Below are 57,671 nucleotides of genomic sequence, written 5' to 3'. Positions count from 1 at the left end.
ATTAAATATGGCTTGGATCCGAATGACCCTACCGATGGTGCTAAGGACGCTGATGGCGATGGTTATACCAATGTGGAAGAATATCTGAATGGAACCGATCCTCGAGAGAAAATCGATTACCGCAATCTTGGCAACAATGTCGATACAATAAGTTAAATAAACAGATAAAATAAATAAAGGGTGTTATGAGAGAGCTCACGGGTAGATGTTGTGTCGTAATATTGAAAATTGCTTGTGTCATCGGAATCGGGTGGCCGGTTTCTGACGCGTTCGCGCAATACCCCAAAGTGCCCCAAGCGGACAGCGATGCTTCCCAGGCACTGATGGAAGCTGCAAAGCGCCAGTCTGACTTGGCTTGGGAGAAAGCATGGCCGATTGTGCAGGAAGAAGCACGTGGGGAAAGGCCTTATGTGCCTTGGGCCAGTCGACCTGATGATTTACCCCAGGCCGATATTTTGGCCTTCCCCGGCGCGGAAGGTGGTGGTGCCTATACGCCGGGCGGAAGGGGAGGCAAAGTGCTGGTGGTGACCAGCCTTGAAGATAGTGGGCCGGGCACATTGCGTTGGGCTTGCGAAGAAGGTGGCGCCCGTACCATCGTATTTAACGTGGCTGGAATCATCCGTTTGAAAAGCCCCCTGATCATACGTGCTCCCTACATTACCATTGCTGGGCAGTCCGCTCCCGGAGATGGGGTTTGTATCGCAGGTGAGACGGTTTGGATAGACACGCATGATGTGGTTATCCGGTACATGCGCTTCCGGCGCGGGGAAACCTGGGTGGGCCGTCGCGATGATGCTATTGGCGGCAATCCGATTGGCAACATCATGATTGACCATGTATCGGCCAGTTGGGGCTTGGATGAAAATATGTCCATGTACAGGCACATGTATGATGACGGGACGGGCAGCGCGCCGAAGAAATTCGGTACGGTGAACATCACCATCCAAAACTCCGTATTCTCAGAGGCATTGGATACGTGGAACCATTCCTTTGGTAGCACATTGGGCGGAGAAAACTGCTCGTTCATCCGTAACCTATGGGCAAACAATGCTGGCCGAAACCCGTCCGTAGGATGGAATGGGGTATTCAATTTTGCCAATAACGTGTTGTTCAACTGGGTGCATCGCAATGTGGATGGAGGTGATTACATGGCCAAATTCAATATCATCAATAATTACTATAAACCCGGTCCCGCAACCCCCATGGACTCCAGGCTTGCTTTTCGCATACTTAAGCCTGAGTCCGGCAGGAGTAAGTTAGATGAAAAAACCTATGGCCGGGCTTATGTGGACGGGAATATCGTTGAGGGCAATGAGCGCGTTACCAAGAATAACTGGGACGGTGGGGTGCAAGTCGAGTCCTTGTCCGATGCCGCAGAATATACGGATTACATCCGTTCGGAAAAACCTTTCGCAATGCCGGTATTTACCATCATTCCTGCGCAAGCAGCATATGAATATGTACTGAACAACGCAGGGGCAACATTACCGCACCGCGATGCTGTCGATGAACGGGTCATCAGAACCGTGCGAAGTGGGCAAGCAGAGTATCCCGAAAATGTCCAGTTGCCGGAGAACGAATTTGAACATCGCCGATTGCCTGCTGATTCCTATAAAATCGGTATTATTACTGATATTAGTCAAGTGGGTGGATATCCTGGTTATACAGGCGTTCCTTATAAAGACACGGACAGCGATGGTATACCGAATGATTGGGAGGTCAAGAATGGGTTGGATCCCAATGACCCATCGGATGCGTCGCAGTATACAGCTAATGGATATACCCATATTGAAAATTATTTAAATAGTTTGGTGGATGAAAGTACGGTTGTTCCCCCATTAACAGCTATAGGGGGCAATTAATGAAGAAAGAGTTTAATTGGTTAGTTTGTTTAATGTTGAGCTTTGCCGGAGTTTTTTCCGGCAAGGCTTTGCTCTTTTGTGCTTATGCACAAGAAACCGGGGTGCCGCTAACGGTATCTCAGTCAGGAACATTGGTATATACCGCAGACTCCCTTGGAAATCGGATTCCGGATTTTTCATATGCAGGTTATCAGGCCGGATTGACTGCAATTCCGCATGTACCGGTCAAAGTTCACGTCCCGTTAATGGCAGATGGCGAAGACGCGAGCAAGCGCATACAGGCAGCTATTGACTATGTGAGCCAGTTACCGATCGATGAACACGGATTTCGTGGAGCGGTCTTGTTGGAACCCGGAACTTATCAGCTGGCTGGAAGCCTCCGTATTGGTGCTTCGGGCGTAGTGCTGAGAGGTAGTGGTATGCATGAAGGTGGTACCGTATTGCTCGGTACCGGTAAGAGCAGGGAAACATTAATCACTGTTGCGGGCTTGGATGATCGGACGCTCAATGAAACGCCATGCACCATTGTGGATGAATATGTCCCGGTGAATACCATGGAGTTAACCCTTGCCCCGGCTCACAACATAAAGAAAGGGGATTATATTGTAGTCACTCGACCATCTACCGAATTGTGGGTCAACGAAATTGGTATGCAAAAATTCGGTGGTGACAACAATTGGCTGGGATGGAAAGCGGGGGAATTCGACATGGGTTGGGACAGGCAGGTGGTGGATGTGAAGGATGGTTTAATTGTGTTGGACGCACCGTTGACAACTGCTATAGAACAGCGCCATGGAGGAGGGTTTCTAACGACTTATCATTGGTCGGGACGGATTACGGAGGTCGGTATAGAAAACCTTGTGTGCAAATCCACATATGATGATGATAACCCCAGGGACGAGGATCATCGTTGGACAGGCATTCTTGTCGAAAATGCGATGGATGTCTGGGTGAGGCAAGTTACTTTCCGGCATTTTGCAGGGTCGGCTGTCATGTTGCGTGAGACGGCCAAGCGTATTACGGTTGAAGACTGCAAATCCCTTCACCCGGTTTCAGAAATTGCTGCTCACCGTAGAAACAGCTTTTTTACGGCGGGGCAACAGACATTGTTCCAGCGTATTTATGCGGAGTACGGTTATCACGATTTTGCAGTAGGATATGGAGCCGTAGGGCTCAATGCATTTGTGCAATGCGAGTCGCATTTGCCTTTCAATTACAGCGGTGCGATCGGGAGTTGGGTGTCAGGCGTGTTGTTTGATATGATCAATATTGACGGGCATGCCTTGGGCTTCCCGAATCGTGGGCCGGAAGCCCAAGGTACAGGATGGACAGGGGCTAATAGCGTCATCTGGCAATGCAGTGCCGCACGGATTGATTGCTATCGCCCTCCAGGGGCTAACAATTGGGCATTCGGTACCTGGGCCCGTTATGCAGGGGATGGCTCTTGGTACTTATCGGATACCCACGTCAAACCGCGGAGTTTGTATTATGCACAGTTGGCGGATCGAATCGGAACCGAGGTATGGGAACGTAGTTTCCTATCGCCGATGGAAGGGGAAACTTCCAGCAGCCCAACTGCTGAAAGAGCCGCTGAACTGACGAAAATGGCTTATGAGCCAGCAATTTCGCTCTATTCATGGATCGATAGCGCTAGTTCCCAGCGGCCCATTTCAGTTCAACTGACTGGAGGTCTATTGAATGCAAATGATTTGGCGACAGACCAAACGTCGCCGCAGTCCATCCAGCAAAATCCATTGCAGCTTAAACAGGGGTGGTTGACCATCGATGACAAGATAGTTGCCGGTAAACGACACAACGTCATGTGGTGGAGAGGCAGTCTTAGAAAACCCGAGGTAGCCAAAGCCACACCTCATCTTACCCGGTTTGTTCCAGGGCATACAGGAACCGGCTATACAGACAACCTGGAAGAAGTTGCATCGTGGATGGTGAAGGAAAACATCATTGCCATAGATCACAACTACGGACTGTGGTATGACAGGCGGCGCGATGACCATCAACGGGTACGCCGGATGGATGCGGATGCATGGGCGCCGTTTTATGAGCTTCCTTTCGCCCGCAGTGGAAAAGGGACGGCGTGGGATGGACTGAGCAAGTATGACCTTACACAATACAATAGTTGGTATTGGAACAGGTTGCGTCGATTTACTGACATTGCTGATACGGCGGGATTGATATTGATCCACCAGCATTACTTCCAACACAATATTTTAGAGGCGGGAGCGCATTACGCAGATTTTCCTTGGCGGACGGCTAATAACATCAATGATGTTGGTTTTCCTGAACCACCTAATTATGCGGGTGACAAACGGATTTTCATGGACGAACAGTTTTATGATGTGAGTCATCCTGTGCGCAGGGAAATTCACCGGGCTTATATCCGTCAATGCTTAGCCAATTTTAGCAATAATATCAATGTGCTTCATTCAATAGGTGCAGAGTTTACCGGTCCACTGCATTTCGTGGAATTTTGGCTTGATGTCATCAAGGAGTGGGAGGAAGAAAAAGGACGTGATGTGCTGGTAGGATTGAGTACGACCAAGGATGTACAGGATGCTATACTTAACGATCCTATGCGGGCGAAATGGATTGATATTATTGATATCCGCTATTGGCATGAGCAAAGTGACGGAGAAACCTATGCCCCTGAAGGGGGTAAGCACCTGGCTCCTAGGCAACATGCCCGACTACAGAAGCCGGGTAAAGTATCCTTTGAATCCGTGTATCGGGCGGTGCTTGAATACCGGACGGCGTATCCGGATAAAGCCGTTGTTTTTTCCGCTTCAAATGCCGATGCCCATGGCTGGAGCGCGTTGATGGGAGGGGGTTCATTGGTGAATTTGCCAAAAGAGGTACCTGAAGATTTATGGAGGAGTGTACTGGAGATGAAACCTAAAAAGCAGAGCGGAAATGAACCAGCATATATACTTGAGGGGCGCAATGGAACGGGATTGTATTTTCTCACTCCGAACATGTCAATGACGGTAGATCTCACCCCATATCAGGGTGATTACCGCGTTGTATGGATTGATCCAAAAGATGGAAAAATCATCCGTACGGATAAGATGCCGGGAGGAGAAAAGCACCATTTCTCGGCAACTGATAACCGTGATACTGTAATATGGATTGAAGAACAATAAGGAGTGTTGTAATCGATGAACTATTACTTGCATTTACGTATGAAAAATCTCCCGATTTGGAGCTTAATCGTTGTTTTACTGGCGGCATGCCAACCCAGACAGCAAGCAGCGGAAGATGATGTGTTTTTCTTCACATCATTTCACGAGCCAGCTGATGAAGGAATGAGGCTATTATATAGCCTGGATGGGTTGACATGGCAGGGGCTGGTAAGTATTTTCATTAAACCTGAAATCGGTGAGCAAAAAATCATGCGTGATCCATCGATCGTACGTGGTCCGGACGGCACCTTTCACTTGGTGTGGACAACAGGATGGAGGGGTACCAAGGGGTTTGGTTATGCGCATTCCAAGGATTTGGTCAATTGGTCAGATCAACGTGCTATTGATGTGATGGAGCATGAACCGACTACCGTAAACGTTTGGGCTCCTGAATTATTTTATGATGACGAAGCGGATCAATTTATCATCATTTGGGCATCGACAATTCCAGGGCGTTTTGAGAAAGGGATCGAGGATGAAGATAACAATCATCGAATGTATTATACGACAACGAAGGACTTTAAATCCTTTTCGGAAACCAAACTTTTCTTGGATCCCGGGTTTAGCGTAATCGATGCGGTGATTATAAAGCGGGATAAACAAGATTATGTATTGGTATTGAAAGATAATACACGTCCCAATAGGAATTTAAAAGTGGCCTTTTCAGATAGTCCCGTCGGTCCATACCGCCATATCAGCGAACCTTTTTCGGATCACCTGACAGAGGGACCTACAGCAGTGAACGTAGGGGCGGAATGGTATATTTATTTCGATTCCTATGGCAATCACCATTACGAAGCGGTAAAAACAAGTGATTTCAAGGTATTTGAAAATGCAAATGAGGAGATTTCCATACCTGAGGGACATAAACATGGATCTATCTTTAAAGGAACAAAAAAACAGTTGGACTACATCAAGCAGGTATTAGAAAATGGTGGAATTGAGTAAAGTGAAAGGCTTGGTAGCCGCATTGGTCGTGATAAATTGTGGTATCGTGCATGCCCAAGATACGGTACATTATACGGGAGAGACCTTATCCAATGTAGACTACCACCATGGGCAATTGGCTCCAGCAGTGGGGGTGCACAATATCCAGGTGCTGAGAGCAAACCGTACCAAACCAGCGCTTGCGGAGGGATATGGCTGGACATACAACCACGCACCCATGTTGGCTTATCGCGATAAGCAATTCTATTTGCAATTTCTAGCTGGCCCTGTGGGGGAACACATCCCTCCGAGTCAAACCTATATTTCGAAATCTGCAGATGGGTATAGCTGGTCTATACCCGAAGTTGTTTTTCCGCCCTATCGGATTCCGGATGGGTACAAGAAGGAAGGTAGCGACGGGGTGGCCAAGGATTTGTATGCCATTATGCACCAACGGATGGGATTTTATACGGCCAAAAATGGAAGGTTGCTGACATTAGGTTATTACGGCATAGCCATGGACGCGAAGGATGACCCCAACGATGGGAAAGGGATAGGACGGGTAATACGGGAAATCCATGCCGATGGTACCTATGGTCCGATCTATTTTATCCGTTACAATGCTTCATGGAATCCTAAAGATTCGGAATATCCATTTTATAAAGATAGCAGGGACAAAGGTTTTGTAGCGGCATGCGAGGAATTGCTGGCAAATCCATTGATGATGATGCAGTGGGTGGAAGAAGCTGACCGTGATGACCCGCTGATTCCATTAAAAAAACAATACAAGGCGTTTAGTTACTATCACTTGAACGATGGCAGGGTAGTCGGATTATGGAAGCATGCGCTTACTGCAATCAGTGAGGATGGAGGACGTACGTGGCCCGAAAATGCAGTACGCGCCCCCGGTTTTGTGAATAGCAATGCGAAAATATGGGGACAACGAACCACGGATGGCAAATATGTAACGGTTTATAACCCTTCGGAATACCGCTGGCCCTTAGCTTTATCGGTTAGTGATGATGGATTGGTTTATGACAACCTATTGCTGGTCAATGGAGAGATTCCGCCCATGCGGTTTGGAGGCAACTACAAGTCTTATGGGCCACAATATGTGCGGGGTATTCAGGAAGGCAATGGACTCCCCAGTAATGGGCATGTATGGATAACCTATAGCATGAACAAGGAAGATATCTGGGTAGCAAAAATCCCAATACCCATTGTCGATCGCGTCACGGAAAATGTGCGCGATGAAATACAGGGTGCAACCGATATACGCGATTTGGCTTTATGGAATATTTATAGCCCATTATGGGCTCCCGTTACGGTTGAACAGTATCCTGCCGGTGAAGCGGCACTGGTATTGAAGGATCGCGATCGATATGATTACGCTGTTGCCGAGCGGGTCGTTCCCCATGCTAAGCATATGGAAGTTTCATTTTCCATTACGCCGGGACAAAATGATCATGGACACTTGGATATTGAGTTTACCAATGATAAGGGAACGCCGTTTGTTCGGCTGTCGTTGGACTCGGCAGGTCAATTCACCTCCAAGGCAGGCTCCCGTTATAAGCAGGTAGCACAATATGAAGCCAACACCACCTATGATATAAAAGTGACTCTTGATGTTGCTGCCCGGTCTTACCGAGTACATGTCAATGGAAAGGACGCACTTCATGGAATAGCATTTTCACCTGTGGATGTAATAGCTAGGGTAAAATTCAGGACAGGGGAGATAAGGAGATTTCCACATGCGGATACGCCGGCTGACCAGACGGTTGACTTGCCCTTAGCAGATGAACCGGTAGATGAAGCGGTTTATCAAATAGGATATTTTAATGCGATTCGCCTCAATACTAACGGACAATAAAGCTATGTATCATACCGTCTATATACTTCGTAAAGTGCTGTTCTTGATTGTTTTAATGAACGGCTATTTAAGCTTCCAAATCGCTGCCCAAGAAGTCGAGCCATGGCGGAAGGGTATTGTGGTCGATGAATTTCTGTTTGATACCGCTCCATTTCCATCGTGCCATTCCGCAACGATTACAGAGACCCCAACGGGCTTGGTTGCTGCTTTTTTTGGCGGTACTCGAGAGCGCAACCCAGATGTAGAGATTTATGTGAGCCGCCATGTAGATGGTGATTGGCTGCCTCCTGTTTCCGCCGCAAACGGCATAGTGAACGACACACTCAGGTTACCAACTTGGAACCCTGTGCTGTATCAAATACCGGGAGGAGCATTGCAACTGTATTATAAAGTGGGACCGAAGCCCTCGGAATGGTGGGGCATGCTCAAAACTTCCGATGATGGAGGGAAGACCTGGTCGGCAGCAATAAAACTGCCCAACGGTTACATTGGCCCAGTAAAAAATAAACCGGTATTACTAGACAACGAGAATCTCATCGCACCCAGTAGTACCGAAGGCAACGGATGGCGGATACACCATGAAGTGACATCTGATTTCGGCGTAACCTGGCGCAAAATAGGGCCTTTGGAAAAAGGGGATGACAACTTGGATGCCATCCAGCCGAGTATCTTGAATCATGGCAAAGGCAAATTACAACTCCTGGCGAGAAGTCGAAACCGAGCATTGGTGCAAGCATGGTCGGACGACGATGGCGAAACTTGGACGTCGCTCGAAAAATCTGATTTGCCAAACAATAATTCGGGTACCGATGCGGTGACGATGCGCGATGGTAGGCATGCGCTGGTTTACAACCATGTATTGCCCCCCGGTGATTTGGCCAAAGGTCCCCGCACGCCACTGAACCTTTCAATCTCCAAAGATGGCAAAAATTGGCATGCAGCACTGATTTTAGAAGATTCGCCGATAAGCCAATATTCTTATCCATCCATTATCCAAACCAGTGACGGATTGCTGCATGTGGTCTATACATGGCGGCGGGAACGCATCAAGCATGTGGTAGTGGATCCCGCTGAATTAAAGCTCAAGAAAATCAAGAAAGGCGTATGGCCAAAATTAAAAAATTATACCCCTCCGACGGTTACTGTCGGAGAACCTGAAGAGGTGTAAACGATAAACGGATGAAACCGACATGGACGAAAAGATGGTGCTTAATTGTGCTAGGTGCTTGTTTATCGATAGGCACATCAGCGCAAAATTCAGATGATCTGTATCGCGTACCATTAGAAGAAATACTTAAGCGCATCGAAGACAAATTTGGCATCGAGATCAGACACAACGAAAAGCAGGTGGCGGGAAAAATGCTGACTTATGGCTATTGGCGCTTGCGGGAGGATGTCGAAAGCAGCTTGGATAATGTGCTGGCTCCTTTTGACATGGTGGCCGTGAAGGAAAGGGAAAGCACCTATAAGCTCAAGGATTTCGAATACCATCGGTGGCCCATGGCAGAAGCATGGAAACGGCTGCACCGCATTGCTTCTCAATATGATGACCGTTCCTCTTGGGAACACAGGAAGGATACACTTCGTAAAGCACTATGGGAAGCCTTACAGCTTCATCCACTTCCACTGAGCCCCGGTACATCCCCGATAACCACACCGAGGCGTTATATGAAGGGATATACGGTAGAAAACATCGCGATTGAAATACTCCCAGGATTGTATGTCAATGGGTCCATCTATAGACCTTCGGAAAGCGTTGGAAAAATACCGCTCGTGCTGAGCCCTGATGGGCATTGGGCCGGGCATCGCTATCGAGAGGATGCCCAGCTACGATGTGGTTCCATCGCACGCATGGGGGCAATAGCCATCAGTTATGATTTATTTGCTTGGGGGGAATCCTTATTGCAATTCAAACCGGAGGACCATCGGCGTAGCCTGGCCCATACCTTGCAGACACTGGCCGGAATCCGTATGCTGGACTATGTATTCAATAATTTGCCGGAAGTTGACACTTCGCGCATTGGGATAAGCGGAGGCTCAGGAGGAGGTAGCCACACCACACTCATGACCGCCCTTGATGACCGCATCACGCTATGCGCGCCCGTGGTATCTTTGTCTTCATACCATTTCGGAGGTTGTCCTTGTGAAAGCGGCATGCCTATACATTTTGTGGCAGGAGGAACCAATAATGTGGAACTTGCGGCAATGGCTGCCCCTCGACCGCAATTGTTGGTGTCTGATGGCGCGGACTGGACTGCCCAAATGGGCATGCATGATTATCCTTATCTCCAAAAGATATATGGATACTATCAATTGCCACTACTTGTGGAACACGTTCACCTTCCCGATGAAGGCCATGATTTTGGAATTTCCAAACGAAGGGCGCTGTATGCTTTTTTAGTCAAGCATTTCCAATTGGATACCGATGGTATTGGGTTTCGCGATGGCTGGCCGGATGAGGCCGAAATAACGATTGAGCCCGAGGAAGCATTACGGGTGTTTGGAGACGAAGGAGCGCAACTTCCATCGAATGCCATCATGGGATTTGAACAGTTGGAAAACCTATTTACTGAACTCAGGAAGAACATCAACCCATAAAATCCACGGAAATGAACAGAAGGAAATTTTTGATAAAAAGTGGTATGGCGGTCGCCAGCTCGATGCTGTTGCCCCAAGACTTCTTGTTTGCTACGAGCAATGGTTACCAAGCGGAACGGTATAAGATTGGTCTGATTGACCTGATGTTATTAAAGCGGCAGAAGATCAGTGCACTTGACTTGACGGCTGAGCTCGGTGCCAATGGCGTGGAGGTAGACATGGGAAGTTTAGGAAACAGGGAAACGTTTGAAAACAAACTTGCAGACGAACAGATGCGAAGCGCATATCTTGAGAAGGCCCGGGATCTAGGCATTGAAATATGTTCTCTGGCGATGACCGGTTTTTATGCGCAGTCGTTAGCAACCAGACCCAAGTACAAACGTATGGTCCAAGATTGCATTGATACCATGGTATCAATGGGTGTGAAAGTCGGGTTCCTACCCTTTGGGGTTCAGGGCGATTTGGAGAAAAACCCCGAACTGCGACCGGCGTTGGTAGAACGCATGAAGGTAATAGGCCGAATGGCCCGAAAAGCAAAAGTGACCATAGGTATCGAAACCGCATACGATGCAGCAGCGGAGTTGCAGTTCCTGAAGGATGTGGGCTCCTCGGCGGTGAAAAGCTATTTTAATTTTTCCAACGCATTGAAAAGCGGAAGAGACTTGCAAGCAGAACTTCGCACACTCGGCGCTGCGAATATCTGCCAAATCCATTGCACGGACGATGATGGCGTATGGCTAGAAAATAACGAACGGTTAGATATGATCAGCATCAAACAGACACTGGACAGCATGGGTTGGCAAGGGTGGCTGGTCATTGAACGTTCACGAGATGCCAATAACCCGCGTGATGTCAAAGGCAATTTCGGGGCGAACACACGGTTTATGAAAAAAATATTCCAGGAAGGATAAGAAGATTGGGTTAGCATATAAATCAAGCATGAGATCTCGCGTTTTTTTTCCTTTATATCTTTTCCTACTATCACAGGTATGGCAGGCTTGTTCACCTTCGACCGCCGGTATTCACCACCTCAATGTGGAATACAAAACCAATCCAATAGGTATTGCCGTTCAACAGCCCCGTTTGGGCTGGCAATTAACTCATAAGCAAAGGAATGTGAAGCAAATCGCTTACCGCATATTGGTCGCTAACAACGAAAATGAGCTGAACAAAAAGCATGTAGGGAATGTATGGGATTCTGGAAAAGTGTTTTCCGATCAATCCATACAGATACCTTATGAAGGTGAGCGGTTAATTTCAGCTGGCATGTACTATTGGAAAGTGATGGTATGGGATAATGTAACCAAGGATTCGGCATGGAGTGAAACAGGAAGTTGGCAAATGGGCTTACTTGATGAAAGCGATTGGCTTGGGGCCAAATGGATTGCGTTGGAAGAGCTTTCGGAAGACAAAGTAGATGCATTGCCAGCAAGTGATAAAAAGGATACTTGGTATGGCAATAATCAACTCCCAATATTCCGCAAGACATTCACCATTCAAAAGCCTGTCCGGCGAGCTACATGGTTTATCAGTGGATTAGGGCATTTTGAGGCATCGATTAATGGTCGGAAAATCGGCGACCATTTTCTTGATGCCGGATGGGTAAAATACGATAAAGAAGCACTTTATGTGACGTTTGATGTCACGAACAATCTCAATTCGGGCGATAATGCCATAGGTGTCATGCTCGGAAATGGTTTTTACTTCATCCCTCCGGTCAAGGGTAGGTTTAGGAAGCAGAAGGTTGCTTTTGGCTATCCAAAAATGATAAGCAGGCTTCTCGTGGAATACCAAGACGGGAGTACGGATAACTTAGTGAGCGATGAATCATGGAAAACGCGATCCGGGCCAATTACCTTCTCAAGTCTGTATGGAGGAGAAGATTACGATGCCCGTTTAAGTCAAAAAGGCTGGGATGAACCCGGATTTGATGATGATGGTTGGTTAAAGCCGATAGTCGTCACTGGCCCTCCTAAGATTAATCCGCAGACGACCGATCCATTAAAGGTATTTGAACAGTTCGAAGCGAAAACGATTGCCCCTACACCGAATGGAGCATGGGTGTATGATTTGGGTCAAAATGCCTCCGGCATTATTGAATTGGTGGTAAAGGGCCGGCAAGGAGATACCGTGCGCATTTATCCGGGGGAATTGCTCAAAGATGGCGAAGTGTCACAGCAAGCAACAGGAGCTCCTTATTATTTCGAATATATACTCAACGATGAAGAAGAGCAACGGTGGCAGCCAAGATTTACCTATTATGGGTTTCGATACCTCCAGGTACAGGGTGGGGTACCGGTAGGACAGCATAACCCAGCCGGTAAACCCACCATAATCAGCTTGAAAGGGCTGCATACCAGAAATTCTGCAACTACCGTAGGTGATTTCGTCTCCTCCGATACCTTGTTCAATCAGATACACACACTTATTGACTGGGCAATAAGAAGTAACATGGCAAGTGTTTTTACCGATTGTCCACACCGAGAAAAATTAGGGTGGCTCGAAGAGGTGCACCTTATGGGACCTTCCTTAAAATTCAGGTACGATATTCCCAACCTCGCGCGTAAGTCGGTCAATGACATGATGAATTCACAATTAGAGAATGGATTGGTGCCCGAGATTGCCCCAGAATATGTGAACTTCACTTGGGGTGGTGATATGTTTCGTGATTCACCGGAGTGGGGAAGCAGTAGCATCATCGTGCCTTGGTACCTTTATCGCTGGTATGGCGATGAAGAAATTTTGAGGAAAGCGTATCCGATGATGCAACGTTATGTTGCGTATTTGCAGACAAAGGCTGAAAACCACATCCTTCGTCAAGGTTTAGGCGATTGGTATGATTTAGGCGATGATCCCCCTGGCGTTTCACAACTGACCCCTATGGGGGTAACGGGAACAGCCATTTACTATTATGACCTAACCATATTGGCAAAAATTGCCAAAAAACTCGGTGACCTTGAAGCCGAAAAGGCCTACGCTGCTAGGGCAATCGACGTTAGAAAAGCCTTCAATGATACATTTTTTGATGAGCGCACAAAACAGTATGCTACAGGTAGCCAGACGGCCAACGCCATGGCCGTGTATATGAAACTTGTAGCGCCCGAACATAAAGAGGCGGTGGTGAACCATATCATATCGGATATCCGCTCCAGAAACAATAGTTTTACATCAGGGGATATAGGCCATCGCTATTTGCTGCGCGTATTGGAAAAGGAAGGCCGTTCGGATATCATCTTTGATATGAATAGTCGGGATGATGTGCCGGGCTATGGGTATCAATTAGCAAAGGGCGCCACGGCGCTTACCGAATCCTGGCAGGCATTACCGAATGTATCAAACAATCATTTCATGCTGGGGCATCTGATGGAGTGGTTTTACAGCGGTTTGGCTGGAATCAGGCAGTCGGAAGACGGGGTAGCGTTTAAAGAAATTGAAATTTTCCCAAATCCTGTCGGGGATATCCGACGGGCTGAAGCAAGCTATGAATCACCGTATGGATTGATCCGTTCGGCATGGGAAAAAGATGAGCGACGCTTTAAGCTGAGCGTAACGATTCCGTCCAATACGACCGCAAAAGTGTATCTGCCTGGAAGCGAAAGCAGCAGGGTGACGGAAAGCAACAAGGCACTCGGGGAGGCAGGAATTGCTGCGGGGAATTATAAAGACGAGCGACACGTGGTAGAAATTGGGTCAGGAACTTACCTTTTTGAAGTGAAATGACAAGGACCAACGGAGAATCGCGGTGGCCACTTCAAAGGATATTGGACGGAGCTCATTGAATTTTGTGAATGATTAGGTTTGATTTATGGATGCCATAAGGAAGTTTAGTATTGGTTTGCTGGTGGTTGTTTTTTTTGGAGCAATAGCTTGCCAACCGGTTAGTCAAAAGAATAAGTTGACGGACGATGGGCGAATGGACTTCAATGAAGGCTGGAAATTCCACCTTGGAGACGATTCCATGGCCCATACACCGGATTACGACGACAGCGAATGGCGGCTTTTGGATTTGCCTCACGATTGGAGCATCGAAGGTGAATTTAGCGGGGAGCATCCCGCAACCAGTCAAGGCGGAGCTCTGCCCGGCGGTATTGGTTGGTACCGGAAAACAGTTGTTTTACCTGATGATACGGATGACAATCAAGTGTATATTGATTTTGATGGTGTTTACCGTAATAGTGAGGTGTGGATAAACGGCCATTATTTAGGCAAGCGGCCAAATGGTTATATAGCGTTTCGCTATGATCTGACACCTTATGTGCGCGATGGGAAGGATGGCAAACATGTTGTGGCCGTGCGGGTAGACAATTCAGCGCAACCCAATTCTCGTTGGTATTCCGGCTCGGGGATTTACCGCAATGTCCATTTGGTGCTAAGAAATAAGATAGGCATTGCCCATTGGGGCGCTTTTGTGACAACACCAGCAATCAGCACTGAAAAAGCATTAGTGGTGCAGCAAACCCATATCGAAAACTTGACCGGTGTTGAGCAAGATGTGGAGGTCGAAATCGTGATCCGGGATGCGGATGATAAGGAGATTGTAAAAAGGACAGGTAAGCAAGTACTTCGCGACTCCATGACGACGATTGACTATGAACTGTCGGTCAATATGCCCCAATTATGGTCTGTGGAGCAACCCTACCTTTATAAAATAATAACGTCTATTTACCAGCAAGGTCAATTGCTGAATGAACACGTAGCGCGATTTGGTATCCGCTATTTTGATTTTGATGTAGAAAAGGGGTTTTCCTTGAACGGTAAGCCATTGAAAATACATGGCGTTTGCATGCATCATGATTTAGGCGCACTAGGGGCAGCAGTGAATGTGCGGGCAATGGAACGCCAACTCGAAATACTCCGCGAGATGGGAACCAATGCCATTCGGATTTCACACAATCCCCCAGCCAAGGATTTTCTTGATCTATGCGATGAAATGGGGTTTTTGGTAATTGATGAGGCCTATGATATGTGGAGAAAGCGGAAGAATAAATTTGATTACCACCTTGATTTCGAAGCCTGGCATAAACGAGATTTGGAAGATTTGGTAAAGCGGGATCGCAACCATCCATCTGTCATCATGTGGAGCATCGGTAATGAGATACGGGAGCAATTTGATAGTACGGGCATACAACTAACCCGTGATTTGGTAAACATCGTAAAATCACAGGATACAACCAGACCAGTAATGGCTGCATTGACCGAGACCGACTATGCAAAGAATTTCATCGCACAGGCCGAGGCATTGGATGTCTTGGGGTTCAATTACAAATATGCCGATTACCCCAAATTGCCCATCAATTTTCCTGGGAAACCATTGCTGGCCTCAGAGACCGCTTCAGCCCTGCAAACCAGGGGGCATTATGATTTAGGACATGATACCTTGCGTTTTTGGCCTGCCAATGGCCGACAAAAACACGTGGAAAATGGTAACCCCGATTACACGGTTTCGGCCTATGACCATGTTGCTGCATATTGGGGCACCAGCCATGAAATCGCGTGGAATGCCGTGAAGCAAGCAGATTACCTTGCTGGCACGTTTGTATGGACGGGTTTTGATTACTTGGGTGAACCGGTTCCATACCCATATCCAGCAAGGAGTTCGTACTATGGGATTGTCGACTTAGCGGGCTTCCCCAAAGATGTGTATTACATGTACCAGAGCGAGTGGACGGATAAAGACGTACTGCATATTTTCCCCCATTGGAATTGGAATGAAGGAGATACGGTACCGGTTTGGGCTTACTACAACAATGCTGACGAGGTAGAGCTGTTTTTGAATGGTCGGTCGCTCGGAAAACGGCGTAAGGCAGGAGATGCACTGCATGTGTCGTGGGATGTACCCTATGAGCCGGGACAGTTGAAAGCCGTGTCCCGTAAATCAGGCGACGTGGTGCTTGAACGGGTCATCAATACGGCGGGCAAGGCCGCCCAAATCCGGTTGACCGCAGACCGCTATGCCATCGATGCTGATGGAAAAGATTTATCGTTCGTGACGGTAGAAGTGCTGGATCAGGATGGCAACCTCGTTCCTGATGCAGAACATCTAATTGCATTTAACGTAAAGGGCCAGGGAAAGATAGCCGCGGTCGATAACGGTTACCAAGCCAGCCTTGAACCTTTTCAGGCAATGAAGCGGAAAGCTTATAAGGGCAAATGCTTGGTAATTATCCAATCGACTGGAGAAAAGGGGCTGCTTACACTTGAAGGACACTCAGAAGGGCTGACTGACAGTTACTTGGAAATTAGGGTACGGTAAAAGGATATGAATATAAAAGGTTGTTATATGATCAAAGGAAGTTTTATTTGCTGTTTTCTTTCAATATGTCTATATGGTTTCCCCCAGACTTCTGAACCCACAGTCGAGTCGTCGAAGACGACTATTGTTATGGCTGAGGAGGGAAACCCCCGTATTGCATTCGGTGTAGAGAAATTAAGGCAAGCGCTGGTGACCATCGGATATGATGTGACCGTGCAAACCGATGGCGACAGAAGTGTCCATGGAAACCGGATCATTGTGGGGGAGCATACGGACACTTTTATTCGTGAACATCTCAACGGCGTGCTCCCGGTTGCAAAAGAAGGGTTTCGCTTGTTGACCGAAGCAAAGGCAGGTAGCGGTATAATCGCCGGCGCGGACGCTACAGGCACGTTGTATGGTTGCATGGAACTGGTTGAGCGTATCAAGCACATCGGCGAATTTCCTGTCAACCTTGATTTTTCAGACCAGCCAGAAATGGTGCTGCGTGGCACGGCCATCGGTGTACAAAAGCCCTATTATTTACCAGGGCGTACAGTCTATGAATATCCGTATACGCCAGAAGTCTTCCCGTGGTTATATGACAAGGAGCAATGGATACGGTATCTCGACATGATGGTGGAAAACCGTTATAATTCATTATACCTGTGGAACGGCCATCCATTTGCTTCGCTAGTCAAACTGGATGATTATCCGTATGCTGTGGAAGTTGATGAGGAGACGTTTAAACGAAATGAGGAACTCTTTACCTTCCTGACCGCAGAGGCAGACAAACGTGGAATATGGATTATCCAAATGTTCTATAACATTATCGTATCCAAACCCTTCGCCGAACATCATGGGATAAAGACGCAAGATCGTAACCGCCCCATTATGCCATTGATTGCTGACTACACACGCAAGTCCATCGCGGCATTCGTCGAGAAATACCCCAATGTCGGATTGCTGGTCACCTTGGGCGAAGCGATGGAAGGGGTAGGGCAAGACGATGTGGATTGGTTTACCAAGACCATCATCCCAGCGGTACAGGATGGCATGAAAGCGTTGGGACGGGATGATGAGCCGCCGATCGTGCTACGCGCACACGATACGGATGCACCAAGGGTGATGGAAACAGCCAAACCACTGTATGGCAATTTGTACACGATGGCCAAATACAACGGTGAGGCCCTGACCACCTATACCCCGCGGGGTAAATGGGCTGAACTGCATCGTAAGCTAAGTGCTGTAGCTCCGGTGCACATCCAAAACGTACACATATTGGCCAATCTGGAACCCTTTCGCTACAGTTCGCCGGATTTTATCCAAAAATCGGTCATCGCTATGCATGAGGTATACGGCTCCAATGGACTGCATCTATATCCGCAAGCGTCCTATTGGGATTGGCCTTACACGGCCGACCGGATTTCAGCGGACACGAGTAAACGCTTGCTGCAACTGGATCGCGACTGGATGTGGTATCAGGCTTGGGCAAGGTATGCCTGGAAAAGCAAGCGGGAACGCGCCGCTGAAGAAGTATACTGGAGCAATGTATTGGCTGATTATTATGGGACAAAGACAGATCAGGGCAAGTCTATTCTCAGCGCCTATGAAGAAACGGGTGAGATAGCACCAAAACTCCTGCGCCGGTTCGGAATCACAGACGGCAACAGACAGACCTTGACATTGGGAATGTTCATGACACAATTCATCAATCCCTACAAATACAGCCTATTTACCATGCTGTATGAATCGGAGGCTCCCGAAGGTGAAATGATTATCGATGAAGCGAGGAAGGCATGGCATAAGGAAACGCACATTGGAGAAACACCAAGCCGTGTGGCGTCTGAAGTGGTTGCCCATGCCAGGGCGGCCGTGCAAGTCATTGAACAGGCCGAACCGATGGTAACCCAAAATAGGGAAGAGTTTAACCGGCTTATGAATGATGTACATAGCTATGAAGCGCTTGCCAACTGTTATGCGGCAAAAGTAAAAGCAGCGCTTAAGGTATTGCGGTATAAGTATTCCCATGATATCCAAGATTTAGAGGCCGCTGCACCCCTGCTTGCAGCGAGTATTTCCCATTATGAAAAACTCGTTTATTTAACAGAAGACACGTATTATTATGCCAACAGTATGCAGACACCGCAACGGCGGATACCCATACGTGCGGCGGATGGTAAGTATAAGACATGGAAAGAGTTATTGCCGCTATATCAGCAAGAATATCAAAATTTCATCAAAAATATCGATTCCCTGAAATCCGCCAACCACCGCGGGCATGCACAGCCCATAAACCGATTGGCGAGTATACCTGTTAAGCTTCATGGAGGACATCGGGTTTACCACATAACGGAAGGACAAATGGCTTTCCGGGACGATTCATCCCGGATTGCCGGGCTTGCTCCCGAAATCGAAGGGCTTCAGGGAGTAGCGCTTGACCGTGGAAAACAAATCAATCAAGGCACGAGCATCAGCTTCACGTCGGACGTCCCTGTTAAGGTGTTAGTCGGTTACTTCATCGAAGATAAAGTCGGTTATTCAAGTGACGATAGGCAATCCCTATATGCGCCCAAACCTACTCTTGAACATGATGCAAGCGCCGGGGATTATGGGCAAGAGGAGGTGAAAATTTCCAATGCAATAGCGGTGGAGGGCTTGCCAAGGGTGAATATTCATACCTATTTGTTTGGTGCAGGTCGTCACACACTGAATTTACCCAAGGGACTATGCTTGGTGCTGGGGTTTGTCGATGAGGACGCGTTGATTCGCACATATAACGCTGGGATCGGTGTATCTGATGAAGATCGTGACATTGACTGGCTTTTCGATTGAGCGATGAACAAGTTATTAAAATAAGAGTTATGAAGTTTGTATATCTAAGCTTATTGGTGTTTGCACTGGGATGTGCTGGCACCAAAGAAAACAGTGGAACAGAGTCATTGACGGTTTCGAATAATAGCAGGTTTCTGGTTGATGGTGAAGGAAATCCTTTTTTCTGGCTGGGTGACACGGGGTGGTTGCTGTTCTCGAAATTGACCAAGGAAGAAGCCGAGCTTTATTTGCAAGACCGTAAGGATAAGGGGTTCAATGTGATTCAAGTAATGGTACTCCATATGCTGAAGGCAACCAATGCTTACGGTGATTCTGCACTGGTCAATGGCGATGTCGGCAAACCTAATCTGACAGCGCGAACAGCTGGCGATGCGTTGGGATACTGGGAATATGTTGATTACGTAGTTAATCTCGCTGAACAAAAGGGCTTATACATGGCGCTTGTTCCCGTATGGGGTACCAATGTAAAGGAAGGAGGGGTAAGCCCGCAGCAAGCGGAGGCATACGCACGGTTTCTCGCGAATCGATATAAGACATATTCCAATGTAATATGGCTCAATGGTGGGGACATCCGCGGCGACGATTCGACCATGGTATGGCAAACCCTCGGGCGGACGTTGCGTGAAACTAATCCTGATAAACTGATTACCTTCCATCCCCGAGGCAGAACCTCATCTACCGATTGGTTTCATGCTGAGGCGTGGTTGGATTTCAATATGTTTCAATCGGGCCATCGCCGGTACGACCAGGATACTTCTTCGAATGAAAAACACCATCATGGCGAAGATAACTGGCGCTACGCCGCTTATGATTACTCGCTTGATCCGGTTAAACCTACCATAGATGGTGAACCTTCTTATGAAGGAATCCCCCAAGGCTTGCATGACACCACACAGCCCGTATGGACAGATGCTGATATGCGCCGGTATGCCTACTGGTCGGTATTTGCGGGCGCATTCGGCTTTACATACGGACATAATTCGGTGATGCAAATGCACAGTGCCACAGATACCACCACGGCTTACGGTTCGGATGAATTGTGGACCTCGGCTATCCATGCGCCCGGCGCTAACCAAATGCAGCATTTAAAGAAGCTGATGTTATCACGGCCCTTCCTTGAACGTGTACCCGACCAAACCCTATTGGCATCCAATGGAGAAAAATATGCTTACCGTATGGGCACCAGAGGGGATACCTACGCATTCATTTATGCTTACAATGGTGGGGATATCCACGTCAACCTGGGTAGCATCGCCGGAGAAAAAGTAAAGGCATCATGGTTTGATCCTCGTACAGGGAATACCGAGGTTATCGGGGAATTTGAAAACCAAGAAACGCGAACATTCCGTACGCCAGAAGCTGAAGGCGATGGAAACGATTGGGTGTTGATTTTGGACACAGTATAATTAATGATGTTTAATACACAAATTTCCATTTCAGGCGGTATTCGGACGATGCGTTTGCTCTCCATGCTCCTTGTTATGCTTTCTGCAACAACCATGCAGGGGCAACAAACGGAAAAGATTTATCTATCCGGCCAAGGGAGTGATGATATGGTGATGTGGGATTTCTATTGTACGGACGGCATGAACGCCGAAAAGTGGACAAAAATAGGCGTGCCCTCATGTTGGGAACTGCAGGGGTTTGGCCGATATGACTATGGCTTCGCTCCGGATAGCGTCCGCGGGAAGGGAAATGGCTTATACAAGCACCGCTTCCATGTACCTCAATCTTGGAAAGGCAAAACAATAAACATCGTGTTCGAGGGAGTAATGACGGATGCGGAGGTGCTGATCAACGGGAAGTCCGCGGGACCGATACATCAGGGAGCCTTCTATGCATTCAAGTATGATATCAATAAACTGCTAAGGTATGGGCAGGATAATATACTGGAAGTGACCGTTGCCAAGCACTCAGCCAATGAAAGCGTTAATAAGGCTGAGCGCCATGCGGACTACTGGATTTTCGGAGGGATTTTCAGGCCGGTTTGGTTGGAAGTTTTGCCAGCAACCCATATCAGAAAGGTCGCAATTGATGCCAATGCCGACGGTGATTTTTTGGTGCATGCCAATGTGGATGGCAAGGAAGCGGATGGGATGACTTTACGTCTATTTGATCAAAAGAACAATCCAGTAGGCAATACGTTCACGTTGAAAAAGGAAAGGCCCAATCAATTCGTTCTATCTGAACGATTAATAGGAGCGAAACCCTGGAGCCCTGAATCACCCCATCTATATACCGCAGTCCTTACACTCCAAAGCGGAGATGAGGTTGTACACGAAGTGCGGGAAAGGATCGGCTTTCGAACAATTGAAGTGAGGAAGCGGGACGGCATCTATGTCAATGGGGTGAAGATGAAATTTAAAGGTATCAATCGTCATGCGTTCCGTCCGGAAACAGGCCGGGCTACGAGCAAACGCATCAGCATAGCGGATGTCGAGCTAATCAAAGAGATGAATATGAATGCCGTTCGCATGGCACACTATCCGCCGGACGGCCATTTCCTAGACGTTTGTGATTCCTTGGGCCTGTTTGTCGTTGATGAATTGGCTGGCTGGCATGGACATTACGATACACCCACCGGCACGCGGTTGTTAAAAGAGATGATTGATCATGATGGCAACCATCCATCTGTGGTGATATGGGCCAACGGAAACGAAGGAGGCCATAATACCGAACTTGATCCACTTTTTGCTGAGTTTGATATTCAAAAGCGGCCGATAATACACCCATGGCAGCTGCATAACAGTATCGAGACACAGCATTATCGCCAATATAACTATGGTGTAGGCAACTATGAAAACGGACGCGAAATCGTAATGCCCACCGAATTTCTACACGGTTGGTTTGATGGTGGGCACGGCGCGGGATTGGAAGACTATTGGCATCGGATGTGGCATAATCCACTCAGCGCTGGGGGCTTTTTATGGGATTTTGCCGATCAGGCCGTTGTGCGCAAGGATTTGAACGACTCCCTGGATACGGATAAGCATCGCGGCGCCGATGGCATCTTAGGGCCACACCATGAAAAGGAGGGGAGTTTTTTCGCTGTGAAAGAGATATGGGGCCCCATCCATGTTGAACGCAGGGAAATAACCGAGGGTTTCGATGGAACGTTTATCCTTGAAAACCGCTATCATTTCACCAATGTCAATGCATGTAAGTTTACATGGAAGCTACAAAAGATGGGTTTGCAGGGCATTCAAATGGAACAATCAGGCAAGGCAAATGCCCCGGATATCCCACCACATCAAAAGGGGACATTGAAGCTCTCTTTGCCGGATAATTGGGCGGACTATGACGTCTTGTATATGACCGCAGACGATCCGTATGGCCGGGAACTGTTCACTTGGAGTTTTCCAATTAGCCGCCCGGAAAAGCTGGTCGCTGACATCGTTCAGCAAACAGGCGCGGGCAAAATAGCACTGAATATAACGGATTCAGTTTATGATATACAAGTTGCGGATATCAGCTTATCAATTAACAAGACGACAGGATTGCTTCAGGCCGTTGCTAATGCCAAGGGCATTATTCCATTGACCGATGGACCGACTATCCACGAGGGTGAAACCAACTTTGCGGACTTCACGCATCAATATGATGATGCGGGCAATTTGGTGGTTGGATCGACGTTCGACCGCAAAACAAATTACAATACCCTTCGCTGGACCATTTATACATCCGGTTGGGTGAAAATGGAGGTCAACTATTTTCCGGCGGAGCTGCATACGCTTATGCTAGGGGTCAATTTTTCATTTCCTGAAGACAGCATCCGGTCGGTAACCTATATGGGCAAAGGCCCTTACAGGGTATGGAAAAACCGCTTGAAAGGTGGGCGTTTTGGTGTATGGACAAAGGAGCACAACGATACCGAAACCGGTGAACGTTGGGTTTATCCGGAATTCAAGGGATACCATGCCAACTTCTATGGTGGGATTTTCCAAATGGAAGGACAGCGCTTTACGGTGCTCACCGAAACCGAAGACTTATTTCTCCGGTTGTTCACGCCCAACTGGAAAACCGATCAATGGCATAACTATGAACCCCATTTCCCGCCCGGTGATATTTCATTCATGCATGCTATCCCCGCCATTGGTAGTCGCACACAGACCAGCGAGACTACGGGGCCAATGGGGTTGAAAAACATATTATACGATTATGAAAAAGACCCCGCAAGGGTATTGAATATGGTAGTTTATTTCAATTTTTCTGCAAGGTAAGCAAACAACATATGGGTGATTGGAACAAGTATCTTAGGGTAATCATACAAACAGCCATTTTCATGGGGCTGTTCATCCAGGTTAGCGCCACCGAAATATGGGTATCGCCTAGCGGTTCACGCCTAGGAGACGGAACAGCAGAGAAACCGTATGCGACAGTAGACCAGGCGCTTCGCAAAGCCAGGGAGCTCAGGAGGCTACATGACCCGTCAATTGCGCAGGGAATTGCCATTATCCTTAAAGCTGGCGTCTACCACTTGGACGAAACCCTTTTTATTCGTCCGGAAGACAGTGGAACGGCGCAAAGCCCGACGGTTGTGCGCGCACAATCCGGTGAGCATCCGATTCTCAGCGGGGGAAGAACCATCATTGGATGGAAAAGGGCCGGAACCGTAAATGGACTACCGAAATCCGCGGCCGGAAAGGTATGGGTTGCGGATGCCCCTACAGTGGCAGGAAATATAGTTGATTTTAGGCAGTTGTGGATAAATGGCCATAAAGCGACAAGAAGTAAGAGCCATAATGGCTTAGCGATGGGGCGGATTTTATCCTGGAACCATGAAGAACAGACCTGCTGGATTCCCAACCCTGGAGATTCATCATTCAAATTCACACCGGGAATGGAATTTTTTATTCATCAATGGTGGGCCATTGCGATCCTCCGTATTAAGGAAGCGATTGTGCAAGCGGATAGCATGAAGCTGGCTTTCCATCAACCTGAAAGCCGAATCCAATCCGAACACCCTTGGCCAGCACCTTGGATTTCAGCGGAGACGGGAAACTCGGCTTTTTACCTATCCAATTCCATCCAATTTCTTGATGAGCCAGGCGAATGGTACCTCGATAAAGTAAACAGGAAGATATATTATTGGCCAAGGGAAGATGAGGATATGAATCAAGCCGAAGTCGTTTACCCTTATCTTGAAACCCTGGTGGATATCAAGGGAACTCCAGATTTTCCAGTGAAGAATATCCATTTCGAGGGCATTTCATTTCAACACAGCACTTGGCTTCGGCCTTCAATGCATGGGCATATACCCTTACAAGCTGGAATGTATCTTTTAGATGCGTACAAATTGGAAACACCGGGCACAGCGGACAAAGCGACATTGGAAAACCAAGCCTGGGTAGGGAGACCAGCCAGTGCCGTACAGGTTTCGTATTCATCGCATACTGTTTTTAAAGATTGCCGTTTTGAACACCTTGCATCTACCGGCCTGGATTATCATTACGGAAATTATGCCGACAGGATCGTAGGAAATGTATTCAAGGATATAGGAGGAAGTGGGATTTTGATTGGTAAATTCTCCGATGAAGCCTTTGAAGCCCATTTGCCGTACCACCCGACAGACGAACGAGAAATCAGCAGCCATATAACTGTTGAAGATAATTTAATTACAGATGTGACCAACGAAGATTGGGGTACGGTGGGAATCGGCGCCGGTTTTGTGCGCGAAATCCATATCCGCCACAACGACATCAGCGAGGTGTCCTATACGGGAATCAGCCTGGGCTGGGGCTGGACCCCCACGGTAAACGCAATGAAAAACAATCGCATCTCGGCCAATCGTATTCAACGGTATGGTAAACACCTGTATGACGTAGCGGGGATCTATACCTTGTCGGCACAGCCGGGTTCTATCATCGCCGAGAACAGTATCGATAGCATTTATAAAGCACCGTACGCACATCTACCGGATCATTGGTTTTACCTATACACGGATGAAGGAACGGCTTACTTTACCATCGAAAACAATTGGTACCCATCAGATAAAACGCTCCAAAATGCCAACGGACCAGGCAATATGTGGAGGAACAATGGCAGTGAGGTTGAAGAAACGTTCAGGCTGAACGCAGGGTTAACCCAAGCATATAAGCAGTTGCTCCGTGAGCGGGTACCAACTGATGCCCGGTACGAGATCAACATACACGTTCCATTTAGGAAACCTGTACTTGTGCAGGTGGAAGCCGGGGATGATAGGGATATCAACTTAACTTCGCTACAGCAGGCGGCTGAAAGGCAGGGAATCGATAATCCCGAAATCCTGCAGTGGAAGGATCGCTATGTATTAGTCACCTCCCAAGAGCTGGCTAAGAAATTCCAAGGGGCATTGACTGCCATTTATCCCAAAGCAAGGACGACAGTATTTAATGATTTGTTTTATGAATTCAATCGGAGCCACTGTAAAGGCGAAGCGCAAACTGTACCAGTGAGCTATATCGTGCTATCTGCAAACTTAGTTGCCGATGAGCAAAAACAAGCCGCCTATTTCGACTATCACGAGACCCAATTTGAGGACTGGCCGGAAGTATCGCAAGGATTTTGCCATGCTAATTTTCAGGAAGTATTGCTATACCGAAACGGTAGGCAGTTGATGCTGATAATAAGCATCCCTGCGGGGGAGGATTTTGAGGCATTGAACCCAAAAACAACCGAAAGCAATCCCAGTATGGATGAATGGAACCGCATCATGGGACAATACCAAGAAGGGATTACAGGAACCGAAGACGGAGAAATATGGGTGTTTTTTAAATAAAGATAAAGTCATTTACTGATGAATCAAGATTCAATGAAGAAGTTGAAGTTAGGGATTTTAGGTTTGGGAGAAGGACGGAGTACCATGTCGGCAGCTTTGGCAAGCCCTAAAGTCGAATTGGTGAACATATGCGACCTCAACGAGGAATTGGGAAGGAAACGGATGAAGGAGTTTGATTTTCCACACTACACCGCATATTATCAAGAATTACTGGATGACCCTGAAATCGAAGCCATAGCCATTTATACACCCGATAAATTCCACGCGCAGCATATCAAGCTGGCCTTACAACACGGCAAGCATGTCGTTTGCACCAAGCCCTTCATCGATAATTTAGCGGATGCAGCATCCCTGGTTGAGCTTGCCGAAAAGACAGGGAAGAACGTCTTTGTTGGCCAAAGTTCACGTTTCTTTGAACCCATGATACGGCAACGCAGGGATTTTGAAGAAGGGATCATCGGTGAATTGATTACCATAGAAGGATATTACCATGCTGACCACCGTTGGTTCTTGGAAAAACCTTGGGCATTGGAAAAATCATTCAAATGGCTTTATGGAGGATTGAGTCATCCCGCGGATTTTATCCGCTGGTACTTGCCCGATATCGAAGAGGTCATGGGATACGGCATGTTGAGCAGCAACGGGCGAAAAGGTGGACTGAAAAATGAAGATACGATGCATTTCATCTTCAAAGCCAAAGACGGTAGAATTGCTCGCATAAGCGGAGCATATACTGGCCCCGTGCAGCCTGTGGCTCGGGATAGTGAAATGAGTTGCATCCTGAGAGGAACCGAAGGTTGTAGCCAGGCAGATTACATGGATTTACGGTATGCGGTGACCTCAAATGCGGGTGAGGAGAAGATCATTACTTGGGAACACAAGCTTAAGCATTATTTCCGATTCGAGGGCAAAAGCCATCATGCAGGCGAATACCAGAACTATTTGGAATATTTCGCCCATGCCATCCATGAAAATAAACCGGCATATCCGGATTTGAAAGAAGGCATCGGCACCGTCGCGTTGCTGCAAGCCATGGATGAATCGCTGAAAACAGGTAAACCCGTTCGTCCTGATGATTTACTGTTGCGACATGGTGTGGCACCGGAACTAATCCATAAAATCTGATTGCATGAAACCTGCCATGTCAGCGCCTAACGCAAAAGGCGATGAAACCTGCGGAAGCCGGAGGCGAACGCAAGCTTCATCACCGATGAAAGCAAACAGTGCCGATGAAAATGCAGGTTCCATGAGGCCACTAAGAATAAACTGCGAAGCATTCATTGATACCATTAAAAAAGAACACTAATCAATAATTATTTTCGAATGAATAGTATAGCCGATAAACTTACTACGCTGGATTATGCCATTGTAGCCCTGTACCTGTCCGCACTGCTTTTTATTGGCTATAAAACAAGTTTTGGCAGTAAAAAGCGTGTGTTGGACGAGTCTATGTTTTTGGCAGGCAAATCGCTGACTTGGCCAAGCATCGGTTTTAATATGTGGGCCACCAATGTTGGACCATCCATGCTATTGGCTTTTGCGAGCATCGGCTATACCACAGGGATTGTGGCGGTCAATTTTGATTGGTATGCTTTCGTATTCCTGTTTTTATTGGCCGTCGTCTTTGCGCCCCGGTATATCGCGACCAATGTGAGTACCTTGCCGGAGTACATGGGAAAGAAATATGGCGATTCGACTCAAAATATACTCGCCTGGTATTCATTGGTGAAAATGTTAATCTCATGGCTCTCACTGGGATTGTTTGCCGGAGGCTTTTTGGTCAGGCAAGTATTGGATATCCCCATGTGGCAGTCGGTGATTGTATTGGTGCTTTTCGCCGGCATATTTGCCTATGCAGGTGGACTGAAAACCGTGGCGAAAATCAATATTTTCCAGATGATTTTGTTAATCCTCGTTTCGTTGCTGCTGGTGATTCTGGGATTGATAAAAGCTGGGGGAATCACAGCGGTTTACCATGCTGTGCCTGAGCATTATTGGTCGTTGATTCGGCCAGCTACAGATCCTGATTATCCATGGTACGCTATATTGCTGGGTTATCCCGTAGCCGCTATCGCTTTCTTCTGCACGGATCAAGCGATGGTGCAGTCGGTGTTGGGCGCTAAGAACCTCGAACAGGGGCAATTGGGAGTGAATTTTATCGCCTGGTTGAAAATCCTGTCGCTACCCTTATTTGTCCTTACGGGAATTTTGTGCTACGTCCTTTACCCGGGATTGGCAGACCCGTCTGAAGCCTACATGACCATGGTAACCAATTTGTTTCCGGCAGGACTGAATGGATTGGTCATTGTCGTGCTGATTGCTGTGCTTGTCGGCACAATAGGATCCTCTTTGAATTCATTAGGCACCGTATTTACCATGGATGTATATGCCAAGAAAATAAATACCCAAGCCACCTCAGCACAGCTCAAAAAAGTTGGCAGGACCACGATCGTCATTGGTTGTTTATTTGCGGTGTTGACAGCCATTGCCATTGACAGCATCAATGGACTGAGTTTGTTTGATGTTTTCCAATCCGTTTTGGGTTTTATCGCACCACCATTGTCGGTGGTGTTCTTGTTATCCGTTTTCTGGAAACGTACCAATAGGGCCGCGGTTAATGTGGTACTTTCCTTTGGCTCGGTATTGAGCTTAGGGGTGGGCGTGTTGTACCTGTGGGTATTTCCGGCAGACAACTATGACTTTTGGCCGCATTATTTGATGTTGTCATTCTATATATTCCTGTTATTGTTTATTTTAGGGTTAATCATTACGTTGGTTATACCCAAAAGTGCATATGAATTAAATCAAGAATCACTTGTGAAAATCACCTTGCAGAAACCTACTCCGAAAGTGAGACTGGCATGGACACTTCTGTTTGTGGTTATGATTGGATTGTACCTATTTTTTAAATAAAAGTTGTGGAGATGAAGAGAACAAACCTATTACAGACGTTGAGCATTGTTTTGCTGATGGTATTTGCTGCCGAGTCACTGGAGGCACAGGAAACCAAGGCAACATGGATTTGGTATCCCGGCGACTTTGAAATATGGCTGAGCAACCAAATGCAAAACAAACGCACGGAAAGAGGGGCCTTTTTTCCTCCATTTTGGCGGCAGGACAGCCATTTTGTGTTGATTGATTTCCATAAGGAATTTGTACTTGATGAGTCAGAAGAAGTGGAGTTATATGCTGAAGGACAGTACAATGTAAAACTGGATGGGAAACTCATCGAGGGCGAACCCACTACGCTAACCATACCAGCCGGAACACATAAGTTGAACCTGAAGGTGCGTGCGCAGGATCATGTGCCTGCGATTTTTGTAAGGGGTAAAACAGTGGTGTCCGATGGCTCTTGGCTCGTCACGAACGAAGATAAGGAATGGATTGATGAAACAGGCAAGGCCTCCGACCAATCGGGGACTGCATGGTTGCGGGCAGCATTATGGCATTTTAATTCGCCCGAAAACCGTCCTTCCGCATTCAAGCTTGCTACCGAACCCGATGGTGCCGTATCGATGGAGCAACAGGGAGGACGGTGGCTTGTTGATTTCGGGAAAGAAACATTTGGTTTTGTCAAGTTGCACGGAGTGAAAGGGCAGGGCCTTATTTCGCTCTATTATGGTGAGTCAAAAGAAGAAGCATTGGCTACTGAAACTTGCGAAACTTTGGATAGGCTGCATATTTCCGGTCAGGCGCAGGGTGATACCGTATTGGAGCTATCCAAGGCTTTCCGCTTTGTAAATGTTGAAGTTGACAACGGCATGCAATTGGATTCGGTATCCATGTTGTACGAGTACCTGCCCGTGGATGAAAGAGGCCACTTTAGGAGTTCGGATGAACTGCTCAATGAAATTTGGGATGTATCCAAATATACGATGCACCTGACCTCGCGGGAGTTTTTCGTCGATGGAATCAAACGTGACCGTTGGATATGGTCGGGTGATGCCTACCAAAGTTACCTGATGAATTATTACTTGTTTTTTGATTCCCCCTCCGTAAAGCGAACTACACTCGCCTTGAGGGGCAAGGATCCGGTAAGCAGCCATATCAACACGATCATGGACTATACCTTTTATTGGTTTTTGGGGATATATGACTATTACATGTACACGGGAGACAGGGCGTTTGTGGAGACGTTTTACCCACGTATGCAAAGCCTGATGGATTTTTGCTTAGCGCGGAGAAATGAGCGAGGCTTTTTGGAAGGTTTGCCGGGCGACTGGATTTTCATCGATTGGGCCGATGGGCTGAGCAAACAAGGAGAGGTCAGCTTTGAACAACTTCTTTTCTGCCGTAGCCTGGAAACTATGAAACTTTGTGCGGAGATCGTCAACGACAAGCAAGGCGAACAGCAATATGCTCAATTGGCCAAAGCGTTAAAGCGCAACATCTTCGCTTCATATTGGGATGAAGATAAACAGGCCTTTATCCATAGCCGGGTGGATGGCAAACCGACAGACCAAGTAACTCGTTATACCAATATGTTCGCCATTTTCTTCGATTACCTAAATGAAGCACAACAACAAGGGGTAAAAAAACACGTGCTGCTGAATGATGCGGTACAGCAAATCACTACGCCTTATATGCGATTCTATGAGTTGGAAGCGTTATGCACCTTGGGTGAATATGGGGTTGTATTGGATGAAATCCGTGATTACTGGGGAGGCATGCTCAAGCTTGGGGCCACTTCATTCTGGGAAGCATATGATCCGAACAAGCAAGGGGCAGAACATTATGCCATGTACGGCAGGCCGTTTGGAAAAAGCCTCTGCCATTCATGGGGCGCAAGTCCCATTTACCTCCTGGGTAAATATTTCCTTGGCGTTAAACCGGTGTCAGCGGGTTATGCGACTTACGTGATTGAGCCGCAGCTCGGGGATATGGAATGGATGGAAGGAACGGTTCCTACACCAAACGGCGATATCGAAGTTCGCGTCACGACAAATGAAATCAAAGTGAAAACTGCTGGAGGCACTGGGAAATTGTTGTTACGAAGCAAAACCAAGCCAACATGTGAGCAGGCTGATCTGGTTGATTTGGGAGCCGGAAAATACGAGGTGGTACTGGAAGGCACGCGTACCTATACGGTGGTCTATTAAGTTATAACAAGGTATGAATTTTAAACTGTTGCTTTGCCTTTTTTGTTTCATTCCTTCATCAATGCTTGCGCAATATGCAACATTGCCGGGGCATATTGTGCCCGATGACCAGCATATTCCGACTTCAGCTTCGCCTTGGGTGTTTTGGTATTTGATGCATGCAAGCTTTTCGAAGGCCGGCATCACGGCCGACTTGGAGGCTATGAAAGAAGTCGGAATTGCAGGAGCATACCTGGCACCAATCAAAGGAAAAACAGATCCACCGTTGTTTGAGCCCGTGATTGAAACGCTAACACCCGAGTGGTGGCAATTGATGCAGTATACCTTTGAGGAAGCAGAGCGATTGGGCATTAAAATAGCCTTGTTGCCCAATGATGGTTTCGCGACGGCCGGCGGCCCATGGATCACACCAGAACTTTCCATGCAAAAGGTAGTTTGGACGGATACCCTGGTTATGGGAGGGTTACATAAAAACATGGTGCTCCGGAGGCCCGAAGCTCATGAAGGTTTTTATCAGGATATTCGGGTGTATGCCTATCCCGTAGGCGACAATTATGCAAAAAGCACGCTCAATACCCCTGTTCAGGTTTCTTCAAGTACCGGCAAGGATGTGCAGTATTTGGTGGAACCCAACAATACCAAAACCTTTGGTAGCAATGACCCGCTATGGATACAATACCGGTTTGATAAGCCCTTTGCGTGTAATCGTATAAAAATTGAGGTGAATAGTTCGAATACCCAAGCCAATCGTTTGATAGTCGAAACGAGTGACGATGGTATCCATTATGAACGGATAGGTCGGCTTACACCACCTCGATCAGGATGGTTGGATTGGGATGCGGGGGTAACACATACCATCTTGCCAGTCACGGCAAGGTATTTTCGGTTTGTATATGATCCCGAAGGCACGGAGCCCGGCAGTGAAGACTTAGATGCGGCCAAATGGAAACCGAGCTTGAAATTGACTGGGATCACGTTGTTCGAGACACCTAAACTCCACCAGTTTGAAGGTAAATCGGGTATGGTATGGCGGGTGGGGCCGAGAACTACAGAAGCACAAATACCAGCCACAGCTGGAATTCCGTTGGAAAGCATCATCGACATTACCGATAGGTTGAATGCCGATGGATCCCTGGATTGGAATGTCCCCGCGGGAAATTGGGCGATTATCCGTATGGGACATACTTCCACCGGTCACAAAAATGAAACCGCGGGAGCTGGAAAGGGATTGGAATGTGATAAATTCAATCCTGAGGCGGTGAAATTGCAGTTCAACAGCTGGTTCATGAAAGCCAAGGAAGTGGCTGGCCTGGAGTTGGCAACTAACGTGCTTTCCGTTTTCCACGTGGATTCATGGGAATGCGGAAGCCAGAATTGGTCGCCTGTTTTCCGGTCGGAATTTATCAAGCGTAGGGGATACGATCCCCTGCCATACCTACCAGCCATGGCAGGTGTGCCTGTTGAACGTGCGGATGTTGCTGAAAGTTTCCTTTATGATGTCAGGCAAACCATATCCGAATTGATCGCTGATAATTTCTTTACGGTTTTAGCTGAACTTGCTCATGCCAATAGTGTCATTTTTACATCGGAAGCCACCGCCCCCGTAATGACCGCCGATGGGCTCATCCATTTTAGGGAAGTTGACGTGCCTATGGGGGAATTTTGGTTGAGAAGTCCCTCGCACGACAAACCAAACGACATCTTGGATGCGATTTCCAGCGCACATATCTATGGGAAACCCGTGGTGCAGGCGGAAGCATTTACACAAATCCGGATGGAGTGGGATGAACACCCCGGAAATATTAAAACCTTGCAAGATAGGAACTATGCGTTAGGTATCAACAATTTGGTATACCACGTGTATACGCACAATCCATGGATGGACCGGAAACCTGGGATGACGTTGGATGGCGTGGGATTGTATTTCCAGCGCGATCAAACATGGTGGAAACCGGGTAAGAGTTGGGTAGATTATGCAAAAAGGTGTCACACCTTATTGCAGAAGGGTAAGCCTGTTCGGGATATTGCGGTATTCATCGGAGAGGAATATCCACGGAGAGCGGTATTACCCGATAGATTGGTCAGTACCCTCCCGGGAATATTTGGAGCGGAAAGGGTGGAAAAGGAGGTGCAGCGACTGAAAAATGAGGGGAATTCTATACAGAAAATAGCAGGGGTAACTACGGGTGCAAACATGGCTCAAGCCGAACAGTGGATAAACCCATTGAATGGATATGCTTATGACTCGGTAAATCCAGACGCCTTGATCAATGGCGCGCGCGTGGAGCAAGGTAAGATTGTACTGCCCGGAGGAGTGGCATATTCCGTATTGGTGCTACCCCGTAAACACCAGATGCAGCCACATCCGGAATTGATGACTGCAGAGACGGCCACTAAACTATTGCAACTCATCAAAGAGGGAGCGGTCGTGGTATTAGGGGAGCGTCCGGAAAAGGTTCCCGGACTGGCCAATAACGCACAGCATGATGCCGTGGTACGCGAGGTGGCCAACACATTGTTTGAAGGGAACTTTACAAAAGAAGTTCAGGACGGGAAGGAAGTATGGGTGAGGGAAATCGGTAAAGGAAAGGTAATCAAAGGGCCCTATGAAGCGTCGACATTCGATGTAATTGGACTGGAGCGAGATTTTATCGTTTCCGAGGGCGGATCATATGCCAAAGATATGGCTTGGAACCATCGCATAGATCATGATGAGGAAATCTATTTCATTTCGAATCAACAAGACCAAAAAAGGGAATTGCATTTTTCATTTCGGGTGAAAGACAAAGTGCCAATCATCTATGATGCCGTTACAGGACAAACATGGATGCCCGTAAGATGGGAGAACGAAGAAAGCCGAACGTCATTTGACTGCATGATGCACGAGTCACAATCACTTTTTGTCATCTTCACTACGCAGGAAATTTCATTGCCCCAAAGCAGGGTGGTAGAAACAAAGGAAATCCTTACCCCATGGAAGGTATTGTTTAGTGAACAGTATGGAGGGCCTGCACAACCCGTGATTTTCGAAACCTTGCAAGATTGGAGCACGCATGATGACGAAAGGATAACCTATTACGCTGGAACAGCATGTTATCAGGCAGCGATTAAGGGTAAAAAAGCAAGGAAAAATGAACGGGTCTACCTATCATTAGGGGAAGTGGCAAACGTAGCAGAAGTGATGGTAAATGGCGTCAATTGTGGGGTTGTTTGGACAGCACCTAACCGTGTTGATATTACCCAAGCATGGAAATCTGGCAAAAACAGCATTGAAATAAGGGTGACCAACACATGGGCAAACAGGCTGATTGGGGATCAAAAACTCCCTGCGGATAAGCGCATCACGGAGACCACGGCCCCTTATCGATTGTCTGGGCAGCTTCATAAAGCTGGATTATTTGGACCGGTAGAAATAGTCACCGAACAACAATTCATGGACACCACTAAAAATAAACGATGATGGAAAGATATGTTAAGCGTATAGCATTGGTGGTTTATCTGATTATTGCGTCTCATCTGCTCTTTGCCCAACAAAGAGCATTGGTCAACACCAGCGGGAGTCCTTATGCCAAACTGCATGCTGCGGATATGGGCGCAGTGAAGTGGACCGAAGGCTTTTGGGCAGAGCGGTTTGACATCTGCACCCATAACATGGTGCCGACGTTGTGGAATATTTACACCGATCATGAAATCAGCCATGCTTTCCGCAATTTTGAAATTGCGGCGGGATTATACGAAGGGGTGCATCGTGGACCGTCCTTTCATGATGGAGACTTTTATAAAACCATGGAAGCTGTTTGTGGTGTTTATGCAATTACGCAAGACAAAAAGCTCGAACGATGGTTGGAAGAGGTAATTCCCGTCATTGCACAATCCCAACGTGAAGACGGTTATATCTATACCAAAGCCACCATTGACCAACGCAATACCGGAGCAGGGGTGGCATTTGAAGACCGTTTGAGTTTTGAAGCCTACAACATTGGCCATCTGATGACGGCAGCCTGCATCCATCATCGGGTCACCAGCCAGACAAATCTTTTGGATATTGCCAAAAAAGCTGCGGATTACCTGTACGGATTTTATAAAAAAGCATCACCCACTTTGGCAAGAAATGCCATTTGTCCCTCACATTATATGGGTGTGGTAGAAATGTACAGGACGACGAACAATCCCCGTTACTTGGAATTGGCTACCCACCTGGTGGATATCAGGGGAGAAATTGAGGATGGTACGGACGACAACCAGGATCGGGTTCCCTTTCGTCAACAAAACAAAGCCGTTGGCCATGCTGTCCGTGCCACTTACCTATATGCTGGAGTGGCTGATTTGTTCGCAGAGACCGGAGACACCACGCTGATGAACCGTTTGGAACACATTTGGCATGATTTGATTTCCCATAAAATGTATGTAACGGGCGGCTGCGGGTCATTATACGATGGCGTTTCGCCAGACGGTACATCCTACAACCCAGATACAGTACAAAAAGTCCACCAGGCTTTCGGCCGGGATTACCAGTTGCCGAACTTCACGGCACATAACGAAACGTGTGCCAACATCGGCAATGTATTATGGAACTGGAGGATGCTCCTACTGACAGGGGATGCAAAATATGCCGACGTGATGGAACTAGCGTTGTACAACAGTGTGTTGTCTGGTGTGAGCCTGGATGGGGGAAGCTTTTTATATACCAACCCGTTGAGTTACTCAGACCGGCTTCCCTTCCAACAGCGCTGGTCGAAGAAACGAGTCCCCTATATTTCATTATCTAACTGTTGCCCTCCGAATACCGTGCGGACGGTGGCAGAGGTGGTCAATTATTTATATAGCTTTTCGGATAGCGGGATTTGGTTTAATTTATATGGCGGAAATACACTTGACACGGAAATTCAAGGAGGCGAAATCAAAATCACACAAACAACAGATTATCCATGGGATGGTAAAGTTAATATCCATGTAGAAAAAGCCCCGGCGGAAACCTTTTCGTTTTTCCTTAGGGTTCCGGGATGGTGTGCCTCATCAATGGTATTGGTGAATGGCGAGAAACAAGACATCAAATCAGATGGCGGAAACTATATGGAGATTTCCAGGTTATGGAAAGCAGGAGACCGTGTGGAGTTGATTTTAGATATGCCTGTAACGCTATTGGAATCCAATCCATTGGTGGAGGAGACACGCAACCAGATCGCCGTGAAACGTGGCCCAATGGTCTATTGCTTGGAGGCAGCAGACATTCCGGCAGCTATAGACCTGTTTGATTTGGCTATCTCGGTTACAGCAGACTTTAGACCCGTGAAGGCAAAAATCGGCGAGTCCACGGTTATGCTATTATCGGGAAATGCGGTTTCCATTGGTAAAGGTAAATGGGATGGCTTATACCGGCCGGTAAGCGTTGGCCCACAATCGCAAATCCCAGTGAAGTTAATCCCCTACTATGCTTGGGGCAATCGTGAATTCGGAAACATGTCGGTATGGTTGCCCGTGGTCAGGTAGTAAGAATAGCATTTTTATCCATTTTTTGGATGGCTATTTGCTGGAACGCACATTCTCAGGAGGGTATTTTTGATCGTTACAATGTGGTTTGGGATGCGCCAAGCAAGCATTCAGGGGAATCCATGCCGCTGGGCGGGGGAGATATAGGCCTCAATGTATGGGTAGAAGATGGGGCACTGCTATTTTATATGAGTAGGAGTGGGGCATTTGATGAGAATAATACCTTATTGAAATTAGGAAGAGTACGCGTTGAATTATTCCCAAATCCATTTGACAATGGCAACTTTAAGCAGGAGCTTAAACTAGCGGATGGATATGTAAACATTGAAGCGGAAAGTCAGGGGGTAAAGGTTAACCTAGACCTATGGGTGGACGTGTTCAGTCCAACTATCCATATCGATATTTCAGCTAACCGGCCGTTAAAAGCGACAGCGACCTATGAAAGTTGGCGATTTCGGGACTTGTTTCCCGAAAAGCGGGAGAACAACGCCAATTCATGGAAATGGGCCCCACAGGGAATCATACGTACCGCTAAGGACTCGATTAATTTTGAGAATAATTCCGTGCTGTTTTACCATGAAAATGCAGATAGCACCATATTTGATGTAGCCGTAAGGCAACAGGGGCTCGATCAGGTCAAAAACCAACTTTATAATCCTCTTCAGAAATTGACTTCAGGAGGTGCAATGGTTGGAAAAAATATGCGGCCTGCCGGGGTAGTTTACGGGCGGTATATGGACACCGATTTTAAAGGTTGGAAACTGGAAAGCGTGGCCCCTGCAAGAAAACACCACCTTCAGGTCGGATTGCATGTTGGTCAACATGATCATATTGCCGATTGGAAGGAGGCGCTGCTCACCTCAGTTTCTAAAGCAAGCGCAGCGCGAAGTCTAGCCAAGGCACGAACGATGCGTTGGTGGAATGCCTACTGGCAACGTAGTTACATCATCATCAACCCGGATAAAAACGATGATAATGATTTGGGATTTCAGGTCGGCCGCAATTATCAATTATTCCGCTATATGTTGGGATGCAATGCCTATGGCAAGTACCCTACGAAATTCAATGGCGGATTATTTACCTATGACCCTTTAAGTATCGACAGTTCCTACCGTTTTACCCCCGATTTTAGGAATTGGGGAGGAGGTACCCATACAGCACAAAACCAACGGTTGGTTTATTGGCCGATGTTGAGGAGCGGTGATTTCGATATGCTTAAATCACAGTTCCATTTTTATACCCGGTTATTACGTAATGCCGAGTTGCGAACTGAAACCTATTGGGGACATCAAGGCGCAAGTTTTACCGAGCAACTGGAGAATTTCGGTCTGCCCAATCCAGCTGAATATAGTTGGAAAAGACCTGCTGATTTTGATAAAGGGGTAGAATACAATGCGTGGCTGGAATACCAATGGGATACCGTACTGGAATTTTGCATGATGATGCTGGAAACCCACAGCTATGTGGATGCGGATATTCGTGAATACATCCCATTCATCGAAAGTTGCCTTCGGTTTTTCGATGAACATTATCAATACCGTGCCAGGCAACGGGGAGCTAAGGTTTTTGCTGAATATGGGCATTTGGTGTTCTATCCTGGATCATCGGCCGAAACCTATAAAATGGCCTACAATGCCAGTACTACAGTTGCTGGATTGCGTGTGGTGGTACAGCGCCTGTTGGAATTGCCAGATCAGCTGCTGGAGCCGGAAAAGCGAGCTTATTTCCAAGAGCTGTATAAACGCATACCGCCTTTGAGCTTCCGTACCATTGATGGACGTACGATGTTGTCCCCGGCTAAACTATGGGAGCGGATAAACAATACCGAATCCCCTCAATTGTATCCAGTTTATCCTTGGGGCATATATGGGTTGGGTAGGCCGGGGTTGGACACCGCCATTAACACCTTTAAATATGATCCCGATGTGTTGAAATTCAGGAGCCATATCGGGTGGAAGCAAGACAATATTTTTGCAGCGCGACTGGGACTTACGGAGGAAGCACGTGAATACACGACCTTAAAATTAAAGGATTCTGATCGGAGATTCCCCGCGTTCTGGGGACCAGGTTTCGATTGGGTTCCCGATCATAATTGGGGAGGTTCAGGTATGATTGGGCTACAGGAAATGCTGCTGCAATCGGATGGTGTCAACTTGTTTCTTTTACCTGCCTGGCCGGATGACTGGGATGTAGACTTCAAGCTGCATGCCCCTCATCATACAACTGTGGAAATTTCCTTTAGAAAGGGAAAGATTCAGAAACAACGCATTACCCCTGCAGATAGGGAAAGGAATATTTTTGGTACTGACACCGCCGCTAAATAACTTGATGCAACGGAGATTCATTGTTCGTATGGAACGAAAGATATTAATATATTGCACCGTGAACGCTTTATAAGAATTTAACGTAATTTTAATTGATGAGACAATCCATAAAACTTAACTGCTTTGCTGTATCGTTATTGATCATGGTTACCATACAGCATACCCACTCACAAGAAATGAACGGTAAATATAAAATCCCGACGCGATCTTATCCCGGTGAGGGCGCTTATTTAAAAGGCGAACTCATCTACCCGTTGGATGATAGACCAACGCCCCAATGCCATGCATCAACCCTAGTAGAGATACCGACGGGGATAGTCTGCGCATTTTTTGCCGGCACTCATGAACGCCATCCGGATGTTAGCATCAGGATAGCGAGGCTTATAGACGGAAAATGGACCCAGCCGGAAGAAGCGGTTAATGGTCAAATAAATGATACGTTACGTTATCCTTGTTGGAATCCCGTACTCTTTCTCCCGAAAGACGGGCCACTGATGTTGTTTTATAAGGTCGGCCCCAGTCCGCAAACATGGTGGGGAATGGTCGTAACTTCTGATGATAATGGAGTAACCTGGTCCGCCCCCAGGAAATTAGGGGAGGACTCCAAAATAGGTCATTTACTTGGCCCAATAAAAAATAAACCCATACAGTTAACCGATGGCACAATCATCAATCCAACCAGTATTGAGTATCCAAGGGAAGGTAAAGAGCAGGATTGGCGGGTTTATTTTGAGATTAGTAAAGATAAGGGCCAAACCTGGGAGGTCGTTTCACCAATTAATGACGGCGTGGAGTTTGATGCCATACAGCCAAGTATTTTAACCTATGCTGACGGCCGGATGCAGGTCATTTGCCGTACGAGGCAAAATGTATTATCCCAAAGCTGGTCTGAAGACCAAGGCAGGTCCTGGAGTAAAATGTCTGCCTTAGCGTTGCCCAATCCCAATTCAGGTACCGATGCCGTAACGTTAAAGGATGGTCGCCAATTGCTGGTTTATAATCATAGCACGAAAGAAGGAGAGGAACCAAAGGGCAGAAACATATTAAATCTTGCCTTATCCACTGATGGGATTAACTGGAAACCAGTGATGACCTTGGAAAATGAACCCATAGAAGATGGTTACGCTTATCCAGCTGTTATTCAGTCAACCGACGGATTAGTGCATATAACGTATACGTATAACAGGAGATCCATCAAGTATATCGTGGTCGACCCGACCAAGCTTTGACATTGGCTAACGGTACCTGCGATTGGAAAAAGGGGGATAGCACAACTTGAAGCAGGTTTTAATGGTAAGATTTTCAGATTTATTGGTTGTCAGGGCAATAATATCGACTGCTTGCGTTCAATATATATATACGATAACGCAAAAAGCAGCAAAGTGATGATGACTAAAAAAAGAAATGCCTTGTTCGGAACGTTCGTGCTATTAGTGGCTTTTTTGAGCTTTAATGTAGCTTTCGGGCAAGTGCCTACCCCCAGCCAGCCGCCGCTAAAGGAAGATTTTGAGCAGAAGGAGTTGACGTCCTTTCTCAATGCCAATGCAAAAATCAGTGAAATCCAAATGGAGGCGCAGGGTGAGATGGTGAAAATTATTGAAGCCGAGGGGATTTCCGTTGAGAAGTTCAATCAAATAGCCCAGTCCCAACAGCAACAGTACAGCACCGCTCAAAAAAATGACCCCAAGGATATGGAGTCCTTTCAAAAGGCCGCAGAGAAAATCACGGGGATGCAGCAAACCATTGAAGGAAAAATGATAAAAACCGTTGAAGGAGAAGGGTTGGATGTGAATACGTATCAGCAAATCGCACAAGCCTATCAACAGAGCCCAAAAGTAAAAGGGCAATTGGACAAGATGATGGAAGAACAACTGCAGGAAAAGAAAAAGGAGAATTAATGATCAGCAAATTATAATTAGCCCACGTCAGATATCGCATGGGCTAATTATATAACTTAGAACATTAATACCCCACCCCTGAGCGCCTTGGTTGGCGGATGACGGGCCACTGTCCCGGTTGGCCATCGCGGCCTGGAGAAAGTACACGTTTTTCCCTATTTACGAGTTCAGGTTCTTCACTGGCCTTATAAGCCAGGGTTGCAATGAGGATAACATTGTCCTTCAAATCATCAAAAATCAGCTTATCATAGGTGTCCAGATTAGTATGCCAAGTGATCGTGCCATAACCCCATGATAAGGAGCTCATCATAAATGCCGGTATTCCCGCCGCGACAAAGGAAGCATGGTCAGATCCGCCGCCGCCGGGAGAACCTGGATAATCCGTTTTAATATCCCGCGTAATCTCACGCGGTGCAGCGGCCATCCACTTCCCCATGAAATCATACGCATGCAAGAATCCAGATCCATTGATGTTGGCTACCCTACCAGTGCCATTGTCTTGATTGAATACGGCTTGGGTCTTTTCCACGATTTCAGGATGGTCCAATACGAACGCTCTTGAGCCGTTCAGCCCCTGTTCTTCACTTCCCCAGTGCCCGATCAAAATCGTCCTTTTGGGATTAGGTAGTATTTTTTTCAAAATGCGCGCCACCTCCATCATGGTAATCGTACCCGTGCCGTTATCGGTAGCACCGGAGCCTCCTTCCCAAGAATCGAAATGGGCTGAAAGGATGACATATTCATCAGGCTTCTCTGTCCCTTTGATTTCAGCAATGGTATTGAAGGTGGGTACGGTACCCAGGTCTTTAGAATCGGTCTCGACCTTAATGCGTGGCTTGTGGCCATTTTTTGCAAGTCGATAAAGGATGCCATAGTCTTCCAACGAGATGTCGAGGGAAGGGACGTTCGTCGTACGCGCCCCGAAAATCTTGTTCGATCCAAATTCGCGCGACCAGTAGCTGCTAAGAATCCCTGCTGCACCTGCCTCTTCCAGAATGCGAGGAAGCGAATTGCTCGATATACCAAAAGTACTTATCTTTTCGTTCCAGGCTGCTGTCAATGAATCGCGTTCCTTTTTCATTTTTTCAACCGATTCAGGTTTCCCGAACTCTTCCCAATTGTAATCGGGCCGTCCAGTTGGCTGCAGCATGGATATCATCACGTACTTACCTTTTACATGGGGTAGCCACGCTTGAAAAGCTGAGGAATCTTGTACATCAGGGAGTGTAATGACCTCTCCTTCCACCGCCTTGCCGCCTGTTGTAGGACTCCAAGCTAATTGAGTGCCCGCCAAGGTTTTTACACGGGGGTGTACCATGTCGATGTGAGAGATGCCGCGATCCCAGCCACGCCACTCGCCAAACTCCTCATAACGGGCTTCGATGCCCCATCCTTTGTACTTTTCTACGGCCCAATCATGTGCGTTCTTCATTTGCGGTGTGCCGACCAAGCGAGGACCTACGACATCCAGCAGTTCATGGCCAAGCTGTTTTAATTGCGAGTTATCGTTGGCTTCCTTCACAATTTGCTCCACCATGGGATCCAGTGGGGGATCAGCAAACCGCCCACGCTGCCCAAATGATAAGGTCGTACTGATAATAAAGAGCATGCATAGCCAAGATGAAAGACCTAGCTTTTGCGTTTTAAAATGAAAGTTGATGTATTTCATGATATTTTGATTTTGGTTAAACAGATTTTTTAAAGCTCCAGAAAAAAGTTGAGAATATGGTTAATGTGGCAGAAATTTTACCTTTGGTAATCGAATGAACGATGAATTGCAATAACCGTAACACACCCGATGAAATTTAAGGAAATCCAGCTCACCACTGCGCCGAACGGCCACACGATCCACAACACGCAAGTATTTTCTAAAGACAGCCGATGGATTATTTATGACACACGCAATGATGATACCCAGATAGGCAGTACGGGTAGCATTGAGCTGGTCAATGTGCAGACGGGTGAAGTACGGGTGTTATACTGCACGGAAAACCAAACGGAATTTGGCCCCGGTGTGGGTGCCGCTACATTTTCACCTGTTGAAGACCGGGTATTGTTTATCCATGGTATCCGCAATGCCGATAAATCCAAGCCATATGGCATGACGCGTCGTACGGGTGTAGCTATCGATATTGACCGCCCTCAGCAACCAATTTTAATGGACGCCCGGGATATTACCCCGCCATTTACAGCTGGAGCGCTTCGTGGAGGTACCCACGCGCACTCATGGAGCAGCGATGGGCAATGGATTAGCTTTACGTACAATGATTACGTGATGGAACAACTGGCCAAAACGGATTCAAGCATAAGGGATTTGCGTATGGTGGGTATCATGGTGTCGGGTAAGGTGGCGGTTGTTCATGATAGCCTATTGGAGTGCAACGATGGGGACAGGTTTTCGGTGGTGGTGACTGAAGTAGTGGAAAACCCTACTCCTGGGAGCAATGAAATCGATAAGGCTTTCGATGAATGCTGGATAGGCAATCATGGCTACCTCAAGCATGATGGAAGTATACAGCGACATGCTATTGCTTTTCAGGGAGATGTGCGGGATAAAGCAGGAAACATTGTAACTGAAATCTTTGTCGTAGATTTACCTGAAGATATAAAACAAGCTCAAGACGGCAGACCGTTGGAAGGCACGGAAAATACCCGGCCCAACCCTCCGGCTGGGGTTGTACAACGACGGGTCACCTATTCCAAACATGGTGTAGAAGGACCAAGGCATTGGTTGCGGACAACCCCCGATGGCAACTTGATTCTATATCTCGCAAAAGATGATAACGATATGGTACAGCTTTTTGGTGTTTCTCCCAATGGAGGGCTGCCTCGCCAACTTACGGACAACTCTTTTCCAATACAGGGGCCGTTTAACATCCATCCAGATGAGGATTGGGTTGCTTATCCGGCAGACAACAGCATCTTCATTACAGATTTATCTACCGGTGAAACCCTGCGGATTACCGAACGCTTCGAGGATGACGCGAAGCCCGTGGGAGCACCCAATTGGTCGCCTGACGGTAACCTCGTTGCATACAACCGGTATATGAAAGGAGAAGTGGGGCGTTTTTTGCAACTGTTTCTTTTGGCGCGGATCAATTGAAACATGGGGATACGATGGTTATCCGGCCAAAACTTTACGTTGCATCAACATCGCGATAAATAAAATACTCGTACCTTTGTACCCTATGGAAAGGACAGTAGTTTTGGAGCGATTTGATGTGGATAGGATTAGGAAAGACTTCCCGATTCTCTCCCGAGAGGTGAACGGAAAACCATTGGTTTACCTTGATAATGGGGCGACGACGCAAAAACCACAACAGGTCATCGATGCCGTTGTGGGATACTATAGCTTGCTGAACAGCAACGTGCATCGTGGTGTACACCACTTGAGTCAGTTGGCCACCGATGCCTATGAAGTGACGCGGCGCAAGTTGAAACCCTTCATCAATGCAGCCCATGAACATGAAATCATCTTTACGAAAGGGACTACGGAAAGCATCAATTTGGTGGCAAGTTGTTACGGCAGGGCATTTGTGAATGCTGGGGATGAAATTATCATCTCCGCCATGGAACATCATTCCAATATTGTCCCTTGGCAGATGCTGTGCGAAGATAGGGGAGCGGTATTGAATGTGGTTCCCATCAACAATGCAGGTGAACTGGATATGGAGACCTATTGCTCCTTGCTTAACGAGCGGACCAGAATGGTAGCCATCACCTATGTATCCAATTCATTGGGAACGATTAATCCGGTGAAGGAAATCATCGATTTGGCGCATGCCCACGGTGCCCCAGTATTGTTGGACGCCGCTCAGGCTGTACAGCATGTTCCAGTCGACGTACAGGCGCTGGACGTAGATTTCCTCGCGTTTTCTGGACATAAGATGTATGGACCCACAGGAGTGGGCGTACTTTATGGAAAAGAAAAATGGCTCAACGCGATGCCACCCTTCCAAGGGGGGGGTGAGATGATCAAGGATGTGACATTCGCCAAAACCACCTATAATGAATTGCCGTTTAAGTTTGAAGCGGGGACACCCAATATAGAGGCAGGTATCTGCTTGGCGTATGCCATTGATTATATCAATGCTGTGGGCTTGGACAACATCGCGCAACACGAACAAGCGCTATTGGAATATGCTACGCAGCAATTGCTGCAAATACCGGGACTGCGGATTATCGGTACAGCCGGAGATAAGTCGAGCGTTATTTCGTTTTTGGTCGATGGTACACATCCGTATGATGTGGGCTTGATACTGGACAAACTAGGCGTGGCTGTACGTACGGGACATCACTGTACTCAACCGCTCATGGATTGGTATGGCATTCCAGGCACGGTACGGGCTTCCATTGCCATGTACAACACCAAGGAGGATATTGACATATTGACCGCTGGGGTCCAGAAAGCTGCGGCGATGTTGGGGTAAGTCATATCTCACATCTCACATCTCATATCTCACGTCTCATATCTCACATCTAAAAAAATGACTATAAACGAAATACAGGACGAATTAATTGAAGATTTTTCTTTCTTTGACGATTGGATGGCCAAGTATGAATACATCATCCAGTTAGGGAAAGAACTGCCACTCATTGACGAACAATATAAAAAGGATGAATATTTGATCAAAGGCTGCCAGTCGAAGGTTTGGCTTCACGCTGACCATCAGGAGAGCAAGATCTTATTCACTGCAGATAGTGATGCCATCATCACAAAAGGATTAGTAGGTCTAATGGTCAAGGTGCTGTCTGGTCATTCTCCAGCGGAAATTGCCAATAGTGATTTATATTTCATCGATCAAATCGGCCTTAAAGAGCATCTTTCACCTACCCGTGCCAACGGATTGCTTTCCATGGTGAAGCAGATGAAGATGTACGCGGTGGCATTGCGCGCAGGCACCCCACACGAGTAAATTGGACTACTTGCTTTTTTAAACAATACCCATATCAATGTTTAAACAATATCCATATCAAAACCTTGTCTTGGAAGATATGGAAAGGGAGGAATGGACTGATGTCCCTGGCTTGGACGGGTATTATCTTGTTTCCAGTTTGGGCCGCATTAAAAGGCTCAAGCGGGAAGTGGTTTATCCCGATGGCAAGGTAATAACGCTTCCGGAAAAGATAAACGTTACCACGTTGCATAAGGCGCCGAATGAAGAGCTGGGGGATTTCACTTTGCATCTTAGGGCCAGCATGCAGGTCAGTAATAAGACGTACCGGTTTTCGGTGAGACGGCTGGTTTATTGTTGTTTTGTCAAGGAATTCGCCTTGGACGACTCTTCGGTGCTGATCATCCCCAAAAACGGGAATGGCTTGGACATGCGGCCAGACAACCTAAAAATGATTCCGGCCATTCAGCAAAGAAGCAAGACGTATGAGAGCGGCAGAAGGTCCAACGCGCTGAAAGGGCATTATAAAGAGAAGATAAAAAGCGCTTCGGTAGCTGCGTGCCAAAAAACAGTATCGCAATACGGAAAAGACGGGAAAAAGATCAGTACCTATCCAAGCGTAAGAGAAGCCGAACGGTTAACAGGGATTTCACATGCTTCAATCGGGACCTCGGCACGTGAACTTGTGTTTTCCGCAGGAGGGTTTTACTGGCGGTATGGTAAGGCACGGAAAATTGATATTAAAGGTCTGTTAGCGAAACGGCGACGGGATTATAAATCCTGGGGAACGCGGGTAACCCAATATGATTTAAGGGGTAACAAAGTTGCTGAGTATCCATCGATGCTAAAAGCAGAACAGGAAACGGGAATACGCAATGGTTCCATCAGGATGGTTTTGCTGGGCAGGTATAAAAGCGCCGGCAACTATTTCTGGAAAGAAGGCGTCGGGCCCGCTAAGATTGACCTGTCGAACCATAAAGCCGGAAGAGCCCTACGGGTTAAAAAAGTAAACCAGTATACCCTAAAAGGAAAATATGTCGGTTCCTTTGATAGTATCAGGGAAGCAGCCCGTGCCATACAGGCATCGGAAACGGCTATATCGGCCGCATGTAAGGGAATACTGTCTAGGTGTAAGGGGTATAAATGGCGTTTTTTAGGCGAAATATCCGGTTGAGGACCGGTTGCCAGACGTGAACTTCCGGTGGGGCAAGGGTGGTTCCCGACATAAATCGCAACAGGCAAAAAAAGTGAAAAACCATTTGGATTTCCGGATTTGCATCCGTAATATTATGGCGAAATAAAACATCAGCCTAAACGTGTGTAAGATTCCATCAGGGTGTATTATTGGCTAATGTGTGCGGGGGTGAATGGCCCCAAGGACATATTTAATCATTAAACCGATTTACGTGAACCAACAGATCAACTTGAGGAATTAACATATACCGATTAATATTTATGAAACCTATACTCACCTTTATAGCCCTGCTATGCGCATGTGCCTTACACCTATCCGCCCAGAATTTATTTCCAACCACCAAAAACACCTATGTAACGATAGACGGTGGCGGAATCAAACTAATCAGCCCGGTCACGGCGGGAACATGGGCAAGGGGGATAGGTTTATATACCAACCAGCAACCCAGCACACGGGCCATGGAAATGGGTATGTTTGGATCCGCTGAAGAAGTCCAGCGTTTTTACTTGGCCTATGGGCAGAGCCCGTGGTCTTCAAAACTTGGTCTTTACATACTGCCGAATGGCAATACCGGCATCGGTACCATTGACCCGCAAGCGAAGCTGGCTGTTGATGGCAACATCCTGGCCAAGGAAGTAAAGGTGAAGACTGATATCTCCGTGCCGGACTACGTATTCGAACCGGACTACGAGCTACCAACGCTACAGTATATCGAGGCCTATGTGAAGGAACATAAACACCTACCGGAAATCCCATCGGCTGAGGATATCCGGCGTGACGGCCTCGATCTTGCCGGGATGAACCTGCTGCTCTTGAAAAAAATTGAGGAATTGACCATGCATATTATCGAATTGGAGAAAAAAGTTAATACCCTTACGGGATCAAAATAAGTTTTCAAAACGGGTTAATTAGCCTTAACATAGTGCTTTTACGACCCGTTTACGACTTATCGAAATCTGAGAGGAATTGAAGTCACTTTAAATATACGCAATAAGCAAGAAACCGAATCGTATGGAAATTACCAGAAAAATCCGTTGTTTGATGAAAGGAGCCGAAAGCTTTTCCAGTGTGTTCTTTTTATTTTTAATACCGCTTTGTACATTAAGCCAGGAGGTTCCAAATGTGGTGCCGCCTTCACCTATAACGGCCGAACTTAATAAGTACATCAATTTCCCGGTGGATCATAGTACCGGTTTACCCGAGATTTCGATTCCACTTTACGTTATCAGAGCCAAAGGACTGGAAATTCCGATAGCACTGAATTACCATGCTTCTGGAATAAGGGCAGGGCAAGACGATGGGAACGTGGGGGTGGGATGGAGCTTGAGTTGTAGTTACCGCGTTTCCAGAACAATCTATGGATGGGCTGATTCTAAGGAAACGGCAATGCCGTCCAATTTCGAAACGTTGCTCCAGGGATATAATGATGCGATAGATCAATACGAAGGTTACCTCCATGTACCATCACAGCAGATTACGCCGGAGATCCGTACCGCCCTTCAGAAATACCTGGACAGGGACAGGTTTTTATCCAGGTTCGTAAGTCAGCATAATTTCAATATGAACATGCCGCCGGCTAGCGGAAATAATTTGGATGGGGAATATGACCATTTTAATTACAGTATCCCAGGACAATGTGGAAGCTTCATCATCAGTGATCGTATAAATAAGACTGTTAGCGAATTTGATCCGACAAACAATAAATTTTCCTTCTTGGATAGCGTGGCTTCAAATAATTGGACCAGGGGAATCATCGGCTTCAGCATCAAGGACGATAACCAAAATACTTACAGTTTCGGGGAGCAGGTAGACAAGTCCGGGTTTGACGTTTTGGAAACGAATAATGGTTACTATCAGGGTGCTGCTGCAACCGCATGGGCATTGACGGACATAGATACAAAGTATGGTGAAAAAATTAAATTTGAATATACGAATAGGTCCGTATCCAGTAAGTATCAAATGCATACCACGATCAATGTGACCAATTGTGCTGCTTCCGAGCCCTGGCAATACAGCTACGATGATGAACGGCAAAGCAGCCAATTCTCCATATTCTCGTTGTCGGAGATTACCACGCCCCACGAACGGATAGCGTTCGTCGAACAGTCGAATTCCTTAACCGGCACAAAACTTCGTCAGATCAATATCTACGATGTTTCCGATAATAGTTTAATTAAACGGATCCAATTGTATTTCGGCAGTTACTATGGAACCACGGCCAGTTATGTCTTTTTGGATTCGATAGCGGTTTTTGGGGGGGATTTGGTCAGCGTTGAGAAATACAATTTAGACTACTTCGAAAGGAATCTATCTTCCAACGTTATTTTGGTGCCGGACCACTGGGGCTATAACAAGGTTGAAACGAGTCTCTCCCGCCTAATACACAATGAGTTCAAGACAGACCCGATGGATCCGCCGGGAGAGACTTGCGATGGAATTTTAAACACCACTCTGTATAACCAATACCCCCATGTGTTTACGGAAAGGAAAGAAAACCCACACCCCGAGATATTTTCACTGAAAAGCATTGCTTATCAGACAGGAGGAAAATCTGTTTATGAATATGAACCGAACAGGATATCGTCCGGTATTAACCAATCCAAGCAGTGGGGAGGGATCCGAATAAAATCCATTACCAAGTTCGACGACGGGATCGAGCAGTTAAAACGGATTTACAAGTACGGCCAGAATGAGTCGGGCAATGGCTATGCGCCATTTTACTTTGAAGCTATAGACTTCAGGAAGGAACACACCGTATTTGCGGATGGTTATCCAACCTATGCAAAGCGTGCTGTAACTTATTCCTCCAATCTCCAGGGAGACCCTCCAGATCCGGGTAGCAGCACCTACTACACCTACGCAACGGAATATATTTCTTCGCCCAGCGGAGCAAACAGTGGAAAGACCGTGTACAAATACACTTCAATATATCAACCATCCACGAGATACCCGTATGCTGTTGAAATAATCAATGATGATGGCAACCTCATGCAGTATTACGGGGTCGCGCCAAAGTACGTTTCAAATTATGCCTATTGGAAGAAGCCCGTGCTTTCAGAAAAACAATATTATTCGAGTGGAGGCACACTGTTAAAAAAAGAGGTCTATAAGTATTTCAACAAGTATTACCCAACCTTTAAAGGATTGAAAGTACGGCCATTCGCCAGATCCGAGGGGGCAATCGATCAGTATACCCCTGCCTATTATTTTTACATTTCATCATTTTACAATTTTGGCGAATATCAGATAGAGACCGCTAAGATAATGCTAGAGGAAAAAAAGGAAGTGATCTACTCCGGGAGTGATTCAATATCTAGGGTTATCTCCTATTATTACAATTCCAGGAACCAAATGATCAGGGGGGTCGAAGAAGATAGCAGACACAATATTATAGACAGACTCACGGTATATCCGGCAGATAGGAACTATTCGGGGTCGGTATTTGCAAGGATGGTCCAAACCAATAATCTCAGTGAGGTTTTGGAGGAAGAGGTATCTGTAAATGATGTTCTTATAAGTTGGACCACGAATGAATACGACGAACTTCCGGGTGAGATTTTCGTACGAAACAAGATCAAGGCATTCAATACAACCAGTCAAACGCGGGAAGATGCGATAATCTATCATCAGTTTGATGATAAGGGGAATGTGTTGAGCTTAGCAAAGGCAAGTGGGCCATCCACCAGTTACTTGTGGTCATATAAAGGCCGGTATCCCGTTGCGGCGGTTACCAATGCGATGCAAACTGATATGGCATACGCCGGTTTCGAGTCCGACGGCAAAGGCAACTGGACATATGGCGGGGCCACGTCTGCGGATGGCACCGCCCCTACAGGGAAAAGGGTATACAGCCTTAGCGGGGGCAGCTTGAGCAAAGGCGGGCTGACCGCTTCGCGGGCATACCTGCTGGCCTACTGGGCGAAGAGCGCCTCCGCGGCGGGCATCAGCGGTGGCACAGCCACGGTTATGCGCACACACAATGGCTGGACACAATACCAGCGTGTGGTTTCCGGGGTCACCTCGGTGACGCTCAGCGGCAGCGTCGCGGTGGACGACGTACGGCTCCACCCCATCGAAGCCTCGATGGACAGCTATACATACGACCCGCTGGTGGGGATGACCAGCCATACGGATGCCTCCGGAGCCGTGTTCCATTACGAATACGACGACGCCGGCCGCCTGAAAGGAATAAAAGACCATTCCGGCAACGTGGTCGAGGAGTATAAGTACAATTACAGGACACCCTAAATGTATACGGACATGGAAACGTGGAGAGACGGTGCCGCGATGGGGCATCGGGAAAATTTTGCAGAAATCCATCAGGAAGTCTTACCTTTATTAACTGAATGATATGCAACGGAATCACTATGTAGCATTATTACTGCTTGTCCTACCGGGTTCGGTTTTCGCACAGGACATCACGCTGACCAGCTACAGTGGCCAAAGTGAAATCTCGGCCACCGGCAGCATCACACTGAAACCGGGCTTCCATGTGGCCACGGGGCAAAACGTCTGGATCCACATCACCGGTGTCCCCGCCCCACAGCCTTTGGGTACCGTACCCAGTGGTAACCAGAACTATATCCTGGCCACGGCCTACCGGAAACCATACGGTACGCCACCGGGCAACCCCACCACGGACGATGCCATACAGGCCATTATGTACTTCGATGGGCTCGGTCGTCCCTCACAGGCCATACAGGTGAAGGGTTCCCCTTCCTTCAAGGACGTGGTTACCCCCGTTGAATACGATGCCTTCGGAAGGGAGGCAAAAAAGTATTTACCCTACACGGTCAGCGGTACGCCGGGAGCGTTCAGGACCAACGCGGTTACAACCCAGGGAAGTTTCTACAATACCCCACCCACGGGCGTGCAGGGCAGCCCCTATCCCCATTCCGTGACGGTGTTCGAACCATCCCCGCTGAACCGGATTACCGAGCAAGGGGCGCCGGGTGCCGACTGGCAGCCGCAGCATACAGGCATTTCCGGTTCAGGCCATACCATCAGGACGGAATACGCCACGAACAACACCACGGCATTCAGCGATGTGGCGAACACCCGCAGGGTGGCTTTGTACGGGGTAAGCCTGGCAACCGACGGTACACCCACGCTTACCCTGGACGGTGCCTATGCGGCGAACCAACTGTACGTGGCGGTCACCAAGGACGAAAACTGGAAGCCGGCCGACGGCCGGGCGGGCACCACGGAGGAATACGTGGACAAACAGGGCCGGTTGGTGCTCAAGCGCAGCTTCAATAAGAAACCGGACAACGGCGTGGAGATGCTTTCCACCTATTTCGTGTACGACGGTTTCGGCAACCTGGCGTACGTGCTGCCGCCCGGAAGGGACGGTGAATTCAATCCCGACGCGGCTTCCCTCCCGGGTTCCGTGCTGCTGGACAACTTCTGTTACCAATACCGTTTCGACGGGCGGAAAAGGATGGTGGAGAAAAAGCTGCCGGGCAAGGGTGTGGAATACACGGTGTACAACAAACTGGACCAGGTGGTGTTGACCCAGGACGCCATCCAGCGGGCCAAAAGCCCGAAGGAATGGACCTTCACGAAATACGATGCACACGGGCGGGTGGTGATGACCGGGCGCTACACGACCACGGCAGGCACGCGTGCGGCGGTGCAGACAGCGGTAAACGGCCATGCAACCGGCTGGGAAACACCGCATGCCACCAATGCCAGTGGATATGCCAACACCTCCTTTCCCAGCGGCAACGGAGCCGAAGTGTATACCTATACCTATTACGATAATTATGGCCTGCCTACCGATTGCCCTTCAGCCTGGCGGACACCGGGGAGCGGGCATTCCAAGATGGTACACGGCCTCCGCACAGCCACCAAGACCAAGGTGCTCGGAACCGATACCTACCTGTGGTCGGTGGACTATTACGACAATTGGGGACGGGTGATCCAAAGCAACGGCCAGCACCACCACGGTGGCACGGACGTGGTGGTCACCGCCTATAATTTCACGGGACAGCCAACCTCCACCACGCGCACCCATACCAAGGGTTCGGCAACCACCACGGTAAAGGAACGCCATGAATACGACCATGCCGGCAGGTTGCTCAATACCTACCACCGGATCAACAGCCAGCCGGAGGTGTTATTGGCGTCCAATACATACAACGAAACGGGAGTGCTGATCACCAAAAAGTTGCATTCGGAGGACAACGGGGGCAGTTACCTCCAGAAGCTGGACTACCGTTATAACATCAGGGGCTGGCTCACGCAGATCAACGGGCGTACCCTCAATGCCACGGAGAACGACCTGTTCGGCCTGGAGCTGAAATACGGTGACAGCGAGCGGCTGCTGCAGCTGTATCCGGGGCAGTACAACGGAAATATCAGTGAGGTGATCTGGAACACCGGCCGGGCGGACAAGCCCCGTGCATACGCCTTCAATTACGACCGGTTGAACCGGCTGCTTGCCGCGGCATACCGGGCATACAACGGCAACTGGACAAGCGATGCGGAAAACACGCGATACAGTGTCGCGAATATTGCCTACGACAAACTGGGCAATATCCGGCAGCTTCGACGCTATGGGGTGACAGGGGCAAGCACCTTCGGCATCATGGATGACCTGGAATACTTTTATACCGGCAACCAGTTGAGCCGGGTGAACGAGAAATCCACGGGGAGCAGAAGCCATGGTTTCAGGGAACCCACGCCTATAGGCAACACCGAATACACCTTTGATGCCAACGGCAATATGGAGACCGATGTGAACAAGGGAGTCACGGCGGTGGCCTACAATTACCTGAACCTGCCGCAGCAGGTTGCCATCGGGGGTAGCACCATCGGCTACCAGTATGCGGCAGATGGCACGAAGCTGAAGAAGACCGTGGGCAGCGCGGTCACCCGCTATATAGGCGGCATCCACTACAGCGGTGACAACATCAGCTTCATCCAAACTGCGCAGGGCCGCATCCTGCGTTCTGCAAGCAATGGGCAGTATACCTATGAGTACCACTTGAAGGACCATCTGGGCAACGTAAGGGTGGCATTCGACAGGAACCCTTCCACGGGCAAGGCACGCCTCATACAGGAAGACAGTTATTACCCTTTCGGGGCGGTGTTCAACTCCTATGCGTCGGGTGCGGAAAACAAATACCTATACAACGGCAAGGAATTACAGGATGAAGGGGGATTGGATTGGTATGATTATGGCTTTAGGCATTACGATCCGGTGATTGGGAAATTTGTATCAATAGACCCAATTGCCGAAAAATTCTCACATGTGTCTCCATATAATTATGCGGAGAACAATCCTTCAAGCGGAATCGATCTATGGGGCCTTCAATTCGTTCCATTCCAATACCTGCAAAATGATGAGGGGGCTAGGAAAGCTAGCTATCGGGCCAACGCAAGGTTTGCAGCAGGCGCACTAGCAACTGTAGGGGCGGCTGTTGGAGGATATTATGCATTGCCATATTTAGCAAAAGGAGCTATTTGGGCAAGCGCGAATCCTTTGGCTACCACTTATGTCGCTGGCACCGTGGCCAATGCTTTGGATCCGAATCCGGCGGCTGATTATACTCCCGGGTTACCGGGGGACGAAGCGCTTGGAAACGCAGTTGGCCAAGGCATCAGAAAACTGGGTGGCACCCAAATTGGGCAATGGGTAGAAGAAAGCGTTGCGGGTTGGTCAAGTGCGGCGAAGAGTTACCAGGAGTACATTACGGGGGTAGGAACCGGAAAAGCATTCAAAGTTGGTGATGTGAAATTTGATGGATTTGTGGATGGTGCGTTGGTAGATGCTAAATCCGGCATGCAGAGTTTTGTTGGTAAAGACGGTAAATTTCAAAATTGGTTCAAGGGAACAGAAGGTTTAGTAAATCAAGCAAATAATCAATTGAAAGCTGCTGATGGCACCAAAATTCAGTGGCATTTTGAAGATAAAAAAGTGATGGATGCGACAAGGGATTTATTTGAAAGAAATAAAATAGAGGGAATCGAGTTAATCTATACACCAAGGCAATAGTGAATTATGACGGAAAAATTCGAATCAATAAGTGTATTTTGGAAGTTGGAAAAAAAAGAGGTAGAGGGACTATCCAAATCTGTATGTGATTTTTTATTACTTCTGAAATCGCATAACGGTGCTTTGTTTGGGAAATGGTATAAGAAAGGTAGGAGTGTGAAAGAGGCGCTGAAACATGAAATACCCTTAGAAGAAAGTTTTTTCCATAAAGAGATAGTTAGGAAGTGGAACAGATTATTTGACGATTTAGGTGCAAGGATTTCCTATTGGACAGGCTATGTTGAGGAAGATAAATCTGGAGATATAAGCTTTAATGTTGGAGCGTATGGAGATAAATCCTATAATAGGAACAGTTGCGTTATAAACCTGCCAACTGATTATGATTTTTATAGGAATGAACAGAATAGAAATTCCCTGATTAAATTAATGATTGACCATTGGAAGCCGGATGAACTTTTAATTAATGGTAAAACTATTGAAAATCTGAATACATACTGACACAGAAGATAGGCAAGAGAAACTTTACAAATAGCGAACAAATCAAACGGTCAGTAAAAATGGAGAATGTGTTTTATATTGGCGCCTATTGGCGAAATAGAAAGGAAGATATCGATCGTGTAACGGAAAAGGTAATCTTGTTCATTGATCAACTTCGTGGTTTTGTCGCGAGTTGGTATTTGCCCGGAAAAAGTCGAGCGGATTCATTGGAAAAAAAGTTGTTTGTCGATTTTGATATCGTAAAAGGACATTTGTTGAAAAGCATAAAATCAAGGGATTTAGATAATTTAGGCTATGCTAAATTTGGCTATTCTTTTTCCGCCTGGTCAGGTGAGGACGATGAAAAGTCGTACAGCTTTTCCATTAGGGCAGGCGCTGAATCAAAAAGTGTAGTAAACCATTGCGTTTTACATTTGCCGTATGATAAGAAGGTGTTGAAAGACGTTCTGCAGATCGACGAGATTAAGAAAATGATGCGAAGTTTTATTACAATTTGGGATCCTGATGAAGCGCTTTTGCAATCGAACGATCTTAGGGACAGCATGGGCACCGGGATTCGTATCGGTTGGGTCAATTATTATCAACCGGGAATGCACTTGAAGTTATCATCTTGTTTTGTTGCGGATTCCATTGAGAATTTTGGAAAGCTCGTGTATTTGGAAAATTTCGTTGACTATCCGGTAGATGAGGCGACACGTATACTGTATAGCTTAAAGGGAAAATAACCCTAGCCTTGCTTAGGGTTTGCGGTGGTAGACGCCAAATCTGGCATGCAGAACTTTGTTGGTAAGGATGGAGAATTTCACGAATGGTTCGGTGGGAAAGATGGACTATTAAATCAAGCCGGCAGACAATTGGAAACAGTAAATGGTGCTAAAATCCAATGGCATTTTGAAGATAAAAAAGTGATGGAAGCGACCCGTGAATTATTTGAAAGAAACAAGATAGAAGGCATAGAGTTAATACATACACCAAGGCAATAATGAATTTATGGAAGAAAAACTTGAATCAATAAGCGTATTTTGGAGATCGGACAAAAAAGAAGTAGAGAAGTGGGCTGAAGCCGTGTGTAATTTTTTATTTCTATTGAAAGAGCACAATAGTACGTTGTTCGGGAAATGGTATAAAAAAGGCAGAAGTAAGAAAGAGGCAATGAAATTTGAAATACCCCTTGACAAAAGTTTTTTCCATAGTGAAATTGTCAAAAAAGGGGATAAATTGTTTGATAATTTAGTGCAAGGATTTCGTATTGGACAGGATATATAGAAGACGGCAAGGCAGCAGAGATAAGTTTTAACGTGGGGGTATATGGGAATAAACCTCATAATCGAAATAGCTGTGTTTTAGGTTTGCCGGCTGATTTTAATTTTTATAGAGATGGACAGAATAGAAATTCTCTGATTAAATTAATGATTGACTATTGGAAGCCAGATGAACTTTTAATTAATGGCAAAACTATTGAAAATCTGAATACGATATAATATAGAGATAGCTGAGAGCGACATTACAAACAATGGAATTGCGACAAAACCACACCCTCGAGAGTGTAACCTAAACTGTGTCACTGGATAACCGGATAAAAATAATAAATTCGAATATCCAAGTGACATGTTAATGAAAAAGAACACCCCATTTGACTTCGAGCGCTTCAAGCAGGAAGCGATGGAAGGTTTGTACGCTGGCAAGAAGGCCGGCGGCACGGACGGCGTATTAGCGCCTATGCTCAAACACCTATTGGAATCCATGCTGGACGGCGAACTGGAGAACCACCTTGAGGAAGAGAAAGCCTCGGGTGAGTCCAACCGGCGCAACGGCAAGAGCAAGAAAACGGTCAGGAGCATGGGCGGCGGCAGCTTCGAGCTGGAGACGGGCCGTGACCGGGAAGGCTCCTTTGAGCCTAAGATCGTGCCCAAGCGGCAACTGATCATCACCGAGGAACTGGAGGGTAACGTATTGAGCATGTATGCCCGTGGCATGGGTACACGTGCCATCAGC

The 57,671-nt window shown here is 47.3% G+C and carries 36 protein-coding genes (1 of these 36 running past the window's edge); 35 read left to right on the top strand and 1 reads right to left on the bottom strand.

Going from position 1 to position 57,671, the window contains the following annotated elements; all coding sequences use genetic code 11:
* From NF543_RS13150 to NF543_RS13040, 23 genes are all read left to right on the top strand, one after another.
* Positions 1-156 carry the 3' end of a pectate lyase family protein gene (locus NF543_RS13150; protein WP_257668601.1) on the top strand. 1,335 nt of this gene lie to the left of the window's left edge, so only the last 156 of its 1,491 coding nucleotides appear in the window; the start codon falls outside the window, past its left edge; it ends in the stop codon at positions 154-156.
* 29 nt (positions 157-185) lie between these two features.
* Complete coding sequence (locus tag NF543_RS13145) at positions 186-1,862, top strand: polysaccharide lyase (protein ID WP_257668600.1); 1,677 nt, start codon at positions 186-188, stop codon at positions 1,860-1,862.
* Positions 1,862-5,020: a DUF6298 domain-containing protein gene (locus tag NF543_RS13140; protein ID WP_257668599.1), complete on the top strand. Its 3,159-nt coding sequence runs from the start codon at positions 1,862-1,864 to the stop codon at positions 5,018-5,020. Before NF543_RS13145 ends, NF543_RS13140 begins: the two co-directional genes overlap by 1 nt.
* A 39-nt stretch (positions 5,021-5,059) precedes the next feature.
* Positions 5,060-6,007: a glycoside hydrolase family 43 protein gene (locus NF543_RS13135; protein WP_257668598.1), complete on the top strand. Its 948-nt coding sequence runs from the start codon at positions 5,060-5,062 to the stop codon at positions 6,005-6,007.
* Positions 5,991-7,856 carry an exo-alpha-sialidase gene (locus NF543_RS13130; protein ID WP_257668597.1) on the top strand — a complete coding sequence of 622 codons (1,866 nt, stop codon included), beginning with the start codon at positions 5,991-5,993 and terminating at the stop codon, positions 7,854-7,856. Before NF543_RS13135 ends, NF543_RS13130 begins: the two co-directional genes overlap by 17 nt.
* 4 nt (positions 7,857-7,860) lie before the next feature.
* Positions 7,861-9,024, top strand: coding sequence for a sialidase family protein (locus NF543_RS13125; protein WP_257668596.1), 1,164 nt, complete (start codon positions 7,861-7,863; stop codon positions 9,022-9,024).
* Between the two features lie 11 nt (positions 9,025-9,035).
* Positions 9,036-10,454 (top strand): DUF4974 domain-containing protein, encoded by a 1,419-nt coding sequence (locus NF543_RS13120; RefSeq protein WP_257668595.1) that lies wholly within the window; start codon positions 9,036-9,038, stop codon positions 10,452-10,454.
* Between the two features lie 11 nt (positions 10,455-10,465).
* On the top strand, positions 10,466-11,365 hold the full coding sequence (locus NF543_RS13115; protein WP_257668594.1) for a sugar phosphate isomerase/epimerase family protein: 900 nt from the start codon (positions 10,466-10,468) through the stop codon (positions 11,363-11,365).
* Between the two features lie 28 nt (positions 11,366-11,393).
* Entirely contained in the window at positions 11,394-14,174 is a 2,781-nt protein-coding gene (locus NF543_RS13110) for a family 78 glycoside hydrolase catalytic domain (RefSeq protein ID WP_257668593.1), read from the top strand.
* Between the two features lie 85 nt (positions 14,175-14,259).
* A complete protein-coding gene (galB, locus tag NF543_RS13105; protein WP_257668592.1) occupies positions 14,260-16,707 on the top strand; it encodes a beta-galactosidase GalB in 2,448 nt (815 codons plus the stop codon).
* A 6-nt stretch (positions 16,708-16,713) separates the two neighbouring features.
* On the top strand, positions 16,714-19,521 hold the full coding sequence (locus NF543_RS13100; RefSeq protein ID WP_444511713.1) for an alpha-d-galacturonidase: 2,808 nt from the start codon (positions 16,714-16,716) through the stop codon (positions 19,519-19,521).
* Positions 19,522-19,550: 29 nt separating this feature from the next.
* Positions 19,551-20,927: a glycoside hydrolase family 140 protein gene (locus NF543_RS13095; protein WP_257668590.1), complete on the top strand. Its 1,377-nt coding sequence runs from the start codon at positions 19,551-19,553 to the stop codon at positions 20,925-20,927.
* Between the two features lie 6 nt (positions 20,928-20,933).
* A complete protein-coding gene (locus NF543_RS13090; protein WP_257957490.1) occupies positions 20,934-23,741 on the top strand; it encodes a glycoside hydrolase family 2 protein in 2,808 nt (935 codons plus the stop codon).
* An 11-nt stretch (positions 23,742-23,752) separates the two neighbouring features.
* Complete coding sequence (locus NF543_RS13085) at positions 23,753-26,278, top strand: L-rhamnose mutarotase (protein ID WP_257668588.1); 2,526 nt, start codon at positions 23,753-23,755, stop codon at positions 26,276-26,278.
* Positions 26,279-26,311: 33 nt separating this feature from the next.
* A complete protein-coding gene (locus tag NF543_RS13080) occupies positions 26,312-27,403 on the top strand; it encodes a Gfo/Idh/MocA family protein (RefSeq protein WP_257668587.1) in 1,092 nt (363 codons plus the stop codon).
* A 4-nt stretch (positions 27,404-27,407) separates the two neighbouring features.
* A complete protein-coding gene (locus NF543_RS13075) occupies positions 27,408-27,584 on the top strand; it encodes a hypothetical protein (protein WP_257668586.1) in 177 nt (58 codons plus the stop codon).
* A 17-nt stretch (positions 27,585-27,601) separates the two neighbouring features.
* Positions 27,602-29,191, top strand: a complete 1,590-nt coding sequence (locus NF543_RS13070; protein WP_257668585.1) for a sodium:solute symporter family transporter — start codon at positions 27,602-27,604, stop codon at positions 29,189-29,191.
* Between the two features lie 11 nt (positions 29,192-29,202).
* Entirely contained in the window at positions 29,203-31,377 is a 2,175-nt protein-coding gene (locus NF543_RS13065) for an alpha-L-rhamnosidase-related protein (protein ID WP_257668584.1), read from the top strand.
* A 13-nt stretch (positions 31,378-31,390) separates the two neighbouring features.
* Positions 31,391-34,837, top strand: a complete 3,447-nt coding sequence (locus NF543_RS13060) for a glycosyl hydrolase (RefSeq protein ID WP_257668583.1) — start codon at positions 31,391-31,393, stop codon at positions 34,835-34,837.
* Complete coding sequence (locus NF543_RS13055) at positions 34,837-36,867, top strand: aceric acid hydrolase (RefSeq protein ID WP_257668582.1); 2,031 nt, start codon at positions 34,837-34,839, stop codon at positions 36,865-36,867. The genes NF543_RS13060 and NF543_RS13055 overlap by 1 nt, the downstream gene beginning before the upstream one ends.
* A gap of 29 nt (positions 36,868-36,896) precedes the next feature.
* Positions 36,897-39,191 (top strand): DUF5703 domain-containing protein, encoded by a 2,295-nt coding sequence (locus NF543_RS13050; RefSeq protein ID WP_257668581.1) that lies wholly within the window; start codon positions 36,897-36,899, stop codon positions 39,189-39,191.
* A 95-nt stretch (positions 39,192-39,286) separates the two neighbouring features.
* Positions 39,287-40,420: a sialidase family protein gene (locus NF543_RS13045; RefSeq protein WP_257668580.1), complete on the top strand. Its 1,134-nt coding sequence runs from the start codon at positions 39,287-39,289 to the stop codon at positions 40,418-40,420.
* A gap of 156 nt (positions 40,421-40,576) precedes the next feature.
* Positions 40,577-41,089 (top strand): DUF4168 domain-containing protein, encoded by a 513-nt coding sequence (locus NF543_RS13040; RefSeq protein WP_257668579.1) that lies wholly within the window; start codon positions 40,577-40,579, stop codon positions 41,087-41,089.
* Between the two features lie 64 nt (positions 41,090-41,153).
* On the opposite strand, the gene NF543_RS13035 is transcribed toward NF543_RS13040, so the two are convergent.
* Positions 41,154-42,758, bottom strand: a complete 1,605-nt coding sequence (locus NF543_RS13035; protein ID WP_257668578.1) for a M20/M25/M40 family metallo-hydrolase — start codon at positions 42,756-42,758, stop codon at positions 41,154-41,156.
* A gap of 129 nt (positions 42,759-42,887) precedes the next feature.
* On the opposite strand from NF543_RS13035, the gene NF543_RS13030 reads away from it, so the two are divergent.
* The 12 genes from NF543_RS13030 to NF543_RS12975 all read left to right on the top strand — a co-directional run.
* Positions 42,888-44,192, top strand: a complete 1,305-nt coding sequence (locus NF543_RS13030; RefSeq protein WP_257668577.1) for a DUF3748 domain-containing protein — start codon at positions 42,888-42,890, stop codon at positions 44,190-44,192.
* 85 nt (positions 44,193-44,277) lie between these two features.
* Positions 44,278-45,519, top strand: a complete 1,242-nt coding sequence (locus NF543_RS13025) for an aminotransferase class V-fold PLP-dependent enzyme (RefSeq protein WP_257668576.1) — start codon at positions 44,278-44,280, stop codon at positions 45,517-45,519.
* Between the two features lie 57 nt (positions 45,520-45,576).
* Positions 45,577-46,005: a SufE family protein gene (locus tag NF543_RS13020; RefSeq protein ID WP_257668575.1), complete on the top strand. Its 429-nt coding sequence runs from the start codon at positions 45,577-45,579 to the stop codon at positions 46,003-46,005.
* Positions 46,006-46,042: 37 nt separating this feature from the next.
* On the top strand, positions 46,043-47,158 hold the full coding sequence (locus NF543_RS13015; protein ID WP_257668574.1) for an NUMOD1 domain-containing DNA-binding protein: 1,116 nt from the start codon (positions 46,043-46,045) through the stop codon (positions 47,156-47,158).
* 281 nt (positions 47,159-47,439) lie between these two features.
* Positions 47,440-48,069 (top strand): hypothetical protein, encoded by a 630-nt coding sequence (locus NF543_RS13010; protein WP_257668573.1) that lies wholly within the window; start codon positions 47,440-47,442, stop codon positions 48,067-48,069.
* A gap of 121 nt (positions 48,070-48,190) precedes the next feature.
* Positions 48,191-51,427 (top strand): RHS repeat domain-containing protein, encoded by a 3,237-nt coding sequence (locus tag NF543_RS13005; RefSeq protein WP_257668572.1) that lies wholly within the window; start codon positions 48,191-48,193, stop codon positions 51,425-51,427.
* Between the two features lie 103 nt (positions 51,428-51,530).
* Positions 51,531-55,178, top strand: a complete 3,648-nt coding sequence (locus NF543_RS13000; RefSeq protein ID WP_257668571.1) for a DUF6443 domain-containing protein — start codon at positions 51,531-51,533, stop codon at positions 55,176-55,178.
* Positions 55,179-55,184: 6 nt separating this feature from the next.
* Positions 55,185-55,676: an Imm52 family immunity protein gene (locus NF543_RS12995; protein WP_257668570.1), complete on the top strand. Its 492-nt coding sequence runs from the start codon at positions 55,185-55,187 to the stop codon at positions 55,674-55,676.
* 137 nt (positions 55,677-55,813) lie between these two features.
* Positions 55,814-56,401: an Imm52 family immunity protein gene (locus NF543_RS12990; protein ID WP_257668569.1), complete on the top strand. Its 588-nt coding sequence runs from the start codon at positions 55,814-55,816 to the stop codon at positions 56,399-56,401.
* A 45-nt stretch (positions 56,402-56,446) separates the two neighbouring features.
* Positions 56,447-56,659: a hypothetical protein gene (locus NF543_RS12985; RefSeq protein WP_257668568.1), complete on the top strand. Its 213-nt coding sequence runs from the start codon at positions 56,447-56,449 to the stop codon at positions 56,657-56,659.
* A 7-nt stretch (positions 56,660-56,666) separates the two neighbouring features.
* Entirely contained in the window at positions 56,667-56,942 is a 276-nt protein-coding gene (locus NF543_RS12980) for a hypothetical protein (protein WP_257668567.1), read from the top strand.
* A 396-nt stretch (positions 56,943-57,338) separates the two neighbouring features.
* On the top strand, positions 57,339-57,671 hold a 333-nt coding region (locus NF543_RS12975; protein WP_257668756.1), incomplete at its 3' end, for a transposase.

The sequence above is a fragment of the Parapedobacter tibetensis genome, assembly GCF_024704835.1.
Taxonomy (GTDB): Bacteria; Bacteroidota; Bacteroidia; order Sphingobacteriales; family Sphingobacteriaceae; genus Parapedobacter; species Parapedobacter tibetensis.
The sequence above is the reverse complement of the archived record's forward strand: the minus strand, read 5'-3'. Positions and strand labels throughout refer to the sequence as shown.

Excerpts from the sequence above, each read along its gene's own strand:
- NF543_RS13145 (WP_257668600.1), top strand. The coding sequence starts at position 186 with ATGAGAGAGCTCACGGGTAGATGTTGTGTCGTAATATTGAAAATTGCT.
- NF543_RS13140 (WP_257668599.1), top strand. The coding sequence starts at position 1,862 with ATGAAGAAAGAGTTTAATTGGTTAGTTTGTTTAATGTTGAGCTTTGCC.
- NF543_RS13135 (WP_257668598.1), top strand. The coding sequence starts at position 5,060 with ATGAAAAATCTCCCGATTTGGAGCTTAATCGTTGTTTTACTGGCGGCA.
- NF543_RS13130 (WP_257668597.1), top strand. The coding sequence starts at position 5,991 with ATGGTGGAATTGAGTAAAGTGAAAGGCTTGGTAGCCGCATTGGTCGTG.
- NF543_RS13125 (WP_257668596.1), top strand. The coding sequence starts at position 7,861 with ATGTATCATACCGTCTATATACTTCGTAAAGTGCTGTTCTTGATTGTT.
- NF543_RS13120 (WP_257668595.1), top strand. The coding sequence starts at position 9,036 with ATGAAACCGACATGGACGAAAAGATGGTGCTTAATTGTGCTAGGTGCT.
- NF543_RS13115 (WP_257668594.1), top strand. The coding sequence starts at position 10,466 with ATGAACAGAAGGAAATTTTTGATAAAAAGTGGTATGGCGGTCGCCAGC.
- NF543_RS13110 (WP_257668593.1), top strand. The coding sequence starts at position 11,394 with ATGAGATCTCGCGTTTTTTTTCCTTTATATCTTTTCCTACTATCACAG.
- galB (WP_257668592.1), top strand. The coding sequence starts at position 14,260 with ATGGATGCCATAAGGAAGTTTAGTATTGGTTTGCTGGTGGTTGTTTTT.
- NF543_RS13100 (WP_444511713.1), top strand. The coding sequence starts at position 16,714 with ATGAATATAAAAGGTTGTTATATGATCAAAGGAAGTTTTATTTGCTGT.
- NF543_RS13095 (WP_257668590.1), top strand. The coding sequence starts at position 19,551 with ATGAAGTTTGTATATCTAAGCTTATTGGTGTTTGCACTGGGATGTGCT.
- NF543_RS13090 (WP_257957490.1), top strand. The coding sequence starts at position 20,934 with ATGTTTAATACACAAATTTCCATTTCAGGCGGTATTCGGACGATGCGT.
- NF543_RS13085 (WP_257668588.1), top strand. The coding sequence starts at position 23,753 with ATGGGTGATTGGAACAAGTATCTTAGGGTAATCATACAAACAGCCATT.
- NF543_RS13080 (WP_257668587.1), top strand. The coding sequence starts at position 26,312 with ATGAAGAAGTTGAAGTTAGGGATTTTAGGTTTGGGAGAAGGACGGAGT.
- NF543_RS13075 (WP_257668586.1), top strand. The coding sequence starts at position 27,408 with ATGAAACCTGCCATGTCAGCGCCTAACGCAAAAGGCGATGAAACCTGC.
- NF543_RS13070 (WP_257668585.1), top strand. The coding sequence starts at position 27,602 with ATGAATAGTATAGCCGATAAACTTACTACGCTGGATTATGCCATTGTA.
- NF543_RS13065 (WP_257668584.1), top strand. The coding sequence starts at position 29,203 with ATGAAGAGAACAAACCTATTACAGACGTTGAGCATTGTTTTGCTGATG.
- NF543_RS13060 (WP_257668583.1), top strand. The coding sequence starts at position 31,391 with ATGAATTTTAAACTGTTGCTTTGCCTTTTTTGTTTCATTCCTTCATCA.
- NF543_RS13055 (WP_257668582.1), top strand. The coding sequence starts at position 34,837 with ATGGAAAGATATGTTAAGCGTATAGCATTGGTGGTTTATCTGATTATT.
- NF543_RS13050 (WP_257668581.1), top strand. The coding sequence starts at position 36,897 with ATGGCTATTTGCTGGAACGCACATTCTCAGGAGGGTATTTTTGATCGT.
- NF543_RS13045 (WP_257668580.1), top strand. The coding sequence starts at position 39,287 with ATGAGACAATCCATAAAACTTAACTGCTTTGCTGTATCGTTATTGATC.
- NF543_RS13040 (WP_257668579.1), top strand. The coding sequence starts at position 40,577 with ATGATGACTAAAAAAAGAAATGCCTTGTTCGGAACGTTCGTGCTATTA.
- NF543_RS13035 (WP_257668578.1), bottom strand. The coding sequence starts at position 42,758 with ATGAAATACATCAACTTTCATTTTAAAACGCAAAAGCTAGGTCTTTCA.
- NF543_RS13030 (WP_257668577.1), top strand. The coding sequence starts at position 42,888 with ATGAAATTTAAGGAAATCCAGCTCACCACTGCGCCGAACGGCCACACG.
- NF543_RS13025 (WP_257668576.1), top strand. The coding sequence starts at position 44,278 with ATGGAAAGGACAGTAGTTTTGGAGCGATTTGATGTGGATAGGATTAGG.
- NF543_RS13020 (WP_257668575.1), top strand. The coding sequence starts at position 45,577 with ATGACTATAAACGAAATACAGGACGAATTAATTGAAGATTTTTCTTTC.
- NF543_RS13015 (WP_257668574.1), top strand. The coding sequence starts at position 46,043 with ATGTTTAAACAATATCCATATCAAAACCTTGTCTTGGAAGATATGGAA.
- NF543_RS13010 (WP_257668573.1), top strand. The coding sequence starts at position 47,440 with ATGAAACCTATACTCACCTTTATAGCCCTGCTATGCGCATGTGCCTTA.
- NF543_RS13005 (WP_257668572.1), top strand. The coding sequence starts at position 48,191 with ATGGAAATTACCAGAAAAATCCGTTGTTTGATGAAAGGAGCCGAAAGC.
- NF543_RS13000 (WP_257668571.1), top strand. The coding sequence starts at position 51,531 with ATGCAACGGAATCACTATGTAGCATTATTACTGCTTGTCCTACCGGGT.
- NF543_RS12995 (WP_257668570.1), top strand. The coding sequence starts at position 55,185 with ATGACGGAAAAATTCGAATCAATAAGTGTATTTTGGAAGTTGGAAAAA.
- NF543_RS12985 (WP_257668568.1), top strand. The coding sequence starts at position 56,447 with ATGCAGAACTTTGTTGGTAAGGATGGAGAATTTCACGAATGGTTCGGT.
- NF543_RS12980 (WP_257668567.1), top strand. The coding sequence starts at position 56,667 with ATGGAAGAAAAACTTGAATCAATAAGCGTATTTTGGAGATCGGACAAA.